At 37.3% G+C, this 57,671-nt stretch carries 57 protein-coding genes, 1 pseudogene and 1 riboswitch (1 of these 59 running past the window's edge); of the genes and pseudogenes, 39 read left to right on the top strand and 19 right to left on the bottom strand.

Translation table 11 applies throughout. The features are described from left to right. On the bottom strand, window positions 1-417 hold the 5' portion of the coding sequence (locus GJV03_RS13370; RefSeq protein WP_154130277.1) for an NAD(P)/FAD-dependent oxidoreductase. The gene continues 903 nt to the left of window position 1, outside the view; only the first 417 of its 1,320 coding nucleotides appear in the window; the start codon lies at window positions 415-417; its stop codon lies off the left edge, out of view. A 634-nt stretch (window positions 418-1,051) separates the two neighbouring features. After that, window positions 1,052-1,196, top strand: a riboswitch (yybP-ykoY riboswitch). Between the two features lie 68 nt (window positions 1,197-1,264). On the opposite strand from GJV03_RS13370, the gene GJV03_RS13365 reads away from it, so the two are divergent. The 17 genes from GJV03_RS13365 (at window position 1,265) to GJV03_RS13285 (ending at window position 21,324) form a co-directional block, all read left to right on the top strand. Further along, window positions 1,265-1,843 carry a TMEM165/GDT1 family protein gene (locus GJV03_RS13365; RefSeq protein WP_105712544.1) on the top strand — a complete coding sequence of 193 codons (579 nt, stop codon included), beginning with the start codon at window positions 1,265-1,267 and terminating at the stop codon, window positions 1,841-1,843. A gap of 5 nt (window positions 1,844-1,848) precedes the next feature. Beyond that, window positions 1,849-3,462 carry a sulfatase-like hydrolase/transferase gene (locus GJV03_RS13360; RefSeq protein WP_154130276.1) on the top strand — a complete coding sequence of 538 codons (1,614 nt, stop codon included), beginning with the start codon at window positions 1,849-1,851 and terminating at the stop codon, window positions 3,460-3,462. Between the two features lie 534 nt (window positions 3,463-3,996). Next, a complete protein-coding gene (locus tag GJV03_RS13355) occupies window positions 3,997-5,781 on the top strand; it encodes an IucA/IucC family protein (protein WP_154130275.1) in 1,785 nt (594 codons plus the stop codon). Then, a complete protein-coding gene (locus GJV03_RS13350; protein WP_154130274.1) occupies window positions 5,774-7,246 on the top strand; it encodes a SidA/IucD/PvdA family monooxygenase in 1,473 nt (490 codons plus the stop codon). The genes GJV03_RS13355 and GJV03_RS13350 overlap by 8 nt, the downstream gene beginning before the upstream one ends. Then, on the top strand, window positions 7,243-9,051 hold the full coding sequence (locus tag GJV03_RS13345) for an IucA/IucC family protein (RefSeq protein WP_154130273.1): 1,809 nt from the start codon (window positions 7,243-7,245) through the stop codon (window positions 9,049-9,051). Before GJV03_RS13350 ends, GJV03_RS13345 begins: the two co-directional genes overlap by 4 nt. A 101-nt stretch (window positions 9,052-9,152) precedes the next feature. Beyond that, on the top strand, window positions 9,153-9,785 hold the full coding sequence (locus tag GJV03_RS13340; protein ID WP_004720180.1) for a GNAT family N-acetyltransferase: 633 nt from the start codon (window positions 9,153-9,155) through the stop codon (window positions 9,783-9,785). A 14-nt stretch (window positions 9,786-9,799) separates the two neighbouring features. Beyond that, the gene (locus GJV03_RS13335; protein WP_056511420.1) at window positions 9,800-10,183 is read left to right on the top strand and encodes a hypothetical protein; all 384 of its coding nucleotides are present in this window, start codon (window positions 9,800-9,802) and stop codon (window positions 10,181-10,183) included. Beyond that, window positions 10,171-11,424, top strand: coding sequence for an MFS transporter (locus GJV03_RS13330; protein ID WP_154130272.1), 1,254 nt, complete (start codon window positions 10,171-10,173; stop codon window positions 11,422-11,424). Before GJV03_RS13335 ends, GJV03_RS13330 begins: the two co-directional genes overlap by 13 nt. Before the next feature lie 10 nt (window positions 11,425-11,434). Next, complete coding sequence (locus GJV03_RS13325) at window positions 11,435-13,705, top strand: TonB-dependent receptor (protein WP_154130271.1); 2,271 nt, start codon at window positions 11,435-11,437, stop codon at window positions 13,703-13,705. 135 nt (window positions 13,706-13,840) lie between these two features. After that, a complete protein-coding gene (locus GJV03_RS13320) occupies window positions 13,841-15,136 on the top strand; it encodes an MFS transporter (RefSeq protein ID WP_154130270.1) in 1,296 nt (431 codons plus the stop codon). Window positions 15,137-15,206: 70 nt separating this feature from the next. After that, window positions 15,207-16,805 (top strand): histidine-type phosphatase, encoded by a 1,599-nt coding sequence (locus tag GJV03_RS13315; RefSeq protein WP_171501857.1) that lies wholly within the window; start codon window positions 15,207-15,209, stop codon window positions 16,803-16,805. Between the two features lie 63 nt (window positions 16,806-16,868). Further along, the gene (locus GJV03_RS13310; protein WP_354666860.1) at window positions 16,869-17,543 is read left to right on the top strand and encodes an HAD family phosphatase; all 675 of its coding nucleotides are present in this window, start codon (window positions 16,869-16,871) and stop codon (window positions 17,541-17,543) included. Window positions 17,544-17,643: 100 nt separating this feature from the next. After that, on the top strand, window positions 17,644-18,312 hold the full coding sequence (locus tag GJV03_RS13305; protein WP_354666859.1) for a 2'-5' RNA ligase family protein: 669 nt from the start codon (window positions 17,644-17,646) through the stop codon (window positions 18,310-18,312). After that, the gene (gene cobU / locus GJV03_RS13300) at window positions 18,300-18,812 is read left to right on the top strand and encodes a bifunctional adenosylcobinamide kinase/adenosylcobinamide-phosphate guanylyltransferase (protein WP_004720198.1); all 513 of its coding nucleotides are present in this window, start codon (window positions 18,300-18,302) and stop codon (window positions 18,810-18,812) included. Before GJV03_RS13305 ends, cobU begins: the two co-directional genes overlap by 13 nt. Window positions 18,813-18,892: 80 nt before the next feature. Next, window positions 18,893-19,945 (top strand): nicotinate-nucleotide--dimethylbenzimidazole phosphoribosyltransferase, encoded by a 1,053-nt coding sequence (cobT, locus tag GJV03_RS13295; protein WP_105712556.1) that lies wholly within the window; start codon window positions 18,893-18,895, stop codon window positions 19,943-19,945. Between the two features lie 30 nt (window positions 19,946-19,975). Continuing rightward, entirely contained in the window at window positions 19,976-20,587 is a 612-nt protein-coding gene (locus tag GJV03_RS13290; RefSeq protein WP_004720201.1) for a histidine phosphatase family protein, read from the top strand. After that, window positions 20,584-21,324: an adenosylcobinamide-GDP ribazoletransferase gene (locus GJV03_RS13285; protein ID WP_034616781.1), complete on the top strand. Its 741-nt coding sequence runs from the start codon at window positions 20,584-20,586 to the stop codon at window positions 21,322-21,324. Before GJV03_RS13290 ends, GJV03_RS13285 begins: the two co-directional genes overlap by 4 nt. Window positions 21,325-21,454: 130 nt before the next feature. Here the strand turns inward: GJV03_RS13285 and GJV03_RS13280 are convergent, their stop codons facing one another. The 6 genes from GJV03_RS13280 to GJV03_RS13255 form a co-directional block, all read right to left on the bottom strand. Then, entirely contained in the window at window positions 21,455-23,542 is a 2,088-nt protein-coding gene (locus GJV03_RS13280; protein ID WP_154130268.1) for a TonB-dependent receptor, read from the bottom strand. A 191-nt stretch (window positions 23,543-23,733) separates the two neighbouring features. Continuing rightward, on the bottom strand, window positions 23,734-24,270 hold the full coding sequence (locus GJV03_RS13275; protein ID WP_004821753.1) for a DUF2058 domain-containing protein: 537 nt from the start codon (window positions 24,268-24,270) through the stop codon (window positions 23,734-23,736). 15 nt (window positions 24,271-24,285) lie between these two features. Continuing rightward, entirely contained in the window at window positions 24,286-24,960 is a 675-nt protein-coding gene (locus GJV03_RS13270; RefSeq protein ID WP_154130267.1) for a YoaK family protein, read from the bottom strand. Between the two features lie 32 nt (window positions 24,961-24,992). Next, entirely contained in the window at window positions 24,993-26,189 is a 1,197-nt protein-coding gene (sstT, locus tag GJV03_RS13265) for a serine/threonine transporter SstT (RefSeq protein WP_154130266.1), read from the bottom strand. A gap of 169 nt (window positions 26,190-26,358) precedes the next feature. Then, complete coding sequence (sulP, locus tag GJV03_RS13260) at window positions 26,359-28,086, bottom strand: sulfate permease (RefSeq protein ID WP_154130265.1); 1,728 nt, start codon at window positions 28,084-28,086, stop codon at window positions 26,359-26,361. Between the two features lie 126 nt (window positions 28,087-28,212). Then, entirely contained in the window at window positions 28,213-28,524 is a 312-nt protein-coding gene (locus GJV03_RS13255) for a metalloregulator ArsR/SmtB family transcription factor (RefSeq protein ID WP_154130264.1), read from the bottom strand. 233 nt (window positions 28,525-28,757) lie between these two features. On the opposite strand from GJV03_RS13255, the gene GJV03_RS13250 reads away from it, so the two are divergent. The 7 genes from GJV03_RS13250 to GJV03_RS13220 all read left to right on the top strand — a co-directional run bounded on the left by GJV03_RS13250 (window position 28,758) and on the right by GJV03_RS13220 (window position 36,066). After that, complete coding sequence (locus tag GJV03_RS13250) at window positions 28,758-29,015, top strand: hypothetical protein (RefSeq protein ID WP_056511387.1); 258 nt, start codon at window positions 28,758-28,760, stop codon at window positions 29,013-29,015. A 6-nt stretch (window positions 29,016-29,021) separates the two neighbouring features. After that, on the top strand, window positions 29,022-29,765 hold the full coding sequence (locus GJV03_RS13245; protein ID WP_056511384.1) for a hypothetical protein: 744 nt from the start codon (window positions 29,022-29,024) through the stop codon (window positions 29,763-29,765). 405 nt (window positions 29,766-30,170) lie between these two features. After that, on the top strand, window positions 30,171-30,587 hold the full coding sequence (locus GJV03_RS13240; RefSeq protein WP_154130263.1) for a YeeE/YedE family protein: 417 nt from the start codon (window positions 30,171-30,173) through the stop codon (window positions 30,585-30,587). Between the two features lie 2 nt (window positions 30,588-30,589). Next, window positions 30,590-31,000, top strand: a complete 411-nt coding sequence (locus tag GJV03_RS13235; protein WP_154130262.1) for a DUF6691 family protein — start codon at window positions 30,590-30,592, stop codon at window positions 30,998-31,000. A 6-nt stretch (window positions 31,001-31,006) separates the two neighbouring features. Beyond that, a complete protein-coding gene (locus GJV03_RS13230) occupies window positions 31,007-31,873 on the top strand; it encodes an MBL fold metallo-hydrolase (RefSeq protein WP_154130261.1) in 867 nt (288 codons plus the stop codon). A gap of 534 nt (window positions 31,874-32,407) precedes the next feature. Next, a complete protein-coding gene (locus GJV03_RS13225) occupies window positions 32,408-34,516 on the top strand; it encodes a bifunctional diguanylate cyclase/phosphodiesterase (RefSeq protein WP_154130260.1) in 2,109 nt (702 codons plus the stop codon). 494 nt (window positions 34,517-35,010) lie between these two features. After that, a complete protein-coding gene (locus GJV03_RS13220; protein WP_154130259.1) occupies window positions 35,011-36,066 on the top strand; it encodes a 3-deoxy-7-phosphoheptulonate synthase in 1,056 nt (351 codons plus the stop codon). Window positions 36,067-36,144: 78 nt separating this feature from the next. Here GJV03_RS13220 and gcvH read toward each other — a convergent pair whose 3' ends face one another. The 8 genes from gcvH to GJV03_RS13180 all read right to left on the bottom strand — a co-directional run bounded on the left by gcvH (window position 36,145) and on the right by GJV03_RS13180 (window position 43,692). Further along, window positions 36,145-36,519, bottom strand: a complete 375-nt coding sequence (gcvH, locus tag GJV03_RS13215) for a glycine cleavage system protein GcvH (protein ID WP_154130258.1) — start codon at window positions 36,517-36,519, stop codon at window positions 36,145-36,147. Between the two features lie 117 nt (window positions 36,520-36,636). After that, on the bottom strand, window positions 36,637-37,668 hold the full coding sequence (locus GJV03_RS13210) for an AraC family transcriptional regulator (protein ID WP_154130257.1): 1,032 nt from the start codon (window positions 37,666-37,668) through the stop codon (window positions 36,637-36,639). A 93-nt stretch (window positions 37,669-37,761) separates the two neighbouring features. Then, window positions 37,762-38,211 (bottom strand): MaoC family dehydratase, encoded by a 450-nt coding sequence (locus GJV03_RS13205; RefSeq protein WP_004720258.1) that lies wholly within the window; start codon window positions 38,209-38,211, stop codon window positions 37,762-37,764. A gap of 256 nt (window positions 38,212-38,467) precedes the next feature. Further along, on the bottom strand, window positions 38,468-38,956 hold the full coding sequence (locus tag GJV03_RS13200; protein WP_096734191.1) for a GNAT family N-acetyltransferase: 489 nt from the start codon (window positions 38,954-38,956) through the stop codon (window positions 38,468-38,470). Between the two features lie 136 nt (window positions 38,957-39,092). After that, window positions 39,093-40,292 carry an acyl-CoA dehydrogenase family protein gene (locus GJV03_RS13195; RefSeq protein ID WP_154130256.1) on the bottom strand — a complete coding sequence of 400 codons (1,200 nt, stop codon included), beginning with the start codon at window positions 40,290-40,292 and terminating at the stop codon, window positions 39,093-39,095. A gap of 24 nt (window positions 40,293-40,316) precedes the next feature. Then, on the bottom strand, window positions 40,317-41,603 hold the full coding sequence (locus GJV03_RS13190) for an acyl-CoA dehydrogenase family protein (RefSeq protein ID WP_171252521.1): 1,287 nt from the start codon (window positions 41,601-41,603) through the stop codon (window positions 40,317-40,319). Between the two features lie 258 nt (window positions 41,604-41,861). Further along, window positions 41,862-43,235, bottom strand: a complete 1,374-nt coding sequence (locus GJV03_RS13185) for an AarF/ABC1/UbiB kinase family protein (RefSeq protein ID WP_004720267.1) — start codon at window positions 43,233-43,235, stop codon at window positions 41,862-41,864. Window positions 43,236-43,386: 151 nt separating this feature from the next. Beyond that, window positions 43,387-43,692, bottom strand: coding sequence for a hypothetical protein (locus GJV03_RS13180; RefSeq protein ID WP_154130255.1), 306 nt, complete (start codon window positions 43,690-43,692; stop codon window positions 43,387-43,389). A gap of 210 nt (window positions 43,693-43,902) precedes the next feature. Here GJV03_RS13180 and GJV03_RS13175 point away from each other — a divergent pair, with 210 nt between their 5' ends. The 4 genes from GJV03_RS13175 (at window position 43,903) to aroC (ending at window position 46,953) form a co-directional block, all read left to right on the top strand. Beyond that, window positions 43,903-44,151, top strand: coding sequence for a hypothetical protein (locus tag GJV03_RS13175; RefSeq protein ID WP_252720708.1), 249 nt, complete (start codon window positions 43,903-43,905; stop codon window positions 44,149-44,151). Between the two features lie 186 nt (window positions 44,152-44,337). Further along, window positions 44,338-44,721 (top strand): lysozyme inhibitor LprI family protein, encoded by a 384-nt coding sequence (locus GJV03_RS13170; RefSeq protein ID WP_154130254.1) that lies wholly within the window; start codon window positions 44,338-44,340, stop codon window positions 44,719-44,721. A 114-nt stretch (window positions 44,722-44,835) separates the two neighbouring features. Further along, on the top strand, window positions 44,836-45,846 hold the full coding sequence (gene prmB / locus GJV03_RS13165) for a 50S ribosomal protein L3 N(5)-glutamine methyltransferase (RefSeq protein WP_354666858.1): 1,011 nt from the start codon (window positions 44,836-44,838) through the stop codon (window positions 45,844-45,846). Window positions 45,847-45,858: 12 nt separating this feature from the next. Next, window positions 45,859-46,953 (top strand): chorismate synthase, encoded by a 1,095-nt coding sequence (aroC, locus tag GJV03_RS13160; protein WP_154130253.1) that lies wholly within the window; start codon window positions 45,859-45,861, stop codon window positions 46,951-46,953. Window positions 46,954-47,157: 204 nt separating this feature from the next. Here the strand turns inward: aroC and GJV03_RS13155 are convergent, their stop codons facing one another. After that, window positions 47,158-47,631, bottom strand: a complete 474-nt coding sequence (locus GJV03_RS13155; RefSeq protein WP_154130252.1) for a hypothetical protein — start codon at window positions 47,629-47,631, stop codon at window positions 47,158-47,160. 129 nt (window positions 47,632-47,760) lie between these two features. Beyond that, on the bottom strand, window positions 47,761-48,240 hold the full coding sequence (locus GJV03_RS13150) for a CinA family protein (RefSeq protein ID WP_154130251.1): 480 nt from the start codon (window positions 48,238-48,240) through the stop codon (window positions 47,761-47,763). A 466-nt stretch (window positions 48,241-48,706) separates the two neighbouring features. On the opposite strand from GJV03_RS13150, the gene GJV03_RS13145 reads away from it, so the two are divergent. Continuing rightward, complete coding sequence (locus GJV03_RS13145; RefSeq protein WP_035372252.1) at window positions 48,707-48,937, top strand: hypothetical protein; 231 nt, start codon at window positions 48,707-48,709, stop codon at window positions 48,935-48,937. 142 nt (window positions 48,938-49,079) lie between these two features. On the opposite strand, the gene GJV03_RS13140 is transcribed toward GJV03_RS13145, so the two are convergent. Together GJV03_RS13140 and GJV03_RS13135 are read right to left on the bottom strand one after the other, a co-directional pair. Beyond that, on the bottom strand, window positions 49,080-49,523 hold the full coding sequence (locus GJV03_RS13140) for a universal stress protein (protein ID WP_004720284.1): 444 nt from the start codon (window positions 49,521-49,523) through the stop codon (window positions 49,080-49,082). Between the two features lie 35 nt (window positions 49,524-49,558). Continuing rightward, window positions 49,559-50,020: a universal stress protein gene (locus GJV03_RS13135; RefSeq protein WP_004720286.1), complete on the bottom strand. Its 462-nt coding sequence runs from the start codon at window positions 50,018-50,020 to the stop codon at window positions 49,559-49,561. Window positions 50,021-50,392: 372 nt separating this feature from the next. Here GJV03_RS13135 and ureE point away from each other — a divergent pair, with 372 nt between their 5' ends. The 10 genes and pseudogenes from ureE to GJV03_RS13085 all read left to right on the top strand — a co-directional run. Further along, entirely contained in the window at window positions 50,393-50,875 is a 483-nt protein-coding gene (ureE, locus tag GJV03_RS13130) for an urease accessory protein UreE (RefSeq protein WP_004720288.1), read from the top strand. Next, on the top strand, window positions 50,862-51,527 hold the full coding sequence (locus GJV03_RS13125) for an urease accessory UreF family protein (RefSeq protein WP_004720290.1): 666 nt from the start codon (window positions 50,862-50,864) through the stop codon (window positions 51,525-51,527). Before ureE ends, GJV03_RS13125 begins: the two co-directional genes overlap by 14 nt. A gap of 58 nt (window positions 51,528-51,585) precedes the next feature. Beyond that, entirely contained in the window at window positions 51,586-52,200 is a 615-nt protein-coding gene (ureG, locus tag GJV03_RS13120; protein WP_004720292.1) for an urease accessory protein UreG, read from the top strand. 80 nt (window positions 52,201-52,280) lie between these two features. Beyond that, window positions 52,281-52,847 carry a HupE/UreJ family protein gene (locus GJV03_RS13115; RefSeq protein WP_154130250.1) on the top strand — a complete coding sequence of 189 codons (567 nt, stop codon included), beginning with the start codon at window positions 52,281-52,283 and terminating at the stop codon, window positions 52,845-52,847. Window positions 52,848-52,890: 43 nt separating this feature from the next. Further along, window positions 52,891-53,760 (top strand): urease accessory protein UreD, encoded by an 870-nt coding sequence (locus GJV03_RS13110; RefSeq protein ID WP_056511301.1) that lies wholly within the window; start codon window positions 52,891-52,893, stop codon window positions 53,758-53,760. A 99-nt stretch (window positions 53,761-53,859) separates the two neighbouring features. Next, entirely contained in the window at window positions 53,860-54,162 is a 303-nt protein-coding gene (gene ureA, locus GJV03_RS13105) for an urease subunit gamma (RefSeq protein ID WP_004720298.1), read from the top strand. Between the two features lie 28 nt (window positions 54,163-54,190). Next, complete coding sequence (locus tag GJV03_RS13100; protein ID WP_004720299.1) at window positions 54,191-54,499, top strand: urease subunit beta; 309 nt, start codon at window positions 54,191-54,193, stop codon at window positions 54,497-54,499. Between the two features lie 13 nt (window positions 54,500-54,512). Continuing rightward, window positions 54,513-56,213, top strand: coding sequence for an urease subunit alpha (gene ureC / locus GJV03_RS13095; RefSeq protein ID WP_004821679.1), 1,701 nt, complete (start codon window positions 54,513-54,515; stop codon window positions 56,211-56,213). Window positions 56,214-56,404: 191 nt separating this feature from the next. Further along, window positions 56,405-57,019: a lysozyme gene (locus GJV03_RS13090; protein WP_154130249.1), complete on the top strand. Its 615-nt coding sequence runs from the start codon at window positions 56,405-56,407 to the stop codon at window positions 57,017-57,019. Between the two features lie 208 nt (window positions 57,020-57,227). Then, window positions 57,228-57,671 (top strand): annotated as a pseudogene (locus tag GJV03_RS13085) (hypothetical protein); the annotation flags it as partial.

The following is a 57,671-nucleotide window of genomic DNA, read 5'->3' as shown; positions in this document are numbered from 1 at the left end:
TAAAGAAGAAATTATTTCTTCAGTCGCGTTGAGGGCCGATAGCGTTTGTGTTTGAGAAAGTTGCTTTTCTATTTCTTCTACATAAGATTCAAACTCATGGACTTCTTCGTCAGAAAATAACAAGCCATTTTCATGAAAATATTGCGATTTATCATAGTTAAATACTGTTGTTTCGATATGATTCTCTTGGGTGATTTTCCAGATAGGGTTACCTTCAACACCATGAATCCATGATGCACCTAAATCAAAAACATCAGCATCAGATTGTAATGAATCTATGCGCCCACCTATGCGAGACCTCGCTTCGAGTATGGTAACTTTTTTACCATTTTCTTGTAATTTTTTAGCGCATGCGATTCCTGCTATCCCAGCGCCAATAATAATAATCGGTAAATTAATATCGCTATGTTCCAACATAAAAATCTATAGCTCAGTTTTGTATCTAAAATTAAGATAATACACCTTATACTTCTCAGATAAAATTATTTGATTTTTATTTTAAAAAATCAATAAATTATATTTTATCACATTGATTACATGTTCTTTAGAATGGCTGAGACTGTTGAATAATAATCTTTTAATATGAGCTTTTTTTGTTTTCGATGAAAGCGCAAAATATGATGAAATTAAAAGCATGCTTATGCGACCAATGAGTGCGATTAAAGGCTCCTATTATTAAAAATAAATATCATCTAATAGACTTCTTTCATAAGTCCTTTTTAAAGCCATAGATCATCTAAAATCCCCCTCATCCTAGCCTTCTCCCAAAGGGAGAAGGGACTTTCAATACCAATCTGATTCATTCAATATGGTCATTTTTTGATTTATGGAGGAACTTTAATTTATTGAATTCAAATGTTTTTTATGAGTATGGATTGTTTTTAATATTATTTCCCCTAGCTAAATATATTTATAATTTTGCTACTGATCAATATTTAAAATATATTTACAGGAATATGAGTTGAGTAGAAAGTATAATCAAACAGGAATGAGTTCTTTTAATTTATCTAAAAAGTATCATTGAAAACTACACTTGATTCTACTAGAATAAAAAAACTTCATTGGGGAGTAGCCGCTTTTTACCTTGGGTAAAAAGGTGATGGTCAACATAATTGCTTAAACAAGCATGGTCATCATAGCAAAGAACCAAAAGATCCTCTGATCATAGATTTCTTTTTGTTGGCAAGACCTTTGATTTATTACTCTGCTATGGCTAGCAAGAGTTATAAATCAATGGTAATTATTGCTAGCCAGAGAAATTATTATGCTATCCGCTTTCCTAATATCTCTTGCTGTAGTTGCTTTATCCGAAATGGGAGATAAGACCCAATTACTGGCACTACTGCTTTCTGCACGATTCCGAAAACCTATTCCTATTCTTATCGCTATCTTTCTTGCAACACTGGTAAATCATGGTGTTTCAGCCGTACTCGGGCAGTGGATTACGACTGTTCTTAGCCCAATTGTATTATTGTGGATTGTTTCTCTTGGATTTATTGGGATGGCCGTATGGATGTTAATCCCAGACAAGCTAGATGATGAATCTGAAAGTATCGATAAATGGCAAAAATATGGTGTCTTTGGCGCAACCTTTGTGCTTTTCTTTTTGGCAGAAATTGGTGATAAGACTCAAATAGCGACTGTGGCATTAGCTGCTCGTTTTGACAGTGTCGGTTGGGTTACTGTAGGTACGACGTTAGGAATAATGTTAGTGAATGCTCCAGCCGTATTTATTGGTAATAAGCTTGCAGAAAAGCTTCCAATTTCACTCATTCATAAAATCGGCGCACTTGTCTTTTTAATTATTGGTGTTGCTGCACTTATTCAACATTACCTTTTCTAATGACAATGAAGCGATTTCATCGAATACCAGTAAGCTGGCAACGTATGTTTTTTATACCGTATCTACTTGCACTACCACTGATCACTTTACTGTTATTAGGTTTAGCTGGGAGTTGGTCGGATAGTGTCCGTTTGGCATTTTTATCACTACCAGGGTGTTGGTTGTGTTTTCAAGCCACAAAAAAGCCAAATTTATTTTGGAAATTATTTTCAATTGTTTGGTGGTTTATTTTTATATTTCATACCAGTTTACTCTCAGTAAGTTGGCTGTTGTTCAATAGTGATGCTGAAGCATATTCAATTATTGAATCTATTGCGAATACAACATTGAATGAAAGTTTAGAGTTTTTTCAACTACATTTTGGTTTTTTTATTCTATTTGTTGGCTTGATTTTAAGCGCTTTGATTTTATATTTTTATATTTTATTTAAATATTTTAATACGCGTGAGTTCCGTGATCAGAAAGTACATCGATTAGGGCGTTATGCTATAGGTTTGTTATTTCTACTGTGTACTGCCAGCTATGCAATTAAGCCTTCAATTGCTTTACATCCATTGCCATTTTGGTATGGATATTATGGCAAAATTCAGGACTTCAAACAACGTATTCTAAAACATGATCAGATACATAAAGAATGGACATTGAATGCAGAAAAACGCTTGGATTTTAGCGGTAAATTTAATAAAAGCCAGACACATACCATAGTTTTGACGGATAGCATTACCAGTTTTAATTTTGGATTATGCGGTTATCCAAGAAATACAACACCTGAGTTAAGTAAACGTAGTGACCAGTTCAAAGTATTCTGTCGTGGATATTCACCAGCATCTTCTACTATTCAATCTTTACGTTATTTATTTAATGACGGTACGCGCAATGTAATGGATGATCACGCACCTGAGAATATTATGGCATATGCTAAGGCAGCAGGGTTTAAAGTTTATTGGATTAGTAACCAAGATGATGTTTATATCTCTTCACTTTTTGCATCATATGCAGATGAAGCTGTTTTTATCAATAAAAAGTCAGGTCGTAGTAGCACGTCATTAGATGAAAATATTCTGCCTGCTTATAAAATTGCATTGGATGATCCAGATCCTCGTAAATTGATTATTCTGCATCTCATTGGTTCACACCCAAATTATAAGTTACGATACCCAGAACAATTTTCTAAGTTTAATGATTCTAGCAATGATGAGGTTGAAAAAAAACTTGAACGAAATGAGGTTAATCATTTAATTCAGTTAAAACGCAATGAATATGATAACAGCATACTTTACCAAGACTGGATTGTTGCAAAGTTATTCGATCTTTTGATTTCCACTCAATCTGATTTTAGATCTTTTACTTTTTTATCTGATCATGGTAATGAAGTAGGGCATGCTAAAAACTATGCTGGACATAGTGCAAATACAGAGGCTGGATATCGTATTCCAGTTATTATTTGGTATGATCATATGCCGTCTAAAGGGATAAGAAGTGAACAACCCATTGATGCCAGTGACCTAGACCGTTATGTATTACACCTCATGGGTGCTCATGATCGGTTGGATCGTAAAGAAAAACTATGTTGGTTAGATCAAACTTGTAATTTTATTCCTCATTTACTTTGGCGTTAACTAAAACAAACAAGCGTTATTACAATTAGCTTTTGGTAAATTGTACAGCCCCGATTGATTGGATCAGATTTGCTTCGAAAAGATGTAGATGAAATATTTTTTAAAGAAGCGACACAATTCACAGATATCGTTAAATCTACTTTTTATTTTTCAATAAAAATATCACAATAAATCAATAAATAAGCTATAGATTAAAATCTGCTAGTGAAGTTTTAGATTAATTAAACTTGCTAAATAATCCCCTAAAATAAAAATTCCGATGAAATTTCTCAATTCTAAATGAGAATATTATCATTTATTACAATTGAAAATTTTAAAGAGATAAATCATAAGAAAAAGACCAATTCATCATAAATATTTAAAAAATCATAGAGTTAAACCTGTATAGACAAGCAGGGTGTAACATTGCTTTCTCAAATGAGAATGATTATCATTATTTTGTGTTAAGCAGAGCTTCACGATCCAAGAAAACATAAATTAAATTTCTAGATCTTTTTAGTGCAGTAAAAAGTCTTGTACAGAGGATATGGTCAGATGAAAGAGCTTGCCAGCCGATTGGCGATGCAGCACCTAATCAATGCATACTCACAAGAAACAGGAAGTAGAATTTTACTGGAGAAATATCAGCAAAACTCTACGCAACTTGCGTTTAGCCAAGGCTTGACCTTGTTAATAATTCCATTGGAATCCATTCAATCCCAATTATATGCACCGCTTTCATATAGAAGTCTTGTAGGGCGGCATCGAATAGAAAAACTGCCACAGATTTTTAATAAAGGGCAAGTGCAAAGGTTTAGTCCAATTGCAATGGTGTGCTTACTTCTAGAAGAGCTGGTAAGAAACGCTGTTGAATCCTTAGATTCAGCATCATTGGTTGAAAAATGGATACAAAGCCGAGATGCTTTAGCTGAGTTTTTAAAGCAGCGTGAATATGATTTTGACCAATTGATTCAAGCCAAACAAGATTTTATCCAGACAGAACAAGCATTGATTCTTGGGCATAGTATGCATCCAGCGCCAAAGAGTCGCACCGGTTTCGTTCATGAAGATTGGTTAAGGTTCTCACCAGAACATAAAGGTCAAACGCAACTGTATTATTGGTTAGTTGCACCAGAATATCTGGCAGAAAGCGCAACATCAGATCAGCCAATCACTAGCCAACTCATAAAGCATATGCAATGGTATTTGAGCGAAACAGAATTAGATTTAATTCATACACATTCAAGCTATAAATTATTGACATTGCATCCATGGCAAGCACGTTATTTGCAGAGCAAAGATTGGTATAAAGAATTAAAAGCCAAGAAAAAATTAATTGATTTTGGTGAAAAGGCTTGGCATTTTTCCGCCACAACATCCGTCAGAACATTGGTCAGCTATTCAGCGCCATGGATGGTGAAACTTTCACTATCCGTGATGATTACCAACTCTATCCGAGTCAATTTGGCCAAAGAATGTCATCGTGGAGAAATCACGCGTCAACTTTGGCAGGGGCCAATAGGTCAGTCGATTTTAAAATCTTGTCCTACATTGAAGGCAATTCATGACCCCGCATGGACTGCGTTAATCATCGACGGAACAATTGTTAACGAAACGATCTGCATTTTTAGAGATCAGCCATTTGATCGACATAAGCAAGTGTCATGTATTGCCTCCTTATGCCAAGATCATCCAGCAAAAAATTTAAATCGCTTTGATCATTTATTTGAACAAATTGCACAGGCAGAACCGCAGCTAAGTATTGAAAAAATTGCATTAAATTGGTTTATGCGATTTTTAGAGATCAGCTTAGTTCCCTTGATGTATTTGTATCATCACTATGGGATGGCATTTGAGTCACATCAGCAGAATGTATTGGTTGAGTTGGAAAATGCGTATCCTAAAAATTTATGGCTCAGGGATAATCAGGGTTTTTATTACATCGAAGAATATGCCACTGAAATATTAAAAGAATTCCCTGAGCTTGATGGGAAAGCGCAGGCGGTTGGTCAAAAATCTTTGGTTGATGAACGGTTTAGTTATTATTTTTTTGCTAATACTTTATTTGGCATTATTAACGCAATCGGTGCAACAGGGAGTGTTTCAGAACAGCAACTCATTGATCTATTGCAAGATAAATTGATGGAATTATATGTACAGTATTCTGACAGTAGTTTATTACAAGGCTTATTGTATCAACCAACCTTGCCATATAAAGGGAATTTACTCACGCGTTTATATGAGCTGGATGAACTGATTGCGCCTGTAGAACAGCAATCAATTTATATTCAGTTACCAAATCCTTTATGTCTAAAACAGAAGGATGCAATTTATGCTTGATTTTATTGCTGTGGGTTTAGGACCGTTTAACTTAAGTTTAGCAAGTTTGTTACAACAAAAATCAAAGCTAAAATATCTGTTTTTTGAAAAACAAGCCCAGTTTGATTGGCATGCAGGAATGCAGCTTCCAAATAGTATGTTGCAAGTGCCTTTTATGGCTGATTTGGTCTCTATGGCAGATCCGACCAGCCCATTTAGTTTTCTCAATTATTTAAAAGCGCAACAGCGACTCTATAAGTTCTATTTTTTAGAACAGCCACATATCCCTCGTAAGGAATATAATCATTATTGTCAATGGGTTGCAGATCAAATTGAAAATATTCAATATTTGTCAGTAGTCACAGAAATTGTGCCTAAATACTATGGCTTTGAAGTTTTAGTTGTACAGGGAGGAATTCATCAACGCTATAGCTGTCGAAACATTGTATTGGGTGCGGGAAATGTGCCTTATATCCCTCAATGCATGCAGACATTGATTCAAAGCTATCCTGAGCGATGTAAACACTCAGCACATTATTTAGAACATCAGCCAAAAAATTTACAAGGCAATGTTGTGGTACTGGGATCAGGGCAATCTGCGGCAGAAATCTTTTTAGATTTATTTGATCGTCAATATCAATTTGATCAGGTGTCCCAACCAAAATTCAATCTCAATTGGCTGACTCGAGCCAATGGTTTCTTCCCTATGGAATATACACCATTAGCTTTAGAACATTTTAGTCCAGACTATAGTCAACATTTTCATTGCTTTGATGACCTCAATAAAGATTTACAACTGAGTAAACAGTCACTTTTATATAAAGGAATCAGTGCGCAAACCATTCGTGAAATATATAAGAAACTTTACCATCGACATCTTGCTGGAAATGATTTAGCGACGCATTTACACAGTCAGTCCAACCTAATTGATGCTGTTTTAACGGAACAGGGGAAAATTAGACTGATTTTTCAAGATCGAGTGACTTTAAATCAGTTCAGCTTAGACAGTGACTATGTGATCTGTGCTACAGGCTATCGCTGTCCTGAATTTAAATTTCTAAAGCAACTGAAGCCCTGGATTAAAACCAATCCACAAGGACATTGGAATATTTCAGCAAATTATGCTGTCGAATATGCTGGCATTGGTGAAATTTTTGTTCAGAACATGGATATGTATAGTCATGGTGTTGGCACCCCTGATTTGGGTTTAGGCGCTTATCGTGCGGCAACAATTGCAAATCAACTCATAGGTTATGCACTGTATGACTTAGCAACAGCCCCACAATGTTTCCAACATTTTGATCCTTTGCAAAATCCGCAAGTCCAAGTGATCCAGAAAAACATCACAACACAACATCATGTGCATGCTCAGCATGTTGAAGACTTGGTTAAAAATGTGAATTTTAAAGCCCAAAGCCTCAATACACAACATTCTCAGCATCAACAAAACCATCAACAATATTCGAATACTGAGAACAGCTTATGAGTTTTGCACAGTTACAAATTAATCAGAACCAATGGCGAAGTGCAGGCCAACGCTTGATTGAAATGGCAATCGCTGAGTTTTTATATGAAGAAATTATTCAGGCTGAAAGCTTGGATAATGATGTATTTCAATTGACATTGGATGACCGAATTTATCAGTTTAATGCACAACAATACTTATTGGGGCATTGGCATATTCAAAAAGGTTCAGTACGTGATTTAACTGTCAATACCAGAAGACCCGCTTGGAATTTACATCAATTTATTGCCGCTTTTTCCAATCAGGTTGGGGTTAAACCCTTTAACAAAGCCTATTTGATTAAAGAGATGAACAATACGTGGTTGGCCGAAGCCCATGTACTGGATGAAAATCGACTAACAAGTGCAGCAGCATTGACTGCACCGCATTATCAAATCGAAGCGATGTTGCGCGGTCATCCTTGGTTAATTATGAGTAAGGGGCGAATCGGTTTTGGTTATGATGATTATTTGAACTCAGCGCCTGAGATTTTACCTAGAGTCAAAGTGTTATGGCTGGCTGTGCATCGAGATTTGGCAGAATTTCGTTCTACCACTGAATGGTATGCAGGGCAATTATATTGCCATGAGTTTGACGAGCAGGAATTGCTAGAATTTCGCGAAAAAATGCAAAACCTTGCTTTAAATTCAGAGGATTATTATTTAGTTCCTGTACATGCTTGGCAATGGCACCAATGGATTGTGCCAACTTATGCCAATGAAATTGTAGATCAAAAAATTGTCGAACTTAAAATTGGACAGGATAATTATGTACCAATGCAGTCAATTCGCACTTTATGTAACACATCAGATGCACAACGTCATTACATTAAACTACCAGTGAGTATTTTAAATACCGCTGTTTATCGAGGATTGCCTGCTCAAAGGAATTTAGCTGCGCCTGCTGTTACAGCGTGGTTAAAAAATATTTTAAAACAAGATGTGGATTTACAAAAAACGGGTGTGGTGTTTTTAGGCGAGATTGCAACTTTGACCATTCAGCAACCTTGTTATGATCACATTGAAGGTGCACCTTATCAATTCAAAGAGTTATTCGGCTGTCTGTGGCGTGAAAGTGTAGATCCATTTGTTGAATATCATCAGCAGGTTTTATCGCAAGCTGCTTTATTACATCGTGATATTCAGGGGCTATCCATTTTAACTGTGCTTATTCAAGCTTCAGGCCTAGCACCTCTAGAATGGCTAAAGCAATTCATCACTGTCAGTATTCAGCCGCTCTTGATTTGCCTTTATAAATATGGACTTGCATTTTCACCACATGGTGAAAATACCATGTTAATTCATGAAAATGGGGTGCCTAAGGCCATGGTGCTCAAAGACTTTATCGATGATATGAATCTTGTCGATGAAGATTTTCCTGAGCTGGCGGATCTTCCTAATGAAGCTAAAATTTTATTGAGGCATTCAGCACAAGACCTCAGTCACTTTATTTTTACTGGCTTATTTATGGTGCATTACCGCTATATCTGTAATGTATTTCTACAGGATTTTCCACAATGTCATGAGATTGAATTTTGGCAAACCGTATCGAATGTGATTGCCGAGTTTCATCAGCAACATCCAGAGTTTTCAGCAAGAATTGAAAAGTTTGCGATATTTAGAAATCAATACAATAAGGTTTGCTTAAATCGTGTTCGTCTATTTACCACCAGTTATAACGATGAAGCAGAACGCCCCGTACCTGTAGTTCTAGATTTGATTGCAAACCCTGTAAGCCCAGAGACTTTAAAAAATTGGACAGCACAATTTTCACCTGCTCCAGCATGATAAACCATGCCCGAGCAGAGTGTGTATCTATCTGCGTAGCACCTAGATTTAACACGAGTCAAAAGCTCAATAATCTAACAAATACAACAAAGGTGAAAGTGATGAAAACTTTATCACAGCAATTACCAGATTTTTATGAATATTATGAGAACGGCAATCAGTTTTATTTACGTCAAGTGAAATACCCTGATGATATGGCTTTATTACATAAATGGATGCATGAACCGCATGTGATTCCACAATGGCAACTGAATAAATCTGAGCTCGAACTTAAGGTCTATTTTGAAAAACAGTTGGCTGATGATCATCATCGTTTATTCATTGTGGGTATGGATGGAAACGATGTGGGGTATACAGAAATCTATGAAGGTAAGCGAGATCGGTTAAGTCGTTATTATTCTGCGCATGAACTAGATTTAGGTTGGCATTTTCTATTTGGTGAAAAATCGGTACTTGGAAAAGGTTATCTTCGGGCAGTCGCGCGTTTAGTCATTTTTTATATTTTTGAACATGCAGCCTCTTTGAAAATCGTAGGCGAACCTGATTCAACAGTTAAACCATATGCCGCGGTTGTCGATGAAATGTGCTATGAAGCTCAGGGCACGCTTACAATGCCTGAGAAAAATGCGGTGTTATATTATTGTTTTAGAGATACTTTTTACCAAAAATTTGGTGAATATTTAATCCAATCTCAGCAATATTTAGCACAAAAAAACCAATACAAAACCCAGTAAGTTGAATTTGTCCTATGAGTTATCAATCTATACATATTCAGATCAAAGAGATGATCTTTTCCAAAGATGTCTCAATCGTTGAGTTTCAGTTCTGGTTGGCTGAAGTTGAAACATTTCTATGTCAGCAACAAAATTTTGTTTTGGTGGTGAGAAGTGTAGCAGGTACGACATTTCCACAAGAATACCGTCAAATTCAAGCCAATTGGTATAAAAAAAATAAAGCCAATTTTTTTAAGTACTGTGTAGGTTTAGTACGGATCGCGTTAGATCAAGCCGATCAAGAACGACTCAATACACCTGCGCTACATGTTGCATGGCAAGTTCCTTATTATGTGACATTAGATCGCGCTGATGCATTGCAATGGGCTGTACAGAGGTGGCTATTATGCAACGCATAAGTAATTTAACCAAACAATCTGTCACTCAACAGATTTCCGTACTTAGCTTAGGTGTTGTGGTTGTTTTATATTTGGCCCATGCCTTGCCTTTGTATTTTTATAATGTGGCATTGCCTGCGATTTTAAGGCACCAAGGGGTAGATCTACGCTGGATTGGGCTATTGTCACTGCTTTATATTCCATGGGCATTCAAATTCTTTTGGGCACCGCTTATTGACCGTTTTTATATTAAAAGATTAGGTAAACGTAAAACGTGGCTACTGTTCACTCAAATTGCTTTGGTTTTAGGGATTATTGCACTTGCTTTGACTCAGTTTTCTTATGGGCTGCTGGTCTTTGTCATCATTGGTTTATGGATATCCAGTTTTGCAGCTACCCAAGATATTGCCATTGATGGATATACCGTTGAAGCGTTTTCACAACAAGATTACCGCTTTGGCAGTATGGCGCAAAGCATTGGCGTTGCACTTGGCAGTATGCTCGGTGGTGCTGCAACACTTTGGCTATATCAATATTATGGATGGCAAACAGCACTTATCTGTTTAGCAAGCTTAACCGCTTTGACGATGTTTGCAGTTTTTCAAATACAAGAAAAAACCACAGAACACATGATTAAACACCCTCCGAGTTTAATTCGAGCATTTAAACGACCTGAAATCCGTTGGGCATTACTTTTAATTGTTTGTTATCGCTTTGTAGAAGCCCCCGCAATGGCAATGCTCAATCCAATGCTGATTGATCAAAAATGGTCACTTTCACAAATTGGTGTGCTGATGTCTGTGGTAGGGGCTGGTGTTGGATTGCTTGCAGCCGTTTCTGCTGCATTGCTACTCAAAAAGCGAAAGGCGACCCAATTACTGCTATGGGCTGGCTGGGTGAGAACACTAATATATGGACTCTTAGGAATCGATATTCTGTTCGGATGGCTAAATCGGTGGCAGCTTTTGCTGGGGGGTTTTGTGATTGCATTCCTTGCAATTCGTTATATCGCAATGACTTCTTTATATGCATATTTCATGCAAAGTAGCTCAAAAACGCAAGCAGGGACCGACTTTACAATTTTGGTGTGTTTTGAATTGCTGGTCTATTTTATTGGCGGGGCTGGGTCTGGTTTTCTGGCCAAATCATTAGGTTATGGAAATTTTTATATTGTTTTAGCTATTGCATCTGTAGTGAGTTTGATTCTCTCACAACTCATTATTTCCAAATCACAAAAAACTCTAAGATCAGAGATGTTGTAAGGGATAAATCATGAAAAGAACATCAATTCAAATACAACTGACGTGTTTAAGTTTGGCTATTGCGACACAGATCTATGCACAAGAGCCTACGACTCAAAAAGTTGAAAATACTGGGGCAGAGGTAAAAAGCTTAGCGCCTATCGTGGTCACGGCAACACGTTCTGCAAAAAGTATTTCAGACATCGCAGGGACCGTCTATCGCATTGAGCGTAGCGAAATTGAAAAACAAGCCAATGCGGGTAAAAACATAGCAGATATTTTAGGGCTATTGGTTCCTTCACTCACGCCAAATACCGGTACAACCTCTAACTATGGTATGAGCATGCGCGGCCGTGTGGTGCAATATATGATTGATGGGATACCACAAACAGGTTCACGGGACGGATCGCGTCAGCTCAATAGCATTCTACCTTCAATGATTGACAGAATAGAAGTTGTGTCTGGGGCAACGAGTATTTATGGCTCAGGTGCAACTGGCGGTATTATCAATATCATTACTAAAAAAGGCGGTGACGAAGCTTTAAGTTTTGAAACTAAACTGGGGCTGACTTCAGGGAATAATTTTAAAGGCGATGCACTGGCTTATGAAGCTTCACAAAATGTTTCGTTTAACCAAGATCGCATCAAAGGTAATTTGGGTGTTGGTTATGCCAAACGTGGTGAAATTCAAGACAGTCGTGGCGATCGTATTGGACCTGAAGTTGCGCAAACAGATCGTCAAGATACCCAAACCCTTGATGTCAATGGACAACTCACTTGGGACATTTCAGATCAACAGCACTTAACTGTTGGCGCACAATATTATAATGATGAACAAGACAGTGATTATGGACCTGATTATGGTCAGGGTTTAGCTGTTTTATTTAGAGGGGCTACACCCAGTTTAAAAGCATTAAAAGGCTTACAACTTGAAGACCAACCTAGAACAAAACGCTGGTCAACACATGCTCAATATAACCATAATGATGTATTTGGGCAAAGTTTAACCTTGGAAGCTTATTACCGTAAAGAGCAGGCAAGATGGTTTCCAACCGCAGTAAATTTACTACATCCGGAATTACCTGACGGACGCATTCCTGTTGTAATGCAGTCCAATACCGATATTAATATTTGGGGATCACGTTTAGCCTTACAGAAAGATTTTAAAATTGCAGATCGGGCTTTAGGGCTAAGTTACGGTTTAGATTTTGAAAATGAGAAAAATGGTCAAGAAGGGCAAATGTATGATACCAATACCTTTATTGCAAGTAATGGTTTAAATCATAAAGCGACAAAAATCTATGCAATGGGACCAGATGTTCAAGTGGCAAAACTTGGTGCATTTGTTCAAGCGAATTATGCAGTTACGGATCGTATAAATATACAGGCAGGCGTGCGTCACGAACGAATTAATAGTGATGTCAGTGATTCTACCCCGTACCCTGAAAGTATTGTCGTGGACTTAATTCCTAGCTATACGGCGAAGAGTTTAAAAGGTGGTGAAGTAAAACATAATGCAACTTTATTTAATTTGGGTGGGGTTTATCACTTAAGCGATACGCAACAAGTTTTTGCTAATTTTTCTCAAGGCTTTAGTATTCCAGACGTACAACGGATGCTGCGTGATGTTCCAGCAAGTTTTGTAGTCACCAGTAATAATATTGATCCGGTTAAAGTGAATAACTATGAACTCGGCTGGCGTTTACAAGAGCAAAAGGGACTCAATCTAGGGCTGACTGCTTTTTATAATGATTCTGATAAATCTGTGAGGTTTAACGCTGCTCCAAATTTTAATATAGAAGTGATTGATACCGATGAACGCATATATGGTTTGGAAGCCAATGTAAAATATGCAATTTCAGATATGTGGAATATGGGAGGAACCATTGCTTATACACGAGGTCAATTTAAAAATATACTCGGTGATTGGCAAGAGCTTGATGCTGTACGGGTTGCACCACTGAAAGGCACGCTATTTTCAGAATGGCAATTTGCAGATGATATCAACTTGCGTGTACAAACTTTAGCGATTGGAGGTACAGATAAAGCCGCTAAAGACTATGTCAATCCATTAAATGACCGCAGTAGCCGAAAACCCGCAGAGATTAAGGGGTTTGCGATTATGGATGTGATCACCAGTGCAAAAGCAGGCCCAGGCAGATTAGGCTTTGGCGTTTATAATGTATGGAATACAGATTATAAATCAGTATTTAGCCAAGCAGTTGCACCAACCTATGGTGCTATTTCAAGTTTGGCTGCACAAGGTCGTACCTATGGTTTAAGTTATACACTGAAGTATTAATCAAGATAAAGCCTCTTTAAAATTTGAAAGAGGCTTTTTAATGAGCAATATCGAGTTTAGGTATAAGGATTAGTGCTTAATCCGATTCAATAAATTTTCCTAATCAGGCCAAGACTGATATTTTAGGAGATTCAAATGAATAAAAATAATTATATTTGGATGATGGCAACGCTGCTCAATGGGATCAGCTTATCCATGATTTTACCTTTACTTGCACCTCTTATTCGTCTATTAAAAATCTCAGAGCTTCAAGCTGGTTTGATGGTCTCTGCCAGCGCATTGCTAATGAGTCTAACTGCAATATGGATTTCTAAAAAAACCAAATTTCAAAATCATTATTATTTATTGAGTATCGGTTTTATTGGAATGAGCATAACTTGGGGACTATTTTCAGGGGTAATAAGTTATGGGCTACTGTATAGCATGCCAATTGGGCTACTTTTCGCTTTATTATTACTTACACGAAGCAGTATTGGCTTTTTTATGGCAATGCCGCAAATCGCATTACAAAGTTATGTGATGACGCGATATTTAGATGAAACAACACGTAGTCAGAAGATGGCAACCTTTGGTGCCTTAAACAGTGGAGGATTAATTTTAGGGCCATTTTTAACCACATTACTCATTATTTGGGGAATATTGATTCCTTTGTGGCTCGCCGTATTGCTTTTGGCTGTCATGAGTATGCTGATTGTAGGTTTATATCAACACAAAGTAGAAAATGCTCAGCAGCAACAAACAACAAGTCATGATCCAAATCATAGGGATTTAATCCATCAGTTAGCTGTAGAAGAGCATGTTCAAGATGCACTTTTACAAAAAGAGATTTCACAGCAAGATTCTAATCATTCGAAATTGGTATGTCTGAGTGAGGATGATCTAAAAAAATCAACGATTTGGTTGATCCTTGGATTTAGTTTATATATTGCGATTATTACCCTGAATTTAACTGCAGGTTTTTATATTCAAGATAAATTTCAATTCAACATTCAGCAAAGTGCCCTCTATTTTTCCCAATGCTTGTTGATTGTGGGGATTGTTTCGGTCTTGATGCAAATTGCGATTTCTAAATGGTTTAAATGGTCTTTAACACAGCTTTTAATGGTCGGATTAAGCACGATGTTGGTTGGGCTGATCTTGTCAATCTATACGCAGCAGATCGTGATTTTTCAGTTGGCTTATGTTTTTTATGGTATCGCTGTGGCATGTTTAATGCCTGCATTTACCACAGGTGCATCACAATCAGTTTCGATAAATTTGCAAACTAAAATTGCTGCTTTATGTACCATGGCACAAGCGCTCAGTTTGATTGTTGCGCCATTAATGAGCACAGGGCTGTACCAACTTAACATTATCTTCCCATATTATTTACTGGTTAGTATTTTCTTAATGCTATCTTTTTATTTTGTTGTTTTTAAATGGAATCAATAGAGGATGGTCATACCAGTGTCATGTTCTTTGATTAGTTTGCCTGCATTAAATCAAATATGACATTTCAATGATGAAACCATTTAAAATTAAACATTCGCTAATCATTTTTTTTGCTTCAGGACTATTTTTAACAGCCTGCAATAATGATCATGATGATAATTCAGCTGTTGTAGCGCCACCTAAAGCTGATGCATCCCTATATTTACAGACCAAACAACCGTATCAACCGCAACAGAAATTAAGCAGCTATGAAGCAATGCCTACAGGTTATCGCCCAGTTTTTACAGAATTAGTTGCTCGACATGGTTCACGAGGTCTATCAAGTATTAAATATGATTTAGCTTTATACAATATGTGGTTAAAAGCAAAACAGGAAAATGCTTTAACACCATTGGGTGAACAATTGGGTGCTGATTTAGAAGCAATGATGAAAGCCAATATTCTATTGGGTTATGGGGTGGAAGGTATACGCCAGTATGGCTATGGCAATGAAACTTCTGTGGGTATTAAAGAGCATCAGGGTATCGCAGATCGTTTATTACAACGCTTACCACAATTGTTTAATCAAGCCAGCCAACAGGGTAAATCTGTACAGATCGTCAGTTCGGGTGTGGATCGAGCGGTGGACAGTGCTAAATTTTTTACCAATGAATTATTGAAACAGCAACCAAGTTTAAAGACTGCAATTACACCAGCAAGCTATCAAAGTTTAAATAGTAACGCCGTACCAAGTATTGTCGATGGTGGGGTAAATCGCTTTCATCTGTATTTTCATAGTTTAAATGCACAAGACGATTTGACCAATGTTAAAACGGATTTAGATAAAACAGTCTATGCGGCTAGCTTAAAATATCAAGACTTTGAAGAGAATGATCCAGACTTAAAACAAAAAATAAAAACGTTGAGTGCAGATTCTAATGCGCAAAAAATCGCAACAGAAGTATTAAGCCCAATTTTTAAAACAGCGTTTATTCAAAAAATTGGTCAAACAGGCTATAGCTTTAGTAATTCAGGATCATTCACTGTAACAAGTCCTAAAGGTGAACAGATTACTGAAAAAGGAAAGGGGAAAAATACCATTGCCAGCGCAGTAGATGCTGCTGCTTATCTGTACGAGTTGTATTCAATCACTGGCGGAATGCAAGACGAGCTTGGTGCGACAAACTTTAAAAAATATATGCCAACTGAAGCGGCTAAGTTCTATGCGCAATATAACGATGCCAATGATTTCTATAGTAAGGGTCCAAGCTTTGATACAGGCAAAGCTGTGACAACAGATATTGCCAAGTCACTCAAGCAGGATTTATTTAAACAAGTTGATGATGTTATGAGCAACACACAAAAGAATGCTGCTGTATTAAGGTTTGCTCATGCTGAAATCATTATCCCTTTAGCCACCAGCTTAGAGTTAAAGGGGATGATGCAATCTGTGCCTTTGACGCAGACATTTAATTATTCAAATAGTGCATGGCGTGGCGAAGATATCTCACCGATGGCGGCAAACTTACAGTGGGATATTTATCAAAATTCGCAAGGGCAAACTTTGTTAAAAATGCTCTATAACGAAAAAGAGATTACTTTTAAAAAAGATTGTGATTATGCCCGCTATAAAGCAAATAGCTATTACTATGATTATTTAAAGTTGAAACAATGTTATAGTATTCAATAGATTGCTATAAAATTTGAGGGAGAACTGGTTTCTCCCTTTTAATCGGCTAATAAAAGGAACACTGTGAAATTCCAGCAACATACGATTCAAGCTGCTATTTTTGATATGGACGGTACGATGCTGGACACTGAAAGGCTTAGGTTTGATGTGTTAAAACAAGCGTCTTTGGAAGTCATCGGTGTTGAATTTGGTTTAGATTATTTGATGCAATGTTTAGGGCTCAATGCGTTAAACTCAGAACACTTAGCACAAAAATTCTATGGTCAAGATATCCCTTACCAACACATTCGGCAGCGTGCTGAACAAATTGAACTTGAGATGATTTTGTCGCAAGGCGTACCAGTGAAAGCTGGACTTTTAGAAATATTAGCTTATTTGCAATCTCAAAATATCCGATTGGCTGTCGCTACATCTAGTGCCCGAAAAATTGCTGAAAAATATTTAAAACTTGCAAAAATTGATCATTATTTTACCTTGTTGGTCTGTGGCGATGATGTGATACAAGGTAAACCACACCCAGAAATTTTTAACAAAGCCTGCACCTTATTAAATCTAAATCCGCAACACAGCTTGATGATTGAAGATTCTGAAAATGGGATTACTTCAGCACATTTGGCTGGGGGAGTAACGATTTTGATTGAGGATATTAAAGCGCCAAATCAGACCATGCTCGCGAGAGCAGATTACTACTTTGAATCTATGTTGGATTTTTATCAGTTGGTCATAAAATCTGACTGAATAAAATTCATTTTCAATTGAACAACACTCAGTCAATTCAAGATTTAAACATGATGATTACATGCTTTAATAGAAGCATTAAAATTAATGTGAATTTGATGTGTTTTTAGATTCTCAAAGTTTAACAACTCCAACTGAGACACATGATTATCCTGAGTGGCACAAAGGGAGAAAACACTACGCCTTATGGTACATTGAAATTCATCATCCTGAATTATTGGCTTATTTAAGCGATTTAACAGAAAAATTCTCAAACTATTTATTGCACCCCAATACACGGCAATTTCATATCACGTTGTATATTTGTGGTTTTCTAACAGAAGATAAAATGCAATTTGATGATGATTTTATTTATAGTAAATTTCAGCAACAACTTAAAATTTTGACTCAAAACCAGCCAAATAATTTTAAATTAACAACAGGGAAAATAAATAGTTTTAGCAGTGCTTTATTTATAGAAATTCATGATTATGAAAATAGCCTAAGCAATATTCGACAATTATTATCCTATCCAAGCCAAGAAATTGCTGCTTTAGATTATTGCCCGCATATCACCTTGGGTTTGTATTCAGCAGAATTTAAAGCCCAACAAATATTTAAAGCTATTGAAAAGATTGATCAAAAAAGTTTTGAAATTAGTATTGAGCAGCTTAATTTTGGTATATATCAGGCACAAGTCTTACAGGGGCCTTTAACCGCGTTACATCAGCTTATACTCAATCCGAAAAAAACAGATGGATCTTGGGAGTCAAATTTATGTTGCAATTAATCCTAGGTGGCGCGCGTTCAGGCAAAAGTAAATTAGCTGAACAAATCGCAAAAGACTCAAATCTAGAGGTCATTTATATTGCTACCGCCCAAGCGTGGGATGATGAAATGCGACAACGTATTTCACACCATCAGACACAACGACCTGATGGATGGCGGCTGATTGAAGAACCACTTTACCTAGCAGATTGTTTAAAACAAATAGATCAAGAAAAGCAGGTGATTTTGGTGGATTGCTTAACCTTATGGATAAGTAATTTATTGATGCATGAGAACTCAAATCTGCAGTGCATCGAATGTGAAAAATTGCTGAAAATTCTACCTACATTAAAGTCTAAAATTATTTTAGTCAGCAATGAAACAGGACTAGGTGTTATACCAATGGGTGAAATAACCCGAAAATTTGTTGATGAATCAGGACGTTTACATCAACTATTAGGTCAAATTGCTGATAAAGTAGTGTTTTGCGTCGCTGGTTTTCCGATGTTATTAAAAGGATAAATATTGTGATTTTTATCATATAAACTTGAGCATTTTAACGATTAACAATGAATTTTTAAAATACGAGATGGAGAGTAACAATGAATTGGTGGTTAGAAGCATGTAAAGTGCCAAACGCAGAAACAAAACAACAGGCTGAAGAACGTCAATTACAATTGACTAAGCCAACAGGCTCGCTGTCTGTTTTGGAAAATGTCGCCGTGCAATTGGCAGCTTTGCAAAGTAATTCAAAACCGAATGTAGATAAACCTTGGATCACGATTTTTGCAGGTGATCATGGGGTAATGGCTGAAAATATTTCAGCATATCCGCAAGCAGTAACGCGTCAAATGCTACAAAACTTTGCAACGGGTGGCGCGTGTATCAGTGTAATTGCTAAAGAATATGCTGCGACCTTACAAGTCATTGATTGTGGCACAGTGGGTGAGGCTTACCAATATCAAGGCGTTGAGCGTCATAGTATTGCTCAAGGGACTGCCAATTTTGCTCAACAAGTGGCAATGACTGAGCAACAATGCCAGCAAGCCATGGCGCTGGGGCGTGAGAGTGTAGAAAAAGCCATTGCACAGGGTGCTTCTATTTACATTGCTGGAGAAATGGGGATTGGAAATACCTGTTCCGCTTCTGCGATTGCATGTTTCTTATTAAATGAACCTGCTGAGCAACTGACAGGTGTAGGTACGGGGATTCGCGCTGATCAGTTGATTCATAAAAAAAATATCATTCAGCATTCACTTGAGTTACATAAAAATTATGTTGAAAATGATGCGTTTAAAGCTTTGTGTGCTGTAGGTGGCTTAGAAATTGCTGCAATGACAGGAGCTTATATTCGCTGTGCTCAACTTGGGATGCCTGTAATTGTCGATGGTTTTATTAGTTCTGTGGCGGCATTAGTCGCGGTACGACTCAATCCTGAAGTTCGACAATGGATGTTGTTCGGTCATCAGTCTGCTGAATATGGGCATCAACGCCTATTACAAGAATTGAATGCTGATCCATTATTAAAGCTTAATTTACGTTTGGGGGAAGGCAGTGGTGCGGGTGCTGCCTTGGGTGTGATCAAGTTGGCATGCAGTTTACATAACAACATGGCCACTTTTGCAGAAGCCGCGGTAATTGGCGAGAAAGTTTAAACTTATTCATAATTTAAAAAGAGCATATGCATGAAACTGAGGATTGATCTATTACGTCATGGGGAAACTACGCTGAATCATACTTTGCGTGGTTCGACTGATGATGAATTGACAGAATTGGGCTGGCAACAAATGCACCAGACCATTTCCTATGATCAATCCTCTGTGCAAACGCAATGGGATTTTATGTTTAGCTCGCCTTTAAAGCGCTGTTTCTCATTTGCACAGAAACTTTCTGAACAAGTTCAAATACCACTGATGCAAGATCACAGACTACAAGAAATTCATTTTGGTGATTGGGAAGGTATTTCAACACAGCAGATCTATGCAAAAACGCCTGAGTTATTAGAAAATTTTTGGCAATCTCCGACACACTTTACCCCGCCAAATGCTGAAAGATATTTAGATTTTCAGTATCGAATTAAGCAAGCATTACAAGCGATCAAAGAGCAGATGCTGGTTACACAAAGCCAAACAGCTTTGATTGTGACGCATGGCGGTGTGATCAAACTTTTAAAATGTATGGCGCTACAACAATCTCTTGATGATATTTTAAAAATGTCAGCAGAACTTGGGCAATTAAACCGCTTTATGTTGGACAGTGAAACCATGCAGTTAGAGTTATTGGAGGACAATAGATGACTCCATTTTTTATTGCATTGCAATTTTTAACGATTTTCCCTGTTTATTTAAAAAATATGCCTTCGCCAAAACAAAATGGTCAGTCACTGTTATTTTATCCAGTGATTGGGCTTTTGATTGGTTTGGTTCTGTTTGCTGTTGCCAGTTTTCTACATGTTTTGCCTGTAGTTTTACTCAGTACCATTATTCTGGTCATCTGGATTTTGCTCACGGGTGGCTTACATTTAGATGGTTTAGCGGATACTGCAGATGCTTGGGTCGGTGGCTTTGGTGATAAAGAAAATACCTTAAGAATTATGAAAGACCCAGCATGTGGACCGTTTGGTGTGCTGAGTTTAATTGTTATCTGTTTGATTAAATGGTCTGCACTGTATGTGTTATTACAGGAACAACACTATACTGCTTTGATTCTATTTCCTATTTTAGGGCGTTTAACACCATTATTTTTATTTCTGACCACTGAATATGTCCGTGAAAAGGGCTTAGGCTGGTCTATTGCCCAATATATTCCTAAAACTTGGGCAATGATCATTTTTGGTATCAGTTTATTGGGCGCAGGTTATTTTGTCTGGGTGGGTTTAGTGACCGCGACGATTTTTATTTTGACCTTGATTTATCTTCGCTATAAGTTTATTCAACGAATCGATGGCATTACGGGTGACACCATTGGTGCCAGTATAGAAATCGCAGAAACCGTCTGTTTACTCTGTTTTATCATTTGTGGTTTTTATATTTAATCAGATTAAGAAAAAACCGAAGTTTTTAAACTTCGGTTTTTAAATTGATCACTTATTTACGTTTATCTACTCATTATTTATCAGTAAACAATTGATAAGATTTTGATTTATATATATAAACTAATCAAGATTAGAATTTTTTCTCTACACTGAACAAGAAACTTGGAATAGCATCATTGACCCGAGCTTCATATAAAGCACCATCACTTTGATTATTTAAGCGCTCTTTATAATCTGTACTCAAAATATTACGAGCACTCAGTGTTGTTGCCCAGCCTTTAGGGAAGCGTTTTGTCGCACTAATATCAACATTTACACGTTTGTTGCTTGTACGATCATAGGGGAGATTGTCTAAAGCGCGGGTAAATTCTGGCGTGTAGCTTAGATTAATACTGCTTGCCAATTGCCAAGGCTGGTAATTGTATGAAACGCCTGTACTTGCTGTATAAGGGGCAACATCGCTGGCTAAACGTGTATTGTGGTCTGAGTCTTCGATTTTGGCGCGTACTGTCGATAATTGTCCATTCAGCATAAATGAATGACCATTATCAGTTTGTTTTAAGGCATAGCGACCAGAAACTTCGACACCATAGGTTGTTGCTTGATCTTGGTTATAGGGACGTTCAACAAAGCGTGTGCCTTCTTGACGAATCACTTTTTCGATATAGTCATCAATATTTCGATGAAAAGCCGTAATATTTACGCCACCTGCAGTAGTGTTATAGCCCAAAGTCGTTTCCAGTGCGGTGATCTTTTCAGGTCGAAGATTGGGATTACCACCACGGTCTGGGTTATTGATAGAGCCTGCATCAGCATCTGTTGAAATGGAAACAGTCGGCATGAGATTGTTACTATTTGGACTTTTAAAGGCGCGACTAATATTGGTTTGCAAAGACCATTGATCGCTAAAGTCAAAACGATGTGCAAGTACAGGGCTGAGGTTTTGATCACTATATTCAACCAAACCTGAACGCTCTAACCATTCCTGACGTGCACCCAAGGTAAGGGTTTGGTGTTTTGTAAACTTCCAACTGCTTTCTAAATAAAGTGCATAACGTTGCTCGTCTAATGTGTCAGCAATATTGCTTTCTAGCGCATTGGCACGCGCATCAAGTCCAAATTTTACTTGTTTGCTTTCATCAAACTTGCGTACCCCATCATAAGCTAAGCCGTATTCATTCACAGTTTCATCAATATAAGAACTGTATTGATTGGAACGAGTGGATTCAGTTTCATTTTGTTTTTCAATAGATAAGCGGACTTTGTCTGAGTCTCCTTTATCTTTACGCTCATAACGAGTATTTAAGCGAATACTGTCATTCTGATCATTTTGAACTTGATTACTGCTAGAGCCATCACTTTCATTCTTACGATAAAAAATTTCTGAAACCAGTTTTTGTTGATCATCAATTTGATATTCAATACGTGGTGCAAACATGGTATTTGTACGATTGGTACTGCGTATTTGTTGGCGTGTACCATTTATATTTTCAATTTCTGTGCTTGATTTACTGTCATTCCACATTTGATTGGCTGAAACACTATAAATCCATGCACCATCACGCCCATCTGCTTGTACACTGATATTTTTACGCTGTTCTTCTTTTTGATCCGATTGGGTGATGCCATATCCCAATTTCACATTGCCACTGATTCGAGCATCGTCTAAGGGTTCTTTTAAAATGATATTGATCACTGCAGAAGATGCAACTGAGGCTTGAGCTACATTAGGTTGTTTGGTGATTTCAATTCGTTCAATCATTTCAGGTGTAATCGAGTCAACAATAGACATACCACCGCGTGGTCCGCCTTGCACAGCTTCACCATTAATCAAAAATACTGGTGCGCCACCACCACGAAAACGCATGCTGCCAGAACCGCTTGATCCACGTGGTCCTTGTCCTGGTGTTGGCATTTGAAAACCTGCTGCACGTCTTAAAGCATCATTGATCGATTGATCGCCGAATTGCAGCATTTCTTCACGTGTCACAATGGTTTTAGCGACCGCACTGATATCAGGATCTTTAGCAGGCGTTTGTTCCGCTGCAAAAACTAAGGTTTTTAATTGTTTTGGTGATTCATTTTGTTTAAGTTGAGTCGCTTCAGTAGTTTTATTTGTAGCTGTCGTTTCATCATTTGCAAGGCTTGCAGAGGTGATGGCGAATATAGCAAGGCTTAAAGTACTCAATGTACCCCAGTAAAGTTTTGTACGGTGCATGTTGCATCGTTCCATTTATGTAATTTCGCGTAAGATTAGCGCACAATTATGTAGAAATTTTGAGGAAAAGGGCATGGATAAAAAAAATTTAATGCTGAATTTATTTTATTTAAATCAAAAAAAAGCCTAATGAGTGAAGCATTAGGCTGATGAAATTTCTAAAAATATAAACTGAAAAATAGAACAGAGGATTACCACATCAAGTCATCTGGAATAACATAAGCAGCATAAGGATCTTCCTCATCTGTCACTTGTTCATTCTTCTCAGAATTATTGACAATAATAAATCCAGTCATTTTTTCATTGATACGTTCACCCAAAGCTTTGGGTAAAATTGCGTAAGCATCATTATTGTCATGTGCGATCACCAAACTGCCTGAAACTAGGGCATTATAAACTTGCTGATTGATATAGATTTTCTTAACCGAACCATCGATAAACTGATAGACCGCATCGCCATCTGTATCTGTGATTTTATGTTGACCAATCATTTGGATAATTGAAGCTTTTAAGGCTTTTTCATCTAAAATGCGTTGTTTCTCTTGATTCAGCGCTTGGTCTTTACTGATTTTCTCTTGTTTGTCTTGTTCAATTTTAGCTTTAAGCTCAGCTTCATTACTCTGACCTGTACGTTGCTCATGCTGTGCCTGCTTTGACAATTTCTTTGCTTTTTTATTATCCACTAAGCCAGCTTTGAGTAACTGTGCTTGCAATGCGTTTTTGACCATAACAATAACCAACCATTAAATGTGTTTCGAACCATGCCGAAAATAAATAAACCAATACGTTAAGCTGAGTATTAAACTTAATCCAGCAGGGATAAGGAATGAATTTAATTGTAAATAAGGATACACGATACTGGCAATCAGCCCACCCAGAATAAATCCGCAAAGAATCAAAAAATGTAATGTGACACGGCGCTTTTCAATACCGAGTCCCCGAAAAAGATAGCCTAAAGCCAAACCAAGATCGGTTAAAACCCCTGAAAGATGTGTAGTGCGGATAATTGTGCCTTTATAGTGGCTGACCATGGCATTTTGCATTCCCATTGCGGTACTTGCCCAGAGTAAAGCATATTTTGGATAATAAGGAATAAATAACCAGCAAAGCAAAATAAACACACTCACAAGGCTGAGTGGAACACCATATCTACGACCCAGTTTAAAATTGCTATTGCCTAAAATAAAGCCACTATAACTTGATCCAATCACATAGTTGAGCATGACTAAGAAAAGGTAAAGTACATGATCATATTGTTGATGAATCAATGCTTGCGCAAATAAACTGGCATTGCCCGTCATATGAGAGATGGATTGATGAAGGACGGTAATCAAACCAAGCACATTAATTATGCCTGCATTGACTGCAAGCATAAATGCACCTAGTTGAATCCAAACGGGCAAATACTGTAGAGGCATAATTCCTTCTTTTTATTCATATACCTTGTATATTACTTTTTAGAAAGATCAACTGCTGCTGTAAATAAGACATCAGTCGAGGAATTCAATGCTGTTTCTGTTGAGTCTTGAAGCACACTAATCACCATACCAATTGCAATCACTTGCATTGAGATTTCTGAAGGAATACCAAATAAACCACAAGCCACAGGAATTAACAACAGAGAACCACCAGCAACACCAGACGCACCACAAGCTGTTACCACAGAAACCACAGATAAGATCACCATAGTGACGATATCAACTTGAATACCAAGTGTATGCACAGCAGCAAGGGTGAGTACGGTAATTGTTACCGCTGCACCTGCCATGTTAATTGTTGCACCTAATGGGATTGCAACGTTAGCAGTGGTGTCATTTACCCCTAAGCGTTTTGCCAAGTCTAGGTTTACTGGAATATTTGCCGCAGAACTACGGGTAAAGAATGCAGTGATTCCACTTTCTCTTAAGCATTTTAAAACCAATGGATATGGGTTTTTACGCATCACAAAACCAACAATCAATGGATTGATGACGAGGGCTACAAAAAGCATAGTACCAATAAGTACAGCAATTAACTGGGCGTAGTTTTTTAAGGTTTCTAAACCTGCTTGTGCAAATGTAGCAACAACTAAGCCAAAGATCCCTACAGGAGCAAATGCAATCACTACACGAATGATGGCATTAATTGCATCCGCAACATCTGTAATCACTTGTTGAGTGGTTTCTGAACCGTGACGAAGTGCTGCACCTAAGCCTACAGCCCAAGCTAAAATGCCAATGAAATTCGCTTCATGTAAGGCTGTTATTGGATTGGTAATAAAACTGAGGAGTAGATTTTTTAATACTTCTGCTACGCTACCCGGTGGCTGTAAAGTCACTTCGCTTGCATGTGCAAAAACCAAAGTACTTGGAAACATTGTGCTTATCGTAATTGCACTAATAGCAGCCAGTAACATTCCAATTGCATATAATCCAAGAATTGGTTTTAAGTTGCTCGCGCCTTCACCAACTTTAAAGTTAGCAATAGATGAGAGAACCAAGACAAATACAAGAATTGGTGCAATGGATTTTAATGCTTTAATAAAAAGCTCGCCTAAAATAATGAAATATTGGGCTGAATTGGGGAATAGATACGCAACTATAAAACCAAGAATAATGGCAATAAGAATACGAGTAACTAAACTTAAACGTGCTAGGACAGCAAACATGTTGAACCTTTATGCCTAAACTGGTCTAAAATCGATGAACAAGCCGCGTATTCTATACCTAAAAGCGAAAACTTAAATAATACAATTTCGCCATAAAAATTAAGATATTAAAAAATATATAGCTTTTTCATCAATCATAATAAAAAATGTTGATAATTTAAACGATTATTTAACTAAAAGTTTGGGCATCCAATTGATGCATGGCTTGGTAATGCGTTAAATAAATATTTCCACTGAGCTGCCGAATTAAATTGGACTGTTTTAAACGATCCATGACTGGACCTTTGACTTCCGTGAGATGCATTTGAATTTTTAATTTATTTAAATCGCTGTTGATTTCTTCCAAAGTTTCTAAAGCACTTGCATCTATATTACTAATACTTGAGCAATTGATCACCACATGATGTAGCTCTGGATGTTTGCTGACTTCTAAAATGATAAATTCTTTTAAAGTATTGGCATTTAAAAAACTTAGATTTTCATCAATACGAATAGACACAATATTGGTACTCGTCAAAACATCATGTCTTGAAATATTACGAAAATGTTGCGTGCCTTCAACTAAGCCAATGACGGCAATATGCGGACGGCTAATACGCCATAACAGCAATAAAAATGTAGAAACAATACCAATAATCAAACCTGTTGAAATATCGATACACAACACCCCAAAGAATGTAACCCACATCGCAATCCCATCCGCTTTGGAATAACGCCATGTTTCGATGAAGGGTTTAAAATCAACCAATTTCCAAATGGATACCATAATGGTGACAGCGAGAATCGCCAAAGGAAGTTGTTTAAATAAACCGGTAAAATATAAACTCACAATCACGATAAAAATTGAAGATAAAACACCAGCCATAGGCGTTTTTGCGCCTGCATCTGCATTGACCACTGTACGTGATAAACTGCCAGTCACAGGAAATGCTGACGTGACACCTGCACTAAAGTTGGCTAAACCCAGTGCAATCAGCTCTTGATTACTATTGAGCTCACTACGTTGTTGAAATGCTGTGGTCTGTGCAATAGAAATAGATTCAACAAAACTCACCATGGTAATCATGGCTGCACCGGGTAAAAGCTGGATCACTAAATCCCAACGCCAGTAAGGCATGGCAATTGGTGGAAATCCCGGAGGAATCTCACCTACGGTTTTGATACCAAATTGGTCTATATGCAGGAAATGTATTAACCCAATCGAAATAAACACCAGAACCAAGGGCAGTGCTTTCACCCAGAATTGAAGAGAATGTGCAAAAGATTGGCATAACTTAGATTTAAAAAAAACCGGGATGTAAATCAAAAACAGAATGGCACAGACACCAAAAATCAAAGTCTCAATACTGGTAAAGCTAATGTATAGCCATAGGCTTTGAATAAACTCGATAATATTGCCAGATTTTAAGGGTACATCGAGCATAAACTTAACTTGGCTGAGTGCAATCAATACTGCGGATGCGATGATAAAACTCTTAATCACAGGATGGCTGATTAAACGGATTAAAAAGCCGAATCTAAAAATTCCCAGTAAACTTGAAAGTATGCCAACGAGAAGTGCCAATAAACATGCGGCTTGAATATATACAGGTGAACCCACCTCATAGAGCGGTTCAAGCGTAGCAAAGGTCATCATGGAAATCAGCGCAACAGGACCAATAGAAAGTGTTGGGCTGCCACCAACAATGGCATAGATGATCATGGGTAAAATACTGGCATATAAGCCTGTCACTGGAGGCAACCCAGCAACCATGGCATAAGCCATACCTTGTGGTACAAGCATTGCAATGACGATTAAAGCAGCAAGTAGATCAGCCCTAAATTTAGGGACATTATAGTCTTGCAGCCATTGCCATGCAGGGAGTATTTTACTGAGTTGAACTTTTGGGGCAGCCATTGGAACTTCATTAGCATATTTTCATATATATTATGCAGAAAAAATGCTAAGAAAAATAGCGACAGCTAACTTATATAATGAATTGTTTGTTTTTATTTTAAATTTATCTAGATGCTAAGATGTGTATTAAACCTGTGGGCAATACAAATCATATAAGGTTGTTAATACCACCATCAGTTTTTGATCTTTAATAGAATAATAAATTTGCTTCCCATCACGACGTGTTGAAACAACATCACTTTTACGTAACATCATCAATTGTTGAGAAAGCGTCGGTTGATTAATCTGAGTTTTTTCTTCTATTTGCGAAACATTTAACTCTTCTTGAGCAAGATGGCATAAAATTAGTAAGCGATCTGTATTGGCTAAAGATTTTAAAATAGTCACGACTGATGCAGCTGATTCACGCATTACATCAATTTCAAGATCACTAGACATCGGTAGATTCCATCCATTATTTAGCACAGTATAACTGTGTCAGGGCTTGTCGTATGGCTTTTAGCATATGTTTTTTGATGAATTTCTAAATCAATTTTGTGAATATATCTTCACATTCTGTTTTAACTTTCTACAGAAATAGATTTCCTCTGCTTACAGTTGAATAAATAGACAAAAATAAGTGATATGTTAAGATGTAACTACAGCTAAAAATCAAGCTGAGGATATTTGACATGACGACATTTACAGCAATGAAGACGACATTACGTGAGGAAGCAACAATTCCAGTGCTTGCTATAAATGCGTTTAGTGCGGCATTTAATCATGCAAGTCAGTCAAACGCTACAATCACTTATGTAAAAGATCAACAGCTGGTACAACAACACAATGGTGTGATCAAAGTTGTTGAAGATTTATCTTCTGCCTATGTGGTTCCCAAGCTTAAACACAGTGTGTTAAAACGTAAAAAGAAACAAGAGGTGATGGCATAACTTTATATGCGACAGCCGAGAATAAGAATGTTTGCTGGTCCAAATGGATCAGGTAAAAGCACAATTAAAGACTATTTAGCGCCCCATCAGATTGGGGCATATTTAAATGCAGATGAGCTTGAGAAACAATTATCTGCGACTCAAAGTTTGTGCTTAGATGATTATCATCATGATTTATCAAACGTAGCGCTACTCAAATTTTTAAAACAAAAAAAGCGTAAAAAGAATGAGCAAGTTGTTCCGCTATTATCGTTAAAACCACAAATTGTTGATGGACTCATTGTATTTGACCGAGATGAAATCGACTCCTATCTTTGCGCACGCATTATCGATTTTATTCGGATGGAATTTTTAAGGTTAAAAATAAGTTTCACTTTTGAAACTGTTATGTCGCATATCAGCAAAGTTGAGTTTCTACGTGAAGCACAGAAACAAGGCTTCAAAACGTATCTGTACTATGTGGCAACTGTTGACCCAAAAATTAATATTGGACGTGTGCAATATCGGGTCGCTACAGGTGGCCATGCTGTACCTGTGCAGAAAATCTGTGAGCGCTATTATCGCAGTTTAGATTTATTGATGCTGGCAATTGAAGCTTCAGATCGTGCATATATTTTTGATAATTCAAGTCACGGTGAAAAAGCAGCTTTTATTGCAGAGATCGAAAAGGCTGAAGTGCTAAAACTAAATCCTGTTGTAGAGTATTTCCCTAAATGGTTTGTAGACAAAGTATTGAATGAATTTAATTAATCTGATGATTAGATCTGTTTTATAAAGCAAAAAAAGATCATGTTGAGTTAAATATATTGGTATTGAAAGTTCCTTCTTACTTTGGAGTAAGGCTAGCATGAAGGGGATTTTATGTTGATTTATCGTTTTAAAAAGGACTGATGAAAGAAGTCTATTGGCAAAGCATTAAAAATTAAAATAAATTATAAGTTTTTGATTATTATTCATAAATATGATTAAAGCCATTTAGTGATTTAAATCAAAACTAAAAAATAAGCTGTGCAATTCTCTAGCAAAGCATATAGGTATTATATTTGCAGTTATGCCTTTGATTTGCATATTTCTATATATCATTATCTGAAGATGAGGTTGATTAATTTAAATAATTATATATTATAAAAACATATATTGTATGGGTTTAAAGCAATGCATGATTTTATACTCGCCTTTTTGGGTGGAGTTCTACTTGGGCTGGCTGTAGTTGGCTACTTATTTGTAAATGGTCGTGTTGCTGGGGTAAGTGGTCTAATTGCACAAGTCCTCAATCCACACAGAATTTTTAAAACACCTGCTTTGTGGTTTTTATTGGGCTTATTCAGCACACCATTTATCTATGGACAGATTTTTAATCCTGAAATTGTGATGCTAACGACAAGCCCAATTTTACTTGTCATCGCAGGTCTATTGGTTGGCTTTGGTACACGATTAGGATCAGGCTGTACCAGTGGTCATGGAATTTGTGGGATAAGTCGTTTGTCTAAACGCTCAATTGTTGCGACTTGTACCTTTATGCTGGCTGGATTTATCACTGTGTCTGTGATGCGCCATATGATTGGAGCTTAATCATGAAAAATATCTTTGCATTCATCTTTGGCGGGCTATTTTCTGTAGGTTTAATGCTTTCGGGGATGTCGAATCCAGCAAAAGTCATCGGTTTCTTAGATATATTCGGGCAGTGGGATCCAAGTCTGGCTTTTGTGATGATCGGCGCAATTGTAGTTGCATTTATTCCTTTTCAAAAAGCGATACGTAATCCTGTGACTGTGTTTAATGAAGTGATCGAATTACCAAAAAATATCCAACTCGATACAAAGTTAGTTGCAGGCGCTTTCATTTTTGGTATAGGTTGGGGAATTGCTGGAATTTGTCCAGCACCAGCATTTACATTGATTGGTTTAGGTCATTATCAAGCACTATATTTTATTGTTGCCATGCTGTTTGGCGTATTGATTCATCGCAAAGTGACAGGAGCATAATTTTTTATGAATCCATTTGTACAAGATTTTTTTGATGAAGCCAGTAATACCTTTAGTTATGTAGCGGTTGATCCTGCTACTCAATATTGTGCCATTATTGACAGTGTATTGGATTATGATGCGGCATCTGCAACAACATCGACAACACATGCAGACCATATTATTCAGTATATTCAAACGCATCATCTTACAGTGCAGTGGATTCTTGAAACACATGTACATGCAGATCATTTAACAGCTTCGCAATATTTAAAAGCACAGTTAGGCGGTCAAATCGCCATGAGTGAAAAAATTGTGACTGTTCAAGATATTTTTAGTCAAATTTATCATCTTGATTATGAGGCTTTAAAAGCACAGCATTCATTTGATTATTTATTTAAAGATCATGAAATTTTTAAAATTGGCGAGTTAGAGGCATATAATCTCCCTACACCTGGTCATACTCCCGCTTGTTTGACCTATGTGATTGGTGATGCAGCCTTTGTTGGTGATACTTTGTTTATGCCTGATTATGGCACAGCGCGTTGTGATTTTCCAAAGGGTAGTGCGGCACAACTTTATGATTCTGTAATGAAAATTTTTAACTTACCCGAGCATACTCGGCTGTATTTATGCCATGATTACCTGTCAGAATCACGCCAAGATTTTCATTGTCAAACAGACATCAATACCCAACGTAAAGAAAACATCCACATCCATACAGGAGTGACTAAACAAGCCTTTATTGCTCTGCGAGAACAACGTGATGCTACATTGTCTATGCCAAAACTAATCCTTCCAGCCATTCAAATCAATATGAATGCTGGTAAATTTCCTGAGCCTGAAACGAATGGTGTTCGTTATTTAAAATTACCTTTAAATTATTTTAGGTAAATTGTTTAAATTAAAATATATTTATTAAATGATAATGATTTGAATTTTTATTCAATAATTTTTAGATTTAATAATCATGATTGTTTATTTAGTTTTTTAAAATAATTTTCTTTAATATGCTTGAAAATTACGCAATGATTGATTTTTTTATGAATATTGTTAAGATTATTATAAATAAGTGCAGAACTCGATGAGGGAATTGAGTTTCTCTAAAAAAACCAAAAGAGGGAGCAGGGTTGCTGATATTACAAAAGATAAAATTTATTTATCAAGTTGATATTTAAGGATAATTTAAACAAACATAGGTTTGTCATAAATTTGAAACATACTTGAGAACTTAAAAGAATAGATTTTATAAACGTTATTGTATACAATTTAAACTTATTGGTTAAAGTGTGACTTATATCACATGGTTTTTTTAAAAAAATAACGACTCGACACTTGGGTTAAACAAGAATCTGTGGTTATTTAAAATACATATAAGTTTGAACGATGGTTTATCTTAATTTTTGTGTTGATAGATAGGATTAATTTATGGCAGGCATTTATTTACCTTTGCATTCGAGTTTGAATCAGGTGGGTTCATTTCCAAAGCCTATAACTTCTCGATCTGCACAAATTTTGAATGAAGTCAAAGAAGCTTTAGATCTAATACCACACCTTATTTGGGTGACAAAATTGGGGATTGGCTATTGTAATACCCCATTAAAAGAATTTATTGGTGTAGATACACATAATATTTGTGATTCCGATTGGATCAAATGCTTACATCCTGATGATGCAGAACATATCTATAATATTTGGATAACCGCGCAAAAAACTGGTCAACGTTTTGAAAAAGAATGTCGTATTCGCCATGTGAACGGCGATTATCAATGGTTTTTACTGATTGCTCAAAGTACGGTTTATAAACAACAGTTTTATGATTGGACCATAACCTGTACCAATATCCATGATCGTGCAACGTTATTACGCGAAACCAGCGAGTCGTTAAAAGCCAATACAGACATGCTTGATGTAAGTGTCGACTGTATCAAAATTATTACACCAGATGGTTATGTGTCACATATGAATAAATCTGGCTGTATTGCACTGCTTGGACAAGAAAAAGTAAAAACTTTTGGTATGGAATGGCTCGGACTATTGCCACCAGAAGTTCGTGAGCAGGGTAAAAAAGCCATTAAAGAAGCGGCAAAAGGGAAAAATGCTAGATTTGCAGGTAAAAGTGTCTTTGGAAATCTAACCATGTATTGGGACAATATCTTAACCCCAGTTGTCAATGAAAATGGTCAAACCACCAGTATTTTATGTGTTTCACGAGATATAACCAAACAACGTATTGCCGAAGAAAAACTCAGAGTGATCTGTGAATTTGATGAAATGACGAGTTTGATGAATCGTCGTGCATTTAAAAGAAGGCTAAAGGCATCAATCTCTAAAGCCAGAGAAAATCGAAGCAAAATTGGATTATTATTGATTGATTTAGATCATTTTAAACATATTAATGACACATTGGGTCATTCTGCTGGTGATCATTTACTTAAGGTTTTATCTAAACGTCTTGCGCATTGTTTAGATGAAAATGCCTATATCTCAAGACTCGGGGGTGATGAGTTTGCGGTGGTGATTGACCATGTGGAAAGTCATGCACAGATTGAGGCTGTTTCTAAAAAATTATTACAACAACTCGATGCGCCTATTACTTATAGCGGTAAATTGTTGAATGGTGGTATGAGTATCGGCGGTTCAATTTATCCGCACGATGCCAAAGATGGCTCAGGATTGTTGAAATGTGCAGATGCTGCTTTAAATGACCTTAAAGAACGGGGTCGTGGTGGTATTCGTATGTTTGGTGTAGACATGTTTGAAATTGCCCAAAGTAAAGCCAAGCAATTAAATACAGCGCGCCAAATTATCCGTAACAATCAAATTGAACCATTTTACCAACCTAAAGTGAAACTGGATGATTGCTCAATTATTGGTTTTGAAGCATTACTCAGATGGCGAGATGTAGAGGGCAATGTTTATTTACCTGCGACTGTTGCTGAAGCATTTAATGATTTTGAGTTAGCGACCAAAATCAGTGAAACCATGCACGATAAAATATTTACAGATATTTCTCATTGGATCAAGCAAGGCTTTAACGTTGTACCGATTTCAATCAATGCTTCACCTGTAGAGTTTATGCGGGATAATTATGCCGAAATTTTATTAAAGCGCTTAACCCAGTATGCCATTCCACATCATCTTGTTGAAGTCGAAATTACTGAACATGTTTTGGCTGATCGTGGCTATGAATACGTCATTCGCGCGTTAAAAAAACTTAAACAAGAAGGCGTGCGGATTGCCTTAGATGACTTTGGAACTGGGCATTCATCGATGACGCATATTCGTGATTACCCTGTAGATAGTTTAAAAATTGACTATAACTTTGTAAATCGTATGCATGAAGAAAAGTCAATTAAAGCGATCGTGGAAGGGATTGCAAAATTAGGTCCAATCCTTTCTTTAGATATTATTGCAGAAGGGATTGAAACGATTCAGCAGCTTGAAAATTTAAGAGCCGTGGGCTGTAAATTTGGCCAAGGTTTCTTATTTAGCCAAGCAATTTGTGCTGAACAAGTGCAAGAAATGTTGCAGTGATGGGCTTTGGATTAACAACAATGATTGGGTTAAATTGTGCCTTAACTCAATCATTTTTATTCCATACATAAAATATAGAAAAACTTTAAAAAAGGGCTTGAAAAGTCTACAGACTACAGGTATTGTAAATTCAATATAGATTTTTATGAACGACATAAAGATGAAAAAGCAACCTGTAATCGCTACTTCTTATTATTTCTGGCAATTCTTTAGATAATTGCCTGAAGTCGTTCGGGCAATGAATTGGTTGCCCATCAAAGTTAATACCTGATCGGCAACACCGATCAGGTTTTTTTATATCTGAATGTTAAAAATATTTTGAATCAATTAAGTGTAAAGATTTTGGAGAATGTCATGATGAAATTTAACTACGTATACTTTAGCAACTTTTATTGGACTTACTTTGGTCAAGTGAAAAACCTGATCGCCCATTTGAATAGATCCCATACGCTCAAATAAAAGTTCGGACTTTAGAGAGTCCAAAGGAATACATCATGAATGTACTAAATATTGCTTTACAACAAAATCAAACCATAGAAACTCAGCTCAGTTTGCCTTATGAGTTAAAAGAAAAATTTGCATTAAAACATAAGCTCGCTTTACAAATCGCCGAGCAACGCCAAACAATTGAAAATATCCTCGATGGTACCGATGACCGTTTATTGGTGATTACTGGCCCATGTTCTATTCATGATGAAAAATCCGCATTGGAATACGCAGATCGCTTAATACAATTACAAGAAAAAGTGTCAGATCAGATCTTTCTAGTGATGCGTGCATATATTGAAAAGCCACGTACAACAGTGGGCTGGAAAGGGTTTTTATACGATCCAAATTTAGATGGATCTGCCAATATGCAATTGGGTTTAGAAAAATCACGTCAATTGTATTTACAAATTATTGAAAAAGGCTTGCCGATCGCCAGCGAAATTTTAAGTCCTATGGCAACTGCATATTTTGATGATTTATTGGCTTGGGGTGCAATTGGTGCACGGACCAGTGAATCACAAATTCATCGTGAAATTTCAAGTCATATGCCTTTCAGTATTGGCTTTAAAAATGGTACAGATGGCTCGATTCAAATTGCTTTAGATGCAATTCAATCTGCAAGTCATCCTCATCAGTTTCTTGCCATGGGTCAAAAGGGATTGCCTTGTATTGTCCATAGTCATGGTAATCCTTTAGCACACATCATTTTACGTGGTTCAAATAAGGGCACAAACTATGATGCAGAATCGATCCAACAGATCCGCCAGCAGCATCAAGGGAAATTACCCGCATTGCTGATTGATTGTAGTCACGGTAACAGCAGTAAAGATCCTTTAAAGCAACCGTTGGTTTTACAGCAAATTATTGAAGAAAGACATGTAACCCAAGTACGTGGTGTAATGCTAGAAAGTCATTTGGTGGATGGTAATCAAAAAATCTCTTGTGATATGACTTATGGTCAATCTGTTACAGACGGTTGTTTGGGTTGGAATAAGACGGAGCAATTGTTGTTGGATGTTGCAGAGCAGCTTTCGAAACAGGATTTGTTGCAGACGGCGTGATATAGTTTATTTAATGACATAAACAAAAAGATCAGACTCATCTGATCTTTTTGTGTTTAAGCATTAGGATTTTAAAACTTAAAGCCCAGCTTCATATTCGCTATTGCTGAGCAGCTTTTCAACATCTGCAATATTGTCTGGTTTAATCTTATAAATCCAGCCTTTGCCATAGGGGTCGTCATTCACAAAATCAGGATCATCTTCAAGGGTGGTATTCACTTCCACAACTTCACCAGAAACAGGTGCATGAATATCAGACGCTGTTTTAACGGATTCAACTACACCAGCCTGAGCGCCAGCAACCACATGGCTACCTACTTCAGGCGCTTCAACGTAGACTAAGTCGCCTAAAGCATCTTGAGCATGGTCAGAAATACCAGTAATCACAAGATCACCTTCAATTTTTACCCATTCATGTGTTGCTGCATATTTCAAATCTGAAGGATGATTCATAATGACTCCATTAATCAATTTATTTTTGGCACGAGTTATACAGGTTTTTTAATCAAAACAGAAAGCAGAGATACTGATAAACTTATTCATCGAAACAAATAATCGTGATAAATCACATTATAAGTATGGGTCTTTGCGCCAACTACTTGGGCTACGACCGCTCCAGCGTTTAAATGCACGACTAAAGTTTGCAACATCACTATAACCGAGTTCATCTGCAATTTGTTCCAGTGTATAGTCAGTACGGGAAAGTAACGATGTGGCATGGCGATAACGTACTTCATCTACCAGTGTAGAGAAAGAAGTACCTTCGGCAGCCAACTGACGCTTTAATGTACGGTCTGACATATGCAGACGATCTGCGACATTTTCAATACTTAAATAATGCTGTTCCGAATGAGTCAAGATATCACGTACACGCATCGCCAAGCGGCGTCTTTCACCCAAAGCTGAAAGTTCTGCTTCACATTGATTAATCGCAATTTGACTGGCAATCGGGTCAGCATTGACCATTTTTAAGCCCAAGTAGGATTTGTCAAAACTTGCAATGAGATGTGGCTGTTCAAAATGCATATTGTATTGCTTTGCCAGTTTCTCGATGTATTTGTCAAAACCATCAGGCTTGGGAAAATCAAAGTCGATATCGCCATGCAAATAATCAATACCAGTCAAAGCTTTTGCCATGGTCATAATACCAAAGGTTAGCCCCATCACAATTTCTGTGCGCAAAGGTTCGATTTCGATATCACATTGCAATTGAAGTGTGGCTTTTTCACCAAAAGTAGAAAAATACAATTGTAGAAAGGGCATACGCAACTGGATAAAGCGGTTGGCTAAGACAAGCGCATCGGTAATATCGTGTGCTGTCATGATGGCATAACCAATAAAGCCATGGATTGAAATACGCATTTGTGTACCAAGATGAAAGCCTAAGGTGCTTTCACCTGTAAGTTTTAATGCGTGTTTAATCAATTCATTGGCAAGTGGTGTCGGAATCCGACACTCAGGATCTGCTAACTGTTCGCTGGTAAAATTAAAGGGTGCGAACAGTGTTTCTGCGCTATATCCCCAACGAGAAACAATATCTAATAATAATAGTCCATAAACACCAGGAATTCCCTGATCTTGGCGAGCTGAGACTGTTTTCATGTGCTTTCCATTGCTCTGAACATTGTTTTTACTTGTTTAATCATATTGTCATGATATGGAAAAACCCTTAAATATTGTAAGACAAATTTAGGATTAATGTGCATCAAAATTGCGTTTAAATACCACAATTTTAGTGGTTGAAATTAGCAATACATCATCATCTTGATTTTTTGCTTGTGTTACATAGGTCACAATTGCGCGATCATTTTTTGTTTTAGACGGCTGGATAGATACAATTTCGACATCAACATGTATTTTATCGCCCACACGCGTGGGTTTTGGCCATCTTAAACTTGATTCTGAACCAATTAAGCCATAAGCAACAGGGAAGCATTCTGTCCAAAGACGCATGGTGACGGCAGACGTATGCCATCCACTTGCAGCAAGTCCTTTAAAAATCGGGTGATCTTTGGCTTTTTCAGCATCAGTATGGAAAACTTGCGGATCATACTTATGTGCAAACTCTAAAACCTCATCTAAAGTCATTTCGTACTCACGACTTTTAAAATGATCACCAATATTTAAATCTTCCAAATACAACATTGTTTATACATTCCCTTAATTTCACACAATACTCATAAATGATGATGTTCTACGCATAAAAATTAAATTATCTAAACTTTTTCATTGTAAATCACCATTAAGCAATTTCAATGACTGTTTTGCCAATCATCCATTTTTTTAAGTCGTATTGAAATATCACTCAAAATATCGAGTGATTTAGACCATAATAACATTGTGTAATGTCCTGAAAGTAATGAAAATACGACCAAAGTGAATTGAGCAAGCTTATTGCGCGTTAAAGCAATGTTTTAAGCATCCAAACTTCACAAACATGACTATGACCAGTATTACCTTTAGGTTGTGATAAATGCTCAAAGCCTAACTTCTCATAGAGTTTAATGGCTTGCCAGAGATCTTGAGTGGTTTCTAAATAACAAGACTGAAAGCCTTGTTGTTGTGCAAATTCAAAACACTTTTCTAAAATTTTCTTAGCAAATCCTAAACCACGAAGTTCAGGCAAAAAATACATCTTTTGAATCTCTAAAACAGTTGCATCACCTTGTAATGGTGAAAGACCTCCGCCACCAACAACGCGACCATTTGCATCCTCAATAATCCAATATTGGGCATTGGGTTGAGCATATACCTGATATAAATCATCCAAGATCGGGTCGGCTACAGCAAAGCCTGATTCAGGTGCTAAGCCAAATTCTTTAGATACTTCACGAATAACTTGTGCGATCGACGGATTATCTTGTATTTGTATCGTTCTAATTTGGTACATAAGTAAATGAAAATAAAAAAGGTAGAATTTTTATAACAAAAATTCTACCTTTTGTGATCAGTTAAAAATTCAACTGATCAAAACTTTAGCACTTGAATAGTGATAAATATGTAAATTTACAGGTTTTGCTGCAACACTATTTTAATTCACTTGAAGATTTACCCAATTCTCGACGGGCAATAATCAGCTGTTGAATCTGTTGCGTTCCCTCAAAAATATCTAGAATTTTTGAATCACGCGCCCATTTTTCTAACAATTCATCTTCGTTATAACCCACACTGGCAGCCAGCTCTACACATTTTAAAGTAATTTCATTACAAATACGCCCAGCTTTAGCTTTAGCGATAGAAGCTTCGCGAGAGTTTGGTTTTTTGTTATCTGCCATCCATGTGGCTTTTATGGTGAGTAAGCGTGCAGCTTCCCATTCTGCTTCCATCCGATAGATTTGTGCAGCCAAATTGGATGTTTGCAAATATGGAGTTGCATAGTCGGGATCTAGTTCATCTTTAAAGATGTCTTTAATACGTTCTAACGATGCTTTGGCACAGCCCACAGCCATGGCAGCAACAAGTGGACGGGTATTATCAAAGGTTTCCATCACGCCCGCAAAACCTTTGGCTACATCAATTTCTGCATTACCGAGTAAATTTGCTCCAGAGACACGGCAGTCAATAAAACTGATTGCGGCTGTATCCGATGCCTTAATACCAAGTTTATGTTCAAGGCGTTCAACTTTCATGCCAGGTGTACCTTTAGGCACAACAAAAGATTTAATTGCAGCACGGCCCAATTTCTTATCTAAAGTTGCCCAAACCACGACTGAGTCAGCACGTTCCCCAGAGGTGACAAATATTTTTTCACCGTTCAGAATGTAGTCATCACCATCTTTGGTTGCGGTTGTGCGAATCGCAGCAGAGTCAGAACCACAACCAGGTTCAGTAATGGCCATCGCAGCCCATGTCCCCTTAAAACGCTCAAGCTGTTCATCATTGGCGACTGCCGCAATCGCAGAATTGCCCAGCCCTTGACGAGGCATGGTCAGCAATAGGCCGGTATCGCCATAACACATTTCGATTACACCCAAGGCAGTCGACATATTGGTGCCATTTTTATTATTACTGTCGATATCGCCACGTTTATTAATTGCAGCGCCAGCATTGAGCCCATCACCACCGTCGTTCATACCATCCAGTAAAGAAGCCAGCATATCGAGTTCTTTAGGATAGGCATGTTCCGCTTTGTCGTATTTACGAGAAATTGGGCGTAAAACATTTAATGCAGTTTCGTGTGCTTGATCTAAAAGCATTTGGAATTTTTTTGGATTTTGTAAATTCATGATTTTTATCCTTTATCTTCTAAGTTAAGCGTGTAAGCCAGAATGTAGAACAGCTGTTGCACGTAAGTCGCGGTACCAACGCTCAGCGGGATGTTCCTTAGTAAAACCATGTCCACCTAAAATTTGCACACCATCTGTACCAATTTTCATGGATTTTTCTGCACAAAGTAGACGGGCTAAATACGCTTCTCTATGAAAGGGTTGTCCTGCTTCTGCAAGACTGGCAGCATTTAAAATCAGCATACGCATTGCATCAATTTCAATCGCCATATCTGCGATCATAAATGCCACGCTTTGGCGGTGTGAAATAGGCTCACCAAATGCAGTACGTTCATTGGCATATTTGATGCTGTATTCTTTAACCGCTTCACAGCTACCAACAGCCATTGCACACCACATTAGATTGCCTAAATCTAAAAATGCAGGGTAATTAAAATCGTCGTCACCTAGACGTTGGGCAGGGGTATTGTCAAACTTCAAAGTTACCGTTTCAGTTGCTTTTAAACCCATTGCCGGTGATTTTTTCACTGTAATACTTGGATCTCGCTTTACAACGAAAACGTCCGCTTGACCCTTAAAGTCTGCACTAACAAGGAATAAATCTGCTGTTGCACCCAACAGCACTAAAGTTTTTTCTCCAGTAATGCTGAATTGTCCATTGTTGGCAGTCGCTTTGGTTTTTAAGCGTAAGGGATTAAATGCAGGGGTTGCTTCTTGTACTGCAAAAGTGGCTTGAATATCAGTATCATTGGCAAAATTTGCTAAATAAACAGATTGAACTTTTTCAGAACCCCATTGCGTGATTGCATTGATGACACTAAAAGTAGAGAGCAGACCTGCAGCAAGTGAAAAATCACCTTTAGCCAAGCGTTCAGCAATTAAAATATTACTCACAATATTTTTTTCAGATGCGACACCACCTAAAGCTTCAGGCAGCGCATAGTAATTTAGTCCTAAATCGGTACTGTGTTGCCAAAGTTCAGCTGGAAACTTTTCGTCGTGGTCCGCTTGATGGGCCAATTGATAAAGTACTTCGGAAGCAAATTGATCCATGGCATCCACCGTCATTTGCTGCTCTTCAGTCAAACTCAGATCAAATAGGGACTTTTGCTGATTGGGTAGACGTTGTTTAGTTACATTTGAATCTGATTTAAATGCTTTTTGTGTTGCACTTAAGGTTTTAAAACCAGCTTTAGAACCTTGATAAAGAGATCTTTCAATAAATTTACGCAACTTGAACTGATCAAGTAAATCACTACCTGCAATTTTTGTAATTAGATTTAAACCCAAACCTTGAGCTTTATTTACCATATTGGTCATGCCGAAGTCCCTGTATTTTAGTGTCGGTATACAATAATCCTGACATGCATAAAAATAAAAAACTATGTCAAAGCTGACAAAGTGATTGACCTTAGATGAATGGTTGAGTAGATGATATATTTGTTATTAATATTCTGATTTTTATTGTTTATTTTTAAATAAAAAAACCCAACATTTGTTGGGTATTGGTAAAAGTGACATTTTAAAAACTTTTACAATCTCGTTTAGCCTGTATGAAAACTAAAAAGATTAAACAAAAGGTACAATCATTTTACGAACATTGGTCTTTGCTTCAATCACCGTCATAAATGTATAAGCACCAATAAATTTACGACTGATAAACATAAATTCTTTTGGTGGAATACTGAAATAACGTGAAGCCATTGATTTTGAAGCACGTTGCATCACACGGCTATGTAGCTGGCTTTTTTTCCAGTCATAGCGGTTATGTTGATCCATCACCCCAGCAGGTAAATCTGGATTATTTAAAGGTGTACTAAATGCTTCTGTTGCTAATAAAAATACTTTTGCCATATCGGGTTTAATGCTTAAAGGCATTGCATCAAAGAACTCATAGCCCGACATCGCATTGACCATTGCTTCAGCATCGTGGTTATAACCCGCTTTGATTAAATTACAAGCTACGCGAAGTAATTGGTCATCGAACTGACGTATAGCGCCAAAATCTAACAAAATAATTTTATCTTTTATCTCTTCACCATTGCCCAAGCGAACAAGGTAATTGCCAAAGTTCGGGTCGGTTTGCATTTCGCCCCACTCAAACAATTCACGAACTGCGATTTCAAGTGATGCTTCACCTAAAAGATTACGTCGCTCTTGTGGTAAAGACAGCATGACAGGGCTGTTGATGGGTACACCACGTTCAAAGGTCATACAAAGGACTTGATTGGTACAATAGTCATCAATAATTTGTGGCACACCATAACGTGGATCTTCTTTAAGTCGCTGGCCAAAACGACGGGTTGTTGCCGCTTCAACTTTATAATCAACTTCACGATGCATCATTTCACGCACTTCATCAAACCACTGATCGAACTCACGGGTTTGTGGCACCATACGTGTCAATTTAAGCATATTTCGAAATAGGCTCATATCTGAGTCTATGGCATCAGCTACACCTGGATATTGGATTTTAAGAACCAGCTCTAATCCATCTGACTTACGTGTTGCGCGGTGAACCTGAGCCAGCGAAGCCGTACCAATCGGTTCATGATCAATGGTGAGATCGTTGAGTTTTGAACCCAATTGGCTGACCAATTGCTCTTTAATCGCAGGCCATGCAAGGGCAACTGTTTGATTATTGAGGGTGTTTAATGCTTGAGTAATTTCTTCAGGTAAAAAATGCTCGCCATAAAGCGCCATCATTTGACCGATTTTAACAATTGAGCCTTTTAGCTTGCCAATTTCTTGAACAAGGTAATTGGCTTGTTCTTTCATAGCTTGTTTACGTTTTTTTTCTTTTTCTTCTTCACTTGAAAAGATTGAACTCGCACTTGAAGCTGCCCAGCGTGTACCTGCCAATAACGATGCTTTTGCAATTGATAAGCGACGATCCATTGATGAGGTTTTTAACTGTTTGAGCTTTTCGTTCTGATCTGACATGAAGATAAAATCCTTTATAAGAGATTCGAAAAGATAAAAAGATGACTAATTGTAAGGAATATTACATGGAATGACTGTATTTAAACAGTTCAATTCGCTGAATGGGGGAATTAAATTAATTCCATCAAAATAGCCTAAGCAATATTAAAATTTACATTCTAAATTGGATTTTAAGCTCTTTCCGGAGTATTAAACCTTGCTTATTAGAAGCAATGTAATTCATGATCAGATCTTTAACACTTTGATTGGTAAAGCCAAGCGCATAGCCCTTAACAATGATAATGCTGGGCAAGCTAAAGAAAAAATATTTTACATCGTCTAGAGAAGGCGCTTCGTAAACACCTTGTTCAGTGAGTGTTTGTTGAAAAAATTGCTTTTCAATTTTAACATTTGGAGTGGATTCATCATCCCACCATGACTGACGCATTGCCATGAGGTTATTATGTTTGTAGCTCATAAATTGACTAAATTCATAAATATTTAAAAACTTGTTGTATATATAAAGGTGAAATGACCCAATTTCAAGTTAAGCGCTCAATCTCAGCAATTTTGCCACAAATAAGTTTATATTTTATAACCAAGCACATTGATTTGTTTTAAAAATATACAATATACCTGTGTATATAAAGGAAATACCGTATATCAAGGTAAACCTTGTGCTGGTACAGTGGCTAAAAATAATATCAATTACTCTCAAAAATCGTTAACTGATCGCCAAAAATATGAACAATGGAAATCCACACGTGAGCCGAAAGTCGGAATGTCTGGAGATCAAGTGATTAAAACGACCCGTTGGGGAGCTCCTGAAAAGAAACGTTCGTTTAGCTCAAATAGAGGTAAAGACGAGCTTTGGTATTATCCAGAACTAGGCTTAATTTCATTAAAAAATGGTGTAGTCACATCAATCAGTCAATAGCCGGCGAGATTTTTCACAGTGGTGATTGCTTTAAATCAAGTTTTAACAATAATTTATCTGCAATGATTGTATTTAGTTTCAAATCTTTTACACTCTTTTGCATAGGGGATTGTTGCTAATCAGTGCCTTAGTTCTTTTGATTAAAAGTGTTTGAATTAAAATAATGATTTGGGATAGGGGAATTGGATGTATTTAAAGTATTGGGGTATCAGTTTAGTTGTATTATTGCCGATGCATACGCAGGCGATCGGTTATAGTTCAGACTATTTAAACTGTATGAATTCGGCAGGTTCAAGCTCGACAACACTTGCCAGCTGTATGAAAACTGAGTTGAGTAAGCAAGATGATCGTTTGAAATCATTATTTAAACAGACGTTGGATCTGTATACAGACAAGCAACAGAAAGCTCAAAAGAAATATCAGAAACAATGGTTTAAACTTCGAGATCAGCAGTGTGATGAGTCGAATAAATCAGTTTCTGATGATTATAAAATGAAGTATTACAATTGTGCCCTCAAACAAACAGTCAATAGAGCCAATATGTTAGAGAAACAAAGCTATCGTTTATAGTGCTTTATTGCGCTATAAAATAATTGCTAAGTAAATTGTCGTAAAGCATTATAAATGTCATGCAAAACAAGGTATCATAAGGCGTTTAAAAATATGACCTTGGAGAAACCTTAAGTGGATCGACCGACTATTAGCCCTGAACATTTACAGGAAGCTGCTGAAAACCTATCAACAATTCGTGATTTTATTCGTTTTGGGGTTACAGCTTTACGTCAATACGATGCACATTTGGGTCAAGGTACAGAAGATTATTTCGCAGAAAGTTCTGCCTTGGTTTTACAAACGCTTTCTTTGGAATGGAAGGCGGATGCTGAAATTTTAGATTCAAAATTATTGCCAAGTGAAAAAGCAGAGTTTTTAAATCTACTCGAACGTCGTGTAAATGAAAGAATTCCAACCTCTTATTTACTTAACCTCTCTTATTTCTTTGGTAAGCCATTCTATGTTGATGAGCGTGTGTTAATTCCTCGTTCACCAATTGCTGAATTGATCGAAAACCGTTTTGCACCTTATTGTTTAGATGAAAATGGACAAACGCGTGCAGGCGTGAATAATTTACCTGAAAACCCAAATCCAAAAACACCACAGCGTATCTTAGATATGTGTACGGGTTCAGGTTGTATTGCGATCGCGCTGGCATATGCATTCCCTGATTCAGAAGTAGATGCAACTGATATTTCTAAAGAAGCATTAGAAGTGGCTTCTATTAATGCGGAGCACCACAATAAGCAATATCAGGTGGCTTTGCTTGAGTCAGATTTGTTTGCCAAAATTCCAGCTGAACATCAATATGATTTGATCGTTTCAAATCCACCGTATGTGGATGCCGAAGATATGGCTGATCTTCCAGATGAATTCCATCATGAACCTGAACTTGCTTTAGCTGCGGGTCAAGATGGTTTGGATTTAGTTCGAAAAATGTTGGCTCAAGCTGCTGATTATTTAACTGAAGACGGTTTAATCGTGATTGAAGTAGGTAACTCAGAATGGGCAATGAAACAGAATTTTAATACGATTGATTTTTACTGGTTACAGTTCCAAAAAGGCGGTACAGGTATTTTTGCTTTGACTGCTGAACAATGTCGTACATTCCGTGATTTATTTATTCAATCTATTCAAGCTTAAGGAGTCGTAAGCATGGCAGGCAACAGTATTGGACAACTCTTCCGTGTAACGACTTGTGGTGAATCTCACGGCGTAGGCTTGATGGCAATTGTTGATGGTGTGCCACCGGGTCTTGAATTATCTGCTGAAGATTTACAAATTGATTTAGATCGTCGTAAACCGGGAACGTCTAAGTTTGCCACTCAGCGTAAAGAGCCAGATGAGGTTGAGATCATTTCTGGAGTTTTTGAAGGTAAAACGACAGGAACTTCAATTGGTTTATTGATCCGTAATACAGATCAAAAATCTAGAGATTATGGCAATATTGCGCAAACTTTCCGTCCAGGTCATGCAGATTACACCTATACGCAAAAGTATGGTTTCCGTGATTATCGTGGTGGTGGTCGTTCAAGTGCACGTGAAACGGCGATGCGTGTGGCAGCGGGTGCGATTGCAAAGAAATTTCTTTTTGAGAAATTTGCGATTGTGATTCGTGGGCATGTGACGCAAATTGGTACAGAAAAAGCACAAGCTTTAGATTGGAATGAAGTCCCGAATAATCCGTTTTTCTGTGGTGATGTCAATGCAGTTCCACGTTTTGAAGCGCTGGTGACATCATTACGTGAACAGGGGACCAGTTGTGGTGCAAAGCTTGAGATCCTTGCCGAAAAAGTACCTGTAGGTTGGGGTGAACCAGTATTTGATCGTTTAGATGCTGATATTGCCCATGCCATGATGTCAATCAATGCGGTGAAAGGTGTTGAAATTGGTGATGGTTTTGCAGTTGCAGAACAATTTGGTCATGAAACGCGCGATGAACTTAGCACAGATGGGTTTTTAGCCAATCATGCTGGTGGTATTCTCGGTGGTATTTCTTCAGGCCAAACCATACGTGTAGCGATTGCGTTAAAACCAACCGCAAGTATTACCACACCAGGGAAAACCATTAATCTAGATCGTGAAGATACAGATGTACTCACAAAAGGTCGTCATGATCCATGTGTAGGTGTGCGTGCTACACCTATTGCTGAAGCCATGCTTGCCATCGTATTGATGGATCACTTTATGCGTCACCGTGCACAAAATGCTGATGTGGTTGCACCATTTGCCCCAATTGAACCTAAATAGCAAATATATTTGAGATAAGAGAGGGTATTTGGGTTTTGAAATACCTTTAATTATTAGAGTAAATTTCAAATGATTTGTTTTTACTTAATAGTTGTTGCCCAACAAATTTAGCTTGATAGGCTCGGTTCATTATTTTAAGTTAAAGATTTTGAGTTAAAAAAACCAGACATTTTGTCTGGTTTTTTATATCTATGCTGCTCAGTCTTATTGAGTAACAATTTGACCTGTATAACCCTTTAAGAAAGTCAGGTACGCAGAAGACTGTTGACCATCTGCCTTTAAGATTGAACGTTCAACATCACCCTGGTTGGTTACCAATTTAAGTGAGATTTCTTTACCATTACGGAATGAGTTAAGAAAGCTGACTGGAACATTAATCGAGTTTGATGAAACTGTACCCGTGTATTGTGTCGTGTTAATGGTTGAATATGTATATGGCTGACCATCCACTAAGAAGACAAATTGGGTAATATCATATTTTGTTGGATTGTTAATTTCTGCTGTGATTTTAAAGCCATCACGGACTTCATCTTTCCAACGCATAGAAAGTTCAGGGCAAACTTCATTTGCTTCACAGATTAAAGGGCCTTTTGTAACAACTCTTTCTGGATAAGAGCCAGCACAACCCGCCAAAGTTAAACATGCTAAAGAAGAAATTACCGCAAATTGAAGTTTCATACCGCTTCCTAATAAGTTCATTTGTGTTATTGATATGTTGATAATCTATGTAAAATTTACCGCTTTTTAGTTAAAAAGTGAATTAAATATTTCAGTAATTTGTATTTCAGTTAAGGCATAGCATAAATCTTAAACAAAATTTAAGATTTTTAATATTTCCTTTGCTACATTTTCAGTTAATTGATTTAAACGAGTCAACGGCTCACCTTCAATAAAATATTTAAAATTCGACAATGTGTTTTGATAATGGACTGAGATAAAAAAAGTACCTTCTGGTTTTTCAATACTAGCACTACCACCAGGTTTAAGTAAGCCTGTACAACTGACAACGATATCTGCAGCGCTAAAGAGCTTTTTCCCTTGAATTGCCATTGCTTTAGTGACTTCAACTGATTCAGCGCTATATTTTTCGATGAGGGATGGATCTATCTGTAAAATTGAAATTTTAATAGAAGGGTCGTAACTGACTAAGCCCCCTAATAAAATATCTGCACCACTATTTTTATAGATCGAAAATTGGCTGGATAAATAACCAGAACTTGCACTTTCAATAAATGCGACTGTTAAATTCTTTCTTTCAAGCAGATCACAACATTGTTTTAAAAGCATTGGTATGACTCTAAATTAATTATTTATATTCAATAATTTAACTATAAGTGAATTGAGAAAATTTGCAAGAAAACCAAATAAAAAATAAGCATATCGAGTCGTGAATTTAATTATTTTTTTTAATATTTTTAAATATAAATCATGATGTTAGCTCTACATGGTTTATCAGAGACAAAATTAATCAAAAGAACGCTGAGTTGAAATAAGTTTGTCATATTGATTTGCCATAATGACGGCACAAACAACAAAAACCAAGAATAAGCATCAAATAACAACCACAGAAAGTTAAAAGAATAATCAGCGTAAAGTCTGTAAATATGCAGTCAACCCACTTCTCAACAGGTGGGTTTTCCTTTTTTAGGCCAATTGTAGAATTACTATGCAATATGATGAATTTTTATATTTCAAATGCGTCAAAAAGTGATATAAATAAAAATAAAGTGCATATGAAAATGGAGTGCGAATGATGAAAACGACTGTTAAGTATGTTGTCTTAAAAAGTAGAGAATATCAGCTTGGCACAGCCTTATTTGAAGAAAGTATTGAAGCCGAAGGAAATTATTTTGATCAAATACCTGAGATCATTCACTATCAAAATCATAATTTTAAAGTAAAGTCCAAAGAACTTAGCCGTAAGCAAATTTTTGATGATTTTGAAGAATCTCAAACCATTTTAGTCAAAGTTATCGCGGTTTAATAGTTTCCCAAGTTATCTCTGATATGGACATTGCATAAATAAAACCCAGCTAAACTGGGTTTTATTTATTTGGTTTTTAGGAGCGGTTGGCAATTCTTCTACGACGCAAGCCATTTATGGAATGTCAATAGACCCTAATCAATCACTGTTTGACAATCAATACAGGGAGTTTGGTTTGACCCAGTACATCTTGCGCAAAGCTGCCTAAGAAAAACTTTTGGAAGCCTTTACGCCCATGTGATCCCATGATAATTAAATCTGTATGTAATGATTCAGCAGTTTTAATGATGGTTTCAGCTGCAACCGAGTCTCTCACGACTTGTGTATCAATTTGAACACCTTGCTGTTCAGCCAATTGTTTGGCTTTGCTCAAACCTTCTTCCGCATTTTTAATTGCTTCTTGAATGTAATCTTTTAACATATCTGGCGAATAGTAAAAATCAGCAGCAGCAAAAGGGTCTTCAGCAACGACACTGATCGCAGTGACTTTACTTCCAAAGGCTTTTGCAATCGCAGCAGCATGTTTTAATGCAGAAAAAGAAATGTCAGAACCGTCAACTGGGACAAGAATATTTTGATAAGTCATAATCACACCTTTTTAATTAACATTTCAAATAAAAATTAAGCTTCTTCTTGGGTAGATTTAATAATCAACACAGGCAGTGGAGAAATAGACAACACTTCTTGTGCAACACTCCCTAAGAAGAATTTCTTCAGACCAGTACGTCCATGGGAACCCATCACAATAAGGTCCACATTGAGTTCATCTGCAACATCTAAAATTCCAGTAGCAGGAGGAACTTCACGCACCACTTTGGTATCTACTGTCGTTACACCATGGTGAACTAAAGTTTCTTGAATATCTTTTAAACGTGCTAAAGCATTTTTTTCAGCTTCAAATAAATATTGAGTTACAGCAGGCGCTATTTTATAAAAATCGACGCCTTTAAAAGGATCAACTGCGATCACACTCATCACAGTAATTTTACAGTTAAAAGCAAGTGCAAGTTTTTCTGCATGTTCAAGTGCAGCATAAGAAATAGGAGAGTCATCTACAGCAAGAAGGATGTGTTGATAAGCCATTATAAGTTTCTCCCTTTTTTGTCTGATTATTTATTCATTGATAACACATTGCGCTGTTAGTCGCAAATTGTCGATGAGAATTTTAGTTGATCAAAAGTGTGTTATTTCAAGCTTTTGTGAAATACACATAATTTTATTATGGTTTTATTTTGTAACGTTTAATTGTCCTGATTTTTTATTGAAATCTCGCTCATGTAAATTTGAACTCCGGTTTTAGGTTAGCGTTCTAAATATGATGCATTTTGAATTCTTACGATTCTAAAAACTGGCATGATAAATGCTTTAATTTAATGCAAACCGATATTTATGAATAAAATTTTGGCATCAATTTGGAACATTTTAAATCAAGTGCCATAGAGTAAGTGGATCAGTATGAAAATTTATACGCAACGTCTAGACCATATAGAGTCAAACATTGAGGCTGAAAGTATTGAATTGACTTTTGATACTCGGCAAAAGAGCCGTTTTCGTGCAACTTTAAATAATGGGCGCGATATTGGTGCGGATTTACCACGTACAGGCATTTTGCGTAGTGGTTCTTATATTGCAACTGAACAAGGTGAAGTGTTACGTGTAGATGCCAAAGCTGAAAAATTAATGCAAGTTTCGGCGCTGCATAGTTTTGACTTACTTAAAGCTGCATATCATCTGGGAAATCGCCATGTTCCGTTAATGCTTACCCCAACTGCACTTTATTTTGAACCTGATCATGTCCTTGCAGAAATGATCCAAGGTTTAGGGCTGACAGTAGATGAAGTTGAACATCCATTTGAACCTGAAAGTGGGGCATATGCACAACATCAGCATGATCATCGTTTAAGCCCGATTAAGGCTTTACATCATGTCCATCACTAACGCATCGCAACTATTAAGTCTATTGACCCTGTCATCGACAGCTTTACCGATAGGTGCATATTGTTATTCGCAAGGGGTGGAAAGTGCGATTGATCAAGGCTTGATTCATGATGAAGCAAGCAGTATTGCTTATTTTGAAGAAGTACTGGAAATGTTGCTGGTTAGGTTTGAACTCCCCGTTTTAAAACGTCTGATGCAACATTATTTAGACGAAGCTGAATTTTTAAATTGGGCTAACTTTTATAAAGCAAGCCGCGAGTCAAAAGAATTACGTGCTGAATCTCAGCAGTTGGCATTTTCTATGAATGCTTGGATTCGTGATGTTTTAAAACAGCAACCTGAGATTAAAAAGCAGTTTGGTTTTGTACCAGTTTACGCACATTTATGTGGGACATTAAAACTTAATCTGGTGGATGTACTGACGGCATATAGCTTTACTGTTTTAGAGAACCAAGTGCTAGGTGCGGTTAAAACTGTCCCTTTAGGGCAAATGAGCGGTCAAAGAATTTTGTGGCACTTACATGGCTTAATTCCTCAAGCCGTAGTGCGTGCCTTGGCCTTAGAAGATGATGAGTTAAGTAGTGCTTTGCCCAATTATGCGATGTTAAGTATGTCGCATGAAACTTTATATTCACGATTATTCAGATCATAAATGACACGTTTCATTCGCTATTTTTTATTGAGAATGAAGCATAGAAAAGGAAAAAATGATGACAGAACGTAGCCCTTTACGTGTTGGAATAGGTGGTCCTGTTGGTTCAGGTAAAACAGCATTAACCTTGAATTTATGCCTTGCTTTACGCAACAAATATAATATGGCGGTTGTGACCAACGATATCTATACCAAAGAAGATTCTAATTTTTTAACTCGTCATGAAGCGATGTCACCAGAACGTATTGTTGGTGTTGAGACAGGTGGTTGTCCACATACTGCAATTCGTGAAGATGCTTCAATTAACTTGGCTGCAATTGATGATCTTTGTGAAAAATTTGATGGTTTAGAGCTGATTATTATCGAAAGTGGTGGAGATAATCTAGCCGCTACCTTTAGTCCCGAATTATCTGATTTAACCCTTTATGTGATTGATGTTGCGGGTGGTGAAAAGATCCCACGTAAAGGTGGTCCCGGCATTACCAAGTCGGATTTATTGATTATAAACAAAACAGATTTAGCCCCAATGGTCGGTGCAAATCTCGATGTGATGGATCAAGATGCAAAACGCATGCGTGGTGACAAACCTTTTCTATTTTCAAATATGAAAACTCAAGATGGTTTAAAGCAAATCATTGAGTTTATTGAGAAACAAGGTTTATTTAAAGCTTAGCCCAGAGATTAAAGCTTAGTCGCGATATTAAAAATAATTGTAATTATTTGAATTGAAAAAATAATCAAAGGAGAATTTGAATGCGTTTTTTAAAACACAGTCTGATGGCATGTGCTGCATATTTACCTGTATTGGCTTTAGCTCACCCTGGACATGATCACCATACCGGTTTTTGGGCAGGCTTTATTCATCCATTTACAGGTTTAGATCATTTGATGATGGCAATCGCATTTGGTGTATTGATGTGGACGGCAAATCAACGCTGGAAGCTTTTCGGCTTGATTGGATTAGCTGTAGCGATGGTGATTGGCTTTATGATCGGTAGCCAAGGATTTATTCCAGCAGCAGTTGCTGAGTACGGCATTATTGCGTCATTGGTTTTATTGGCTATAGCGCTTTGGACAAAATCAAATCAAGTTTTACCTATTGCAGCAGTTCTATTGGCAAGTTTTCACGGTGTTGCACATGGCGCTGAATTAGGCCAATCAGGTCATGCCAGCTTACTGATTTTAGGTATGGTGACAGCAATGGCATTGATTTATGCAGGTGGATTAGGCATTGGTGCTTTTATCAAAAAGTACGTTCCATATGGCAAGAAAATTATTGGTACTTTGGCTGCAATCGTTGCAGTTATTGGTTTGGCTTAATGTTTAAGCGCTTAATTGCGGATATCAATTTATAAAGGCGGCCATGATAAGTTTAGTGGAATATCTTCCTGATCAGCGCCTTTGGTATGCCAAACTCGAATTGGGTTTTCAGGCTCAAACTGAGCGAACGATATTGGCGCATCGTAGACATTTTGGACCTGTACGTGTGCAAAAGATGCTGTGGCCAGAAAAAACTGGAATTTGTCATGCGATTATTGTCCATCCGCCTGCGGGTATTGCAGGTGGCGATCATTTAACATTTGAGATCAGTGTAGATGATGCTGCCCATGCCTTAGTCACAACCCCAGGTGCTGGTAAATGGTATCGAACCAATGGCAAACAAGCTTATCAACATATCCATATCTCAGTTAAACACAATGCTGTATTTGAATGGCTTCCTCAAGAAACCATGTTATTTGATGGTGCCAATGCTCACTCAGAAACATTGATTCAGCTTGATCAGACAGCAAGCTTTATCGGTTGGGATATGTTGGTAATTGGTCGTCAAGCTCGAGATGAAAAATTTCAATCTGGTGCTTATCACAGTCATTTTAAATTATGGCGAAATCAGCAATTACTGGTGGCAGACACACTGAGTTTTAAAGGCAATGATCGTTGGCTAAGTTCTTGTCTAGGCATGAATAATCATGCCGTTATGGGGAGTTTATGGGCAGTTCCTCCCGAAAAATTTCGAGCAAACATTTATTTAGAGGCACATATCGATTTAATTCGTGAGTTGATGATGCGAATGGATATGCCTGTAAGGTTAACCTTATTGGGTGATGTTATCAGTGCACGTTTTTTAGGCGATGATGTTCGACATTGCCATGACGCCTTTGCAGCAATTCGCGCCAGATTAAGGCGATATTGGTTTGATTTGGATGAAGCATTTCCACGCATTTGGCGAACTTGATTCATTAAAAGATCACCTTTTAGAAATAAAATCTGCGTGTTTAATTTAAAACTGAGCACATATTTTGCATAAAAAATGTGAGAACTTTAGGAAATACATATGGAACTCAATCCTACTGAAAAAGATAAACTGCTGATTTTTACAGCGGGTTTGGTTGCAGAACGTCGCAAAGCACGTGGATTAAAACTCAATTATCCTGAATCTATTGCATTTATTTCCGCAGCACTGCTTGAAGGTGCGCGAGATGGAATGACTGTCAGTGAGTTGATGCATTTTGGCACTACCTTACTCAGTCGTGATGATGTGATGGAGGGTGTGCCTGAGATGATTGCCGAAGTGCAAGTAGAGGCTACTTTTCCAGATGGCTCGAAGCTCGTCACAGTCCATCAACCGATTGTATAGAACACTTCTTCAAAATTAGGATAAGCATATGATCCCTGGTGAAATTATTACACCTGATTGTGATATTGAAATGAATGTCGGTCGTGACGTACTGAAAATTTCAGTGTCAAATATAGGTGATCGACCGATTCAAGTGGGTTCACATTTTCATTTTTATGAAGCCAACGATGCTTTGCAATTTGATCGTGAACGTGCCAAAGGTTTTCGTTTAAATATTGCGGCTGGTACAGCGGTTCGGTTTGAACCGGGGCAGCGACGTGATGTAGAAATCGTTGCACTGGTCGGAAAACGTGAAGTCTATGGTTTCGCAGGGCGTGTGATGGGTAAGTTGGACTAAAAGGATAATCAAAATGAAAATGTCACGTCGAGCTTATGCTGAAATGTTTGGTCCTACCGTTGGGGATCGAGTACGTTTAGCAGATACCGAACTTTTTATAGAAGTTGAACAAGACCTCACCACCTATGGTGAAGAAGTTAAATTTGGTGGTGGTAAAGTTATTCGCGATGGGATGGGACAATCTCAATTACTTGCAGCAGATGTTGCAGATACGGTGATTACCAACGCATTGATTGTCGATTGGTGGGGAATTATTAAAGCCGATGTGGGATTAAAAAATGGGCGAATTTGGAAAATAGGTAAAGCCGGCAATCCAGATATTCAACCCGATATTACCATTCCACTGGGTGCGGCAACTGAGGTGATTGCAGGTGAAGGGCAAATACTTACAGCAGGTGGTATTGATACTCATATTCACTGGATTTGCCCCCAACAAGTTGAAACAGCGTTAATGTCGGGGACAACGACCATGATTGGTGGTGGTACTGGTCCTGCTGCAGGAACATCGGCAACAACGGTAACACCGGGGCCATGGCATATTTCAACCATGCTGCAAGCCATTGATGATTTACCTATGAATATTGGCTTATTGGGCAAAGGTAATTTGAGTCAACCTGAACCGATTGCGGAGCAGATTAAAGCGGGTGTGGTGGGGCTGAAATTGCATGAAGATTGGGGTTCTACCCCTGCTGCAATTGATAATTGTCTAACTGTGGCAGATGAATATGATGTACAAGTTGCGATTCATACTGATACTTTAAATGAAAGTGGTTTCCTTGAAGAAACACTGGGGGCATTTAAAAATCGTACCATCCACACTTATCATACTGAGGGTGCGGGTGGTGGTCATGCACCTGATATTTTAAAAGCCATTGGTCAGGCAAATGTTTTGCCATCTTCAACCAATCCAACCCGTCCATATACCATCAATACCATTGATGAACACTTAGACATGCTCATGGTCTGCCACCATTTAGATCCAGCGATAGCTGAAGATGTCGCATTTGCTGAGAGTCGTATTCGTCGTGAAACGATTGCAGCAGAAGATATTTTGCAAGACCTCGGCGCAATTTCAATGATGTCTTCTGATTCTCAAGCCATGGGGCGTGTGGGTGAGGTGATTTTACGTACTTGGCAAACGGCGCATAAAATGAAAGTGCAACGTGGGCCATTGGAAGGTGATAATCAGTACCATGATAATAATCGGGTGAAGCGTTATATTGCAAAATATACAATAAATCCCGCCATTACTCATGGTTTAAGCCACGAAATTGGTTCTATAGAAGAAGGGAAACTTGCTGATTTGGTGTTGTGGAAACCTGCATTTTTTGGGGTAAAACCATCGATGATCATTAAAGGTGGAATGATTGCGGCAGCGCCAATGGGGGATATTAATGCCTCAATTCCAACACCACAGCCGGTACATTACCGTCCAATGTTTGGGGCGTATCCAAGAGGCGTGCATAATACCTGTATTACTTTCTTGTCACAGGCCGCAATTGAACTTGGTGTTGCTGAAAAATTACAATTAAAGAAGTTAATTTCACCTTGTAAAAATACCAGAAACATCACTAAACAAGACATGAAGCATAATAGCTATTGTCCTGTTATGGATGTGCATCCTGAAACCTATGAAGTTCGTGCCGATGGTGTACATCTAACTTGTGAAGCTGCTGAAGTATTACCAATGGCACAGCGTTATTTCTTGTTTTAATTCTATGTATATCAACAGCAACAAGAAGATAAAACTCCTTTCTTATGATAAGAGAGGAGTTTTTCTATTTAAAATCAATAGATCTATACCCAATGCAACCAAAGACAACTTTATTTATTCAAAAAGCTATGTTTAATATTGGGTGGTATAGGTACTGCGATATAACCCTTTTCTTTTTTTGAGTTTTATTGATGACGCAATTTTGGTCTAAATTTTTTTCCAAGTTATTTTCTACGTTGTTTTCAAAACCATTGAATCAACAGCAGCGCGAATCGAATAAACATCATCAAGCTTATTCTGGTTCAGACGTTGCAGTAGCCGTGGATACAGGTGCTAAGGAGATTGGCTTTGCACAAGATCAAATTACTCAGGTCAGCCCTCAAGGCGTGGATTTGATTTGTGGTTTTGAGGGATTAGAGCTTAAAGCCTATGATGATGGTGCCGGGGTTTGTACCATCGGTTATGGAACAACGATTTACCCGCATGGAAAAGCTGTCCAGTATGGTGATACTTGTACCATTGAACAAGCAAAAAACTATATGCAATATGACCTTAGACGTTTTGAGCAAGCAGTAACTGCTGCTGTAAATGTGCCGTTAAATCAAAATCAGTTTGATGCGTTGGTTTCATTGAGCTATAACATTGGTATTGGTGCTTTTAAAAATTCAACTTTATTAAAATTATTGAACGCCTCTGATTATCACGCTGCCAGTGATCAATTTGATGTTTGGATCAAAGCAGGTGGCAAAACAGTACAAGGTTTAGTAAACCGAAGAGCAGTAGAGAAACTCTTATTTAACTCATAATTTTAAAGCTCTTTGCTAAATTAAAAAATGCTCATCTGGAGTGAATCATATAGCTATAGAAGGTTCCTTCTCCCTTGGGGGAGAAGGCTAGGATGAGGGGGCTTTTATGTTAATTTATGATTTAAAAAAGAGCTGATGAAAGAAGCCTTTTGAAAATGAAGATGATTTTTAAAGTATCAAAAAAGAGAAAAATATAAGGGCCAATTTGATGATTAGAGTATTAAAAATAGCAATTTTTATTGCTTTTATAGGGATGAATAAATTTGCGTATGCTGATGTGCGGTCTGAATTAAATTTAATAAGCCAAGATTTATTAATAGCATGTAAAAATGAAGATGATTATAGACCAATAAAAAATTTGAATAACTTCTTAAATGACTCAAAAGGAAGTGATATTCATGTATATGATCTTATGTTTATATTTAATTCAGATTTTTTACTTTTTATAAAAGATAAAAATTGTGCTTTGGCAGCAAGTAAATTTTCAGCTAATGGTATTTCAATTAAAGAAAAATATTTTAAAGATAAATATGATATAGAGAGAATGTTGGATAATGAAGTTTATAGGCAAGCAGGTTATGCTAATTTAATTGAGTATTCTTGGACGATGGATAACCAAAAATTACAACAAGCTCAAGAAAATTTTAATATT

It is taken from the genome of Acinetobacter sp. RIT698, from assembly GCF_009668065.1.
Classification (GTDB): domain Bacteria; phylum Pseudomonadota; class Gammaproteobacteria; order Pseudomonadales; family Moraxellaceae; genus Acinetobacter; species Acinetobacter guillouiae.
The sequence above is the reverse complement of the archived record's forward strand: the minus strand, read 5'-3'. Positions and strand labels throughout refer to the sequence as shown.

Bases quoted from the DNA above. Each gene is read 5' to 3' on its own strand.
- GJV03_RS13140 (WP_004720284.1), bottom strand. From the start codon at position 49,523: ATGACTTATCAAAATATTCTTGTCCCAGTTGACGGTTCTGACATTTCT.
- GJV03_RS13355 (WP_154130275.1), top strand. From the start codon at position 3,997: ATGAAAGAGCTTGCCAGCCGATTGGCGATGCAGCACCTAATCAATGCA.
- GJV03_RS13155 (WP_154130252.1), bottom strand. From the start codon at position 47,631: ATGAAACTTCAATTTGCGGTAATTTCTTCTTTAGCATGTTTAACTTTG.
- GJV03_RS13290 (WP_004720201.1), top strand. From the start codon at position 19,976: ATGAAACTGAGGATTGATCTATTACGTCATGGGGAAACTACGCTGAAT.
- GJV03_RS13205 (WP_004720258.1), bottom strand. From the start codon at position 38,211: ATGTTGTATTTGGAAGATTTAAATATTGGTGATCATTTTAAAAGTCGT.
- GJV03_RS13090 (WP_154130249.1), top strand. From the start codon at position 56,405: ATGACGCAATTTTGGTCTAAATTTTTTTCCAAGTTATTTTCTACGTTG.
- GJV03_RS13275 (WP_004821753.1), bottom strand. From the start codon at position 24,270: ATGGTCAAAAACGCATTGCAAGCACAGTTACTCAAAGCTGGCTTAGTG.
- GJV03_RS13195 (WP_154130256.1), bottom strand. From the start codon at position 40,292: ATGAATTTACAAAATCCAAAAAAATTCCAAATGCTTTTAGATCAAGCA.
- GJV03_RS13125 (WP_004720290.1), top strand. From the start codon at position 50,862: ATGTCCATCACTAACGCATCGCAACTATTAAGTCTATTGACCCTGTCA.
- GJV03_RS13270 (WP_154130267.1), bottom strand. From the start codon at position 24,960: ATGCCTCTACAGTATTTGCCCGTTTGGATTCAACTAGGTGCATTTATG.
- GJV03_RS13220 (WP_154130259.1), top strand. From the start codon at position 35,011: ATGAATGTACTAAATATTGCTTTACAACAAAATCAAACCATAGAAACT.
- GJV03_RS13245 (WP_056511384.1), top strand. From the start codon at position 29,022: ATGCGACAGCCGAGAATAAGAATGTTTGCTGGTCCAAATGGATCAGGT.
- ureG (WP_004720292.1), top strand. From the start codon at position 51,586: ATGACAGAACGTAGCCCTTTACGTGTTGGAATAGGTGGTCCTGTTGGT.
- gcvH (WP_154130258.1), bottom strand. From the start codon at position 36,519: ATGAATCATCCTTCAGATTTGAAATATGCAGCAACACATGAATGGGTA.
- GJV03_RS13190 (WP_171252521.1), bottom strand. From the start codon at position 41,603: ATGGTAAATAAAGCTCAAGGTTTGGGTTTAAATCTAATTACAAAAATT.
- GJV03_RS13250 (WP_056511387.1), top strand. From the start codon at position 28,758: ATGACGACATTTACAGCAATGAAGACGACATTACGTGAGGAAGCAACA.
- GJV03_RS13115 (WP_154130250.1), top strand. From the start codon at position 52,281: ATGCGTTTTTTAAAACACAGTCTGATGGCATGTGCTGCATATTTACCT.
- GJV03_RS13365 (WP_105712544.1), top strand. From the start codon at position 1,265: ATGCTATCCGCTTTCCTAATATCTCTTGCTGTAGTTGCTTTATCCGAA.
- GJV03_RS13340 (WP_004720180.1), top strand. From the start codon at position 9,153: ATGAAAACTTTATCACAGCAATTACCAGATTTTTATGAATATTATGAG.
- ureE (WP_004720288.1), top strand. From the start codon at position 50,393: ATGAAAATTTATACGCAACGTCTAGACCATATAGAGTCAAACATTGAG.
- GJV03_RS13345 (WP_154130273.1), top strand. From the start codon at position 7,243: ATGAGTTTTGCACAGTTACAAATTAATCAGAACCAATGGCGAAGTGCA.
- GJV03_RS13230 (WP_154130261.1), top strand. From the start codon at position 31,007: ATGAATCCATTTGTACAAGATTTTTTTGATGAAGCCAGTAATACCTTT.
- GJV03_RS13135 (WP_004720286.1), bottom strand. From the start codon at position 50,020: ATGGCTTATCAACACATCCTTCTTGCTGTAGATGACTCTCCTATTTCT.
- aroC (WP_154130253.1), top strand. From the start codon at position 45,859: ATGGCAGGCAACAGTATTGGACAACTCTTCCGTGTAACGACTTGTGGT.
- GJV03_RS13100 (WP_004720299.1), top strand. From the start codon at position 54,191: ATGATCCCTGGTGAAATTATTACACCTGATTGTGATATTGAAATGAAT.
- GJV03_RS13330 (WP_154130272.1), top strand. From the start codon at position 10,171: ATGCAACGCATAAGTAATTTAACCAAACAATCTGTCACTCAACAGATT.
- GJV03_RS13285 (WP_034616781.1), top strand. From the start codon at position 20,584: ATGACTCCATTTTTTATTGCATTGCAATTTTTAACGATTTTCCCTGTT.
- GJV03_RS13110 (WP_056511301.1), top strand. From the start codon at position 52,891: ATGATAAGTTTAGTGGAATATCTTCCTGATCAGCGCCTTTGGTATGCC.
- GJV03_RS13185 (WP_004720267.1), bottom strand. From the start codon at position 43,235: ATGTCAGATCAGAACGAAAAGCTCAAACAGTTAAAAACCTCATCAATG.
- GJV03_RS13210 (WP_154130257.1), bottom strand. From the start codon at position 37,668: ATGAAAACAGTCTCAGCTCGCCAAGATCAGGGAATTCCTGGTGTTTAT.
- GJV03_RS13280 (WP_154130268.1), bottom strand. From the start codon at position 23,542: ATGCACCGTACAAAACTTTACTGGGGTACATTGAGTACTTTAAGCCTT.
- cobT (WP_105712556.1), top strand. From the start codon at position 18,893: ATGAATTGGTGGTTAGAAGCATGTAAAGTGCCAAACGCAGAAACAAAA.
- GJV03_RS13150 (WP_154130251.1), bottom strand. From the start codon at position 48,240: ATGCTTTTAAAACAATGTTGTGATCTGCTTGAAAGAAAGAATTTAACA.
- GJV03_RS13225 (WP_154130260.1), top strand. From the start codon at position 32,408: ATGGCAGGCATTTATTTACCTTTGCATTCGAGTTTGAATCAGGTGGGT.
- GJV03_RS13145 (WP_035372252.1), top strand. From the start codon at position 48,707: ATGAAAACGACTGTTAAGTATGTTGTCTTAAAAAGTAGAGAATATCAG.
- GJV03_RS13240 (WP_154130263.1), top strand. From the start codon at position 30,171: ATGCATGATTTTATACTCGCCTTTTTGGGTGGAGTTCTACTTGGGCTG.
- GJV03_RS13325 (WP_154130271.1), top strand. From the start codon at position 11,435: ATGAAAAGAACATCAATTCAAATACAACTGACGTGTTTAAGTTTGGCT.
- GJV03_RS13170 (WP_154130254.1), top strand. From the start codon at position 44,338: ATGTATTTAAAGTATTGGGGTATCAGTTTAGTTGTATTATTGCCGATG.
- cobU (WP_004720198.1), top strand. From the start codon at position 18,300: ATGTTGCAATTAATCCTAGGTGGCGCGCGTTCAGGCAAAAGTAAATTA.
- GJV03_RS13335 (WP_056511420.1), top strand. From the start codon at position 9,800: ATGAGTTATCAATCTATACATATTCAGATCAAAGAGATGATCTTTTCC.
- ureA (WP_004720298.1), top strand. From the start codon at position 53,860: ATGGAACTCAATCCTACTGAAAAAGATAAACTGCTGATTTTTACAGCG.
- GJV03_RS13200 (WP_096734191.1), bottom strand. From the start codon at position 38,956: ATGTACCAAATTAGAACGATACAAATACAAGATAATCCGTCGATCGCA.
- sulP (WP_154130265.1), bottom strand. From the start codon at position 28,086: ATGGCTGCCCCAAAAGTTCAACTCAGTAAAATACTCCCTGCATGGCAA.
- sstT (WP_154130266.1), bottom strand. From the start codon at position 26,189: ATGTTTGCTGTCCTAGCACGTTTAAGTTTAGTTACTCGTATTCTTATT.
- GJV03_RS13235 (WP_154130262.1), top strand. From the start codon at position 30,590: ATGAAAAATATCTTTGCATTCATCTTTGGCGGGCTATTTTCTGTAGGT.
- GJV03_RS13360 (WP_154130276.1), top strand. From the start codon at position 1,849: ATGAAGCGATTTCATCGAATACCAGTAAGCTGGCAACGTATGTTTTTT.
- ureC (WP_004821679.1), top strand. From the start codon at position 54,513: ATGAAAATGTCACGTCGAGCTTATGCTGAAATGTTTGGTCCTACCGTT.
- GJV03_RS13350 (WP_154130274.1), top strand. From the start codon at position 5,774: ATGCTTGATTTTATTGCTGTGGGTTTAGGACCGTTTAACTTAAGTTTA.
- GJV03_RS13320 (WP_154130270.1), top strand. From the start codon at position 13,841: ATGAATAAAAATAATTATATTTGGATGATGGCAACGCTGCTCAATGGG.
- GJV03_RS13315 (WP_171501857.1), top strand. From the start codon at position 15,207: ATGAAACCATTTAAAATTAAACATTCGCTAATCATTTTTTTTGCTTCA.
- GJV03_RS13180 (WP_154130255.1), bottom strand. From the start codon at position 43,692: ATGAGCTACAAACATAATAACCTCATGGCAATGCGTCAGTCATGGTGG.
- GJV03_RS13255 (WP_154130264.1), bottom strand. From the start codon at position 28,524: ATGTCTAGTGATCTTGAAATTGATGTAATGCGTGAATCAGCTGCATCA.